Genomic DNA, 57,671 nt, shown 5'->3' with positions numbered 1-57,671 from the left:
GCAGTGGCGCGCCCCCGACCGCGATGCGCCCCGGATGCTGCACGCCCTGGTCGACGGGCACGCACGGCATGCCTTCGCCGCACACCTGCGCCGCGTCCCGCCCCCGGCCGCAGACAAGCACGGAGTGCTGTGGGCGCTGGCCGACGAGGGCGAGCTGCGTGCAGACCTGCCCACCCAGCGCCGGATCACCGCCGCCTTCGACACCCTCGTGGACTCCGGCCGCCCGGGAGTGAAGCTCAGCTCCGGGGACAGCGAACTGGTGGTACGGCTGTTCGAGCCGCCCCTGGGCACCGCCTGGCCGCTGCAGACCTGCCTGCGGGAGCCCGACGGGACCGTGCATCCGGTCGCCGATCTGCGTGCGGTGGGCGATCTGAGCACCGCAGGCGCCGCCGAAGCCTCCGCCGCGGTGATGCGACTGGCCCCCACCGTGCGCGGCGCCGCCGTGGATGACACCGGCGTGGACTGGCTGCTGACCACCGCCGAGGCCTCGGAGTTCCTCTCCGGTGACACCCCCTCCCTCGAGGAGGCCGGGGTGACGGTGCTGCTGCCCCGCGACTGGACGAAGCAGAAGACGACGCTGCGCCCGCAGGAGGTCGAGGAGGAGCCTGGCGAGCGCAAGGGCTCCGGAGTGGGGCTCGGAGCGATGGTCTCCTTCCGCTGGCGGGTCGCCGTGGGAGAGACCGAGCTGACCGAGATGGAGATGGAGCAGATCCGGGAGGCGCAGTCCGAGCTCGTGCAGCTGCGCGGCCAATGGGTGCGCCTGGATGCGACCACCCTGCGCGCCGCGGAGAAGTTCCTCGACACCTTCGCGGGCCGCACCCGCGAGAAGCGGAAGCAGGTGGTCCCCCCACCGGTCCGCGGTGGCCACGTCGCCGCCCCGCTGCCACCCGCTCCGGTCCCGGCAGAGGTCGTGGGCCGCGCCCCCTGGCTGGAGATGTTCTCCCTGATCCTCTCCCCCGATGCGGCGGACGTCGACTTCGGGGTCTCCGCACTCGTCTCAGGGGGCAGCCACGGCCTGGCACGGCTGATGCCGGGCGGTGGCGGCGCGCCGCACTATCCACAGCCGCGCTCGCTGCGGGCCACGCTGCGGCTCTATCAGCTCGACGGGCTGAACTGGCTGTGGGCCCTGGACCAGCAGGGCCTCGGCGGGATCCTCGCCGACGACATGGGGCTCGGCAAGACGATGCAGGTGCTCGCGCTGCTGTGCCGGGAACGGGAAGGGCTGCCCGGTCAGGTCCCCCCGCAGGCCTCAGGCACCCAGCCTGCAATCCCCCAGCCTGCAGCCCTTCATCCTGGAGTCCTGCACCCAGCGGGCCCCCACATAGCGGGCCCTCAGCCCGTGGGTCCCACCCTGTTGGTGTGCCCGATGTCCGTGGTGGGGGCCTGGCAGCGCGAGGCCGCGACCTTCGCCCCGCAGCTGAAGGTGCACGTCCATCACGGCGGTGACCGACTGCGGGACGAGGCGTTCGTGAAGGGTGCCGCGGACCTCGACCTGGTGGTCACCACCTATTCGCTGCTCGCCCGCGACCTGCGGGTGCTCTCCGCCGTGCCCTGGCATCGCCTGGTGTTCGATGAGGCCCAGCACGTCAAGACCCCCGCCACCCAGGTCACCCGGGCCGCTCGCTCGCTGCAGGCCCCGCACCGGCTGGCCCTGACCGGCACCCCGGTCGAGAACCGGCTGGCGGACCTCCACTCCCTGATGGAGGTCGTGAATCCCGGGCTGCTGGGGAGCGCGAAGAGTTTCCAGGATCGGATAGCGACCCCGATCGAGGAGGAGGGGGACGGTGCCGCGATCAGCCGCCTCAAGCTCGTCACCTCCCCGTTCATCCAGCGACGGCTGAAGACGGACCGCTCGATCATCAAGGACCTGCCGGAGAAGATCGAGCTGACGCGGGTGGTGAACCTGACCCCGGAGCAGGCCGGGCTGTACGAGGCGATCGTGCAGGACCTGATGGTCCAGATCGACGGCGCCGAGGAGAAGAACCGCCGCACCCTGGTGGTCTCCGCCATCACCCGTCTCAAGCAGGTGTGCAACCACCCCACCCACTACCTGGGCGACGGGTCCCCGCTGGTGCGCGACGGCGAGCATCGCTCGGGCAAGCTCGAGCTGGTGGACGACCTGCTGGGCGCCGCCTTCGAGAAGGGCGAGAAGGTGCTGCTGTTCACCCAGTTCACGACCTTCGGGCACCTGCTGGTGCCGTATTGGGAGGAGAAGTTCGCGGAGCTGGGGGTGTCGTCGGCGCCCTTCCTGCATGGCGGGGTCTCCAAGCGGGATCGGGATCAGATGGTCGCCGAGTTCCAGGAGCACCGCGACCGGCCCGGGCTGATGCTGCTGAGCCTCCGCGCCGGCGGCACCGGCCTGACCCTCACCGCCGCGAACCACGTGGTGCACCTGGATCGCTGGTGGAACCCCGCCGTGGAGAACCAGGCCACCGACCGTGCCTTCCGCATCGGCCAGCGCCGGGACGTGACGGTGAGCAAGCTGGTCAGCGCCGGGACCGTCGAGGAGAAGATCGACACCGTGCTCCAGGACAAGCAGTCGCTCGCGGAGCTGACCGTCGGCCCCGGCGAGGACTGGCTGGCCTCCCTCGACAACGATCGCCTGTTCGACCTGCTCTCCCTCGAGGACGAAGAGGACGGGCTGTGAGCATCGAGCTGATCTCGCGCCGTGGCCCCATCGGCAAGGGCTGGCATGCCGTCGCCCTGCGCCAGGGGGCGGAGGATCTGCTGGGTGCTGCGAGGGTGGGCCGGGGCAAGGCCGACGCCCGCGCCGGAAGGGTGCAGTGGCTGGATGTCGCCGTGGGGGTCGCTCGCGGCGACGTCCTGGACGCCGACGGCGAGCTGTACCAGGCACGCCTCGAGCTGCCCGCCTTCCGGGAGGGTGACCGACAGGCGTTCCTGCAGGTCGCAAGGACTCGTCCCGAGCTCCCGGCCCGGATGGCCGGCGGGAGCTACCCGCAGGAGGTCGAGGCAGAGCTGGCGCGGTCCGAGGTGTCGTTGCTCCCGCGGAGTGCCGCCGAGCTCTCCCATGACTGCTCGTGCCTGGACTGGCCCGGGCCCTGCCGGCACGTGGCCGCGCTGCTGTACGTGCTGGTCGAGGCGGTCGACGAGCACCCGGTGCTGCTGCTGACCCTGCGCGGGCTCACCCTCGAGGACCTGGTGCCCACGGCGAGCGGCGGGGAACCGACGGGCGCTGCAGGGACGCCGGGCCCGTCCGAGGGGACGAACGCCGCCGGCCAGACGGGTTCGCCCGCAGGTGCGGAGCCCTCGGATGGCGCACCCGATGCCGTCAGCGCGGATGCCGTCGGTGCAGCGGCAGCGCCTTCCCCTCGAGCCCCCTTCGATCCCTCGCGCACCGATCCCGCGCCTCTGGCCGAGGTGCTCGGCGAGGAGGTCGCCGCAGTGATCCACAGCTTCTACACGGGCGCCGGAAGTAGCTGCACGGGCGCCGAAGAGACCCCTCCCCAGCCTTTAGAGTGAGAGCCATGCTTGAGACCAGCCACAGCGCCCCTGCTCTGCCCGATTCCGTGACCACCGCCGTCGCCGCGCTGTTCGACGATGCCGTCATCCAGCACCGCACTGCGGGAGTGACCTGGGCGATCATCGGCGGCCACGGCCACCAGCAGGCGGTGCTCGCCCACGGCGCCGCCGGAGCGCGGGAGCTCACCGGCGGCGTGCAGGCCGCCGGCTCCGGGCCGATGGAACGAGGGACCGTCTCCCGCATCGCCTCGATGACGAAGTCCTTCACCGCCGCGACCATCCTCGCCCTGCGGGACGAGGGCCGGCTGCGCCTGGAGGATCCCGTCTCCGCCTATGTCCCCGAAGCCGCCGGAGCCTTCGACCTCGCTGCCGACGACCGCGAACCCACCCTGCGCGAGCTGCTCACCATGAGCGCTGGGCTGGTGACCGACAATCCCTGGGGTGACCGCCAGGAGGCGATGACCCGGGAGGAGTTCGCGGCCATGCTGCGGGGCGGGCTCGGACACGTGCACCGTCCCAGCACCGGCTTCGAGTACTCCAACACCGGGTACGCGCTGCTCGGCAGGGTGATCGACGAGATCACCGGCAGCGACTACACCCACGAGATCCGGCGCCGCTTCCTCGAGCCGCTCCGCCTGGGCGCCACCGGCTGGTCGGAAGCCGAGATCGACACCGCGCAGCTGGCCACCGGGCACCGCCTGGCCGATCGCACCGACGCCAGCCGCTTCGAGCCCGTGCCGCTGGACTCCCCCGGCGTGTACGGAGCGATGGCCGGGCTGTTCTCCACTGTGGATGACGTGGCCGCCTGGGTGCGCTTCCTCGCCGCGGCTGACGCCCCCGACGCCGCGCAGCGCTCGACCGGCCCGCTGGCCACCGCCTCCCGGCGCGAGATGCAGCAGCTGTACCGCCACCAGGCGCTCCCGGCACATCCCGCCGTCCGCGGCACCTCCGCTGTCACGCCCGCCGTCACCGGCACTGCCGCCGCACCCGGCACCGCCGCCACCCCCACGAGTACCGGCGCCGCCGGCCCTGCCGCCTCTGCCGCCCTCTCGCCCGGCTTCGACCGGGTGCGCGGTTACGGATTCGGCCTGGTGGTCGAGGACTTCCCGGACCTCGGGCAGGTCATATCCCATTCGGGCGGCTACCCCGGGTACGGCTCCTTCATGGTCTGGCACCGTGACTCCGGGGTGGGGGTGGTGGCGCTGGCGAACTCGAAGTACGCCCCGGCGACTCCCCTGTCGATGCAGACGCTGCGCCTCCTCCAGCAGGAGGTCCCCAGGCTGCTGGCCCGGCGCCCGGTGCAGGCCGCCGCCCGCACCCTCGAGGCGGCCGACGCGGCGCTGCGGTGGCTGTGCACGGACGATGACACCGTGGCCGAGGCCTGGTTCGCGGACAACATGGACCTCGACGTTCCCCGCGAGGAACGCCGACGCCGCTTCAGCGCCGCGCTCACAGCCTCCGGGGTCGAGATGGGGAGGCTCGAGCAGCTCCGCGTCCAGGACGCCCAGGTGCTCAGCCGTGCCCAGCTGCGCTGGACGGTGCCCGGCCGGGGCGACGGCGCACCCTCGCTGCGGATCGACCTGCTGATGGATCCTCGGCGCGGGGCGCTGCTGCAGTCGCTGGACACCATCGCCGTCGCCGCCCGCTGAGAGCGGTCGCGAGCTGAAGGTCGCCGCCCGCTGAAGACCGTCGCGGCCTGAGCCTCAGCCTGCACTGCGGCCTACGTGGCGATCTACGTGGCACCCACGGGCCGCCATCCCCTCTCAGCTGTCGCACAAGGACCGGCCAAGCGACAGTTCAGAGGGGATCGCGCGCGAGGAACACGAGAGGAAGACGAGAGGCACTCCAGAGGAGGCGTCAGCACCAGCGAGCCTTCGCGCGCGGGGTACTCGAGAGGCACTCCGGCGCACTCGCGAGGTGGCGTCAGCACCAGCGAGCGCGTCTCAGGAGAAGGAGTAGCCCTCGCCGTCGGCGGCGAGGGTGCAGGAGAGGTAGTCACCGTCGGCGGTGAGCGCGATGATGCCCTCGTCCTCGGCGACGCACTCCTGCCCCGGCTCGACCTCGGCGAAGGAGGCATCGATGCTGCTGACGGGACCAGCCGTCCCCCCGAATGCGGAGGCGGGGCTGTCGTTGAAGACCATGAGCAGCACAGCCGCGACGATCACGCCTAGCACCAGCGCGGCCCCCGCCCCGAGCGCCACCGCGATCAAGGTGCCACGGTTGCGCGCCCCGTTCTGGCCGGTGAACCCGGTGGAGGTCTGAGTGGCGGTGAAGCCCTGGGGATTGAATCTGCCCGCCTGCTGCGGCGGGGTGCCCGGCGGGGTCTGCTGCGCCCACTGCGGGCCGGTCTGCGGGGAGGGGGAGCCTGAGCTGAAGCCCTGCTGCACCTGCCCGGCACGGATCGCCTCGAGCGAGGACGGAGCGACCTGAGGTGCTGGGCGTTCGGGACGCGCGGCGCCGGGGGCGTTCTCCGGCATCGGGTCCAGGGTGTCGATGAACTCGAGCGGCGCGCCGTCGGCATGCGCCAGCGGATAGCCCTGCGGGACGCGCGGCAGATCGCGGCGCACAGACTCGGCGTCCTGGTAGCGATCCTCGGGCTGCGCAGCGACCAGGCGACGGATCACGGCCGAGAGCTTCGGGGTGACGCCCCGCAGGTGCTGGGTCAGCTCATCGGGGCGGAAGGCGCCGTCATGCAGTTTGATCGACCCATTGAGCGCGACCAGTGCGACGACCCCGGCGGCGTAGAGGTCATGGGAGGGTGCCGGCTCCGCCATCGAGAACAGCTCCGGCGCCATGTAGCCGGGGGTGCCGTTGACCATGCCCACATGGGTGAAGCGCACGTCGGTCTCGTGGACCGCGATGCCGAAGTCGGCGAGCCGGGAGGCGGGGTGAGCACGTCCGCGCGCCTCGAACATGATGTTCGCGGGCTTCACGTCGCGGTGGATCCAGCCCTCGGCGTGCACATGCGCAAGGCCGTCCAGCAGCTGGTCGAGGATCACCACCACGGCGGGTTCGCCGAGCTTGCCCTTCTTCTTCACGACGGACTCGAGCGTTCCCCCGGAGATCAGCGGCATCGCGATCACCACGTGCTCGTCCTCCGCGCCCCAGCCGTAGGGGGTGAGCAGGTGCGGGTGATCGAAGCTGACGCCCTTCTCGCGCACGAAGCGCATCAGGTCCGCGGAGTCGCGCTGTCGCAGGACCTTCGCAGCGCAGAGCTCCTGGGCCTTCGAGTCCCAGGCACGCCAGACGGACCCGGATCCGCCCTTCGCGATCAGGTCGATGAGCGCGAAGCGCCCGACAATAACGTCAGCCATAATATTTCCAGCATAACGTCAGAAAGCGGGGCGGCGTTATGCTGGCAGTGATCTCAGCGGTCCGGGGCACCCGCCCGTGACCCGTGCATCGCATCCGAGGGGGCATTCGTGAGCATCGTCGCCGGGAGCGTCATCGCCTTCGGCGGCGACCCCTTCTGGGACCCTGTCCCCTTCTCGTGGCCGCTGCTGCTGATCCTGATCGCCCTCTGCCTGCTGCTCACTCTCGGTGTCGTCGTCTGGCTGGTGGTCCAGCCGGAGGAGCCCGAGACCAGCACCAAGCCGCTGGTCGACAAGGCGGTCCGGCACGATCGCGAGACCGCGGCGACCATCCGGCGGCGGCTCGATGCGGACAGCGGCCGGGCCGACCCCGCGGACCCCGAGCTGAGATGACGGCCCGGGAGGCCCAGGAGGCCCCGGTCATGCGGCGACGCTCTCTGGCCGCGCTGCTCACCGTCCCCGGCGCCCTCCTGCTGACCACCGGCTGCGGCGGCCCTCGGCCGGTCCCCACCTCCACCGATATCGCCCGCGACCCGCTCGCCTCGCTCGACCCCGCCGTATGGAACGCGCGCTCCGCCCAGGAGCTGCGTGGCCTGAGCATCCAGGGCGCGGCCGAGGAGCTGGACGGCTGGGCCGATCTCAGCGCCGACGACAGCGTCCTCGACTCGGCTCGCGACCTCCTCACCACTTTCGTGAGCGCCGCCTATCTCGCGCCCGAGGACCTGCGCGGCCTGGACGACGAGGCCGCGCACGACCACATCGCGAAGAACTCCCCCGAGTTCTGGCGGGACGGGCTGCGCACGGCCTGGGACGACGGGAACCGTCTCTTCTATGCGATCGCGCTCGCCGAGCCGTTCCGCACCGTCGGCCGCCCCGCGCTCGCCGCCGGCTGGCACCGCACCGAGCATGAGGAGGGCCCAGCCCTCGCCCTCGGAGCCACCATCGCCTGGACCGCCATCGACACCGCGACCCGGGCCGTCGGGCTGTTCGCCTACCGCCTCGGGATCGTCGCCCAGATCGCCGAGGACGGCAGCGTCGCCGATGCCGCGATCCGCCTGACCATCCACGGCCTCGATGGCTGCGGGATCGCCGAGCAGGAGGGACTGCTGGTCCCGGCGCTCGCCGACGACGAGTTGCACCGCGCGGTGCAGAAGGCCACCAAGGAGGAGGTCCTCGCCTCTCCCCACATCCCGCTCGACGACCTCCTGGACCAGGATTCCCCGCTGTTCGCCGGGGACGATCTCACCTACGTCACCTGCGACTGAGCCTTCGCACACGCTGTTCATCTTGCGGTGGCCCGGTGCTCACCGGGCCCTCGTGTCGTGGCCAGAGGACCCTCCTATGGTTCCTGGACTGCTGTCGAGGACCTGAGGAGGTGTCCCATGAGCCGCTCTCGCACCCTGCTGCTCGCCGTCGACGGGCTCGATGAGAACGACCTCGAGATGCTCCGCGACGCCGCCGCGCCCGTTGACGGCGACAGCCGGTTCCCAGTGCTGTCACGGACCGTGCTCACCGGGATGACGGAGCTGCGGATCCGCCCGGGGGGACCCTCCGAGCCCGCACCGGCGCTCGCGAGCCTGATCACGGGGGCATCCGTCGCCCACACCGGGGTCGCCACCGCGGAGCCCTTCGCCCTGGACCGTCCCGAGAGCCGCTCCGCCTGGTATGCGAGCTCGATGGCGGCGCCCACCCTGTTCACGCAGGCGCATGCGGCAGGGCTGGTGACGGCGGCGCTGCAGTGGCCCGCGACCGCTGGCGCCGAGATCGATCTCTGCCTTCCCCTGGTCGAGGACCTGCACCGCTATCGCACTCGCTGGGAGATGGCGGTGGCCACCAGCTCGTCGCGGATGGTTGCGGAGCATCTCGCCCTCCGCCGCGAGGCCGGGGTCCAGCTCTCCCAGGTCCCTCCCGACGATCTTGTCGCCGAGATCGCCGCCGAGGCGCTCGAGCGCGGACACATCGATCTGCTCGCCGCACGACTGACCGGGCTCGCGATCACGCGCCGCACCCTCGGTCCCGGGACGGCACAGGCGCAGCGTGCCCTGCTGGACACCGCCGACGTCCTCGAGCAGATCCTCACCGCCTTCGCGCCCGTTGCCGAGGATCGGGTGCTCCTGGTGCCGGGGCGGCCGCTGATCCCCACCACCCTCCTGGCCCATCCCAACACGACGCTGGCGGCGCATGGCCTGCTCCGCGCCGAGGGGAACCGCCTGGAGGACGTCGATGCGCTGGTCTGGCCGGACGGCCCCCGCGGGGTGGTGCATGTACGGCGCGAGGCGGGTGCCGCGGCCCGCACTGACGCCCTCCGCGCGCTCAGCACTCTCAGCGAGGTCAGCGCGCATGGCCGGCTGTCGCTGCGGCAGGTGGACGACGGCGTGGGAGCCAGCGATCAGACCGATGTGATCGCGGTGCTCGAAGGAGACCGCGGGACAGTCTTCGGGCTCTCCGCCACGCATCGCTCGCTGGTGGAGGGGGACGACCCCTACTACGCAGGCCCATGCACGGTCAGCGACCCGTCGGCCGTCGCCGTCGTGCTCGCCTGCGGGCCGGGACTGCCGGCGAGCACCGTCGAGGGGTCATGGGCCGACCTCGGTGTGACGCTCGCGCACGCGATCGGGCTCAGCCTGCCCGGCGCGACCGCGGCCGGCATGAGCGCTCCGGCTGCAGCGACCGCCTGACCGCGGCTCCTGCCGAGGACAACCAGCGGGACGTGGTCTCCGCCGGACGACGACCAGTGCTCAGCGGGCGCGACGCGCTCCCCTGCCCAGGACGGCCCGGAGGCGGGCCAGGAGCCCGGGCGGCGGTGGGGCCAGCCGGTCCCGCAGCTCGTCGAGGGCGGGGGCGTGGTGCACAATGTGGTGGCGGCCGTCGTGCAGCGCCGGGTGCGGGGGCGGGCCGACGACCCCTGCGGGTGAGACCTCCAGCGAGCGCACGATGCGGACGCGGCGCGTGCGGTCGGCGTCCATCACCACCTCGAGGGAGTCCGGAGCAGCACCGAGCTCCGCGAGGATCTCGGCGCGCAGGCGTGCGAGGGCCGCATCGAGCGCTGCGGATGCTGCGGGATCGGCTCGCACGGCCTCGCCGATCGGCACCACCACCAAGTTGCCGTCCACGTCGATGATCCCGTCGATCACCTCGTGGCTCCCGACGGCGCGTCCCTGGTCTCGCAGCGTGAGCTGCTGCAGCACCAGCCGCAGGGTTCCTGCCGTGGAGTGCACGATCAGGGCGTCACGGATCTCTGCCAGCACGGAGCGGCTGCCGGTCCAGGTCATGCTCTCGCTGTGATGACTGCTGTCGCTGCTGCTGCCACTGCTGCTGCCATCACTGCTGCAGCTGTCATCGCTGCCGTCACTGCGGCTGACCCGCTGATCGCCTCGCGCCATGAGGCACAGGGTAACCGCAGGCGGTGAACTCAGTGAGCGGCGCCGCCGTCCATCCCCAGCGCGCCGCGCACCGCGGCGATCTGGAACCGGCGGGCACGCTGCGAGGCAGGTCCCTCCCCGCGGATCGCGACGGCGTGGGAGGCCTCCGGGATCTCGAGGTACTCGTGCTCGGCGCCAGCCGCGGTGAGCGCACTGTCCAGCCTCCGGGCATCGGCGATCAGCTCGTCGTGAGAGCCCGTGACGAGGTGCACCGGGGGCAGGGCGGACAGCCCTCCCAGCAGCGGGCTGAGGCGCGGCTCTGTGCGCGGGACCCCGCCCGCATACAGGCGGGCTGCGGTGCTCAGCTCCTCCAGCCCGTGCTCCTCCCGGCTGAGATCGACCCAGGGGGATTCGAGCAGAAGCGCGGCCGGTGCCTCGTGGGTGCTCTCGGCGAGCACCTGGGCGACTGCGAGGGCGAGTCCGGCGCCCGCGCCGTCCCCCGAGAGGACCCAGCGGCCGGGGCGCAGGATCGCTGCTTCGGCCATGCCGTCGAGGGCGTGGAGGACGTCCTCGATCGCGGCCGGGTAGCGGTGGCGCGGCGCCAGACGGTAGTGGATCATCGCGCCCGCGGCGCCGGAGCGTCGGGCGATCTCCTCGAGCCAGCTCCAGGTCTGCGGGCTCTCACCGCGCAGGTAGCCGCCGCCATGGAGGTGAACGATGGTTGCGGCCCCCGCGAGCTCCTGGTCGAGCCAGGTGACGGGCACCTGTCCGTGCCGACGGCGCTCCACCCGGGACGGGGCGGCGACGGCGCGCGAGGGCGTGGAGGGCCGCTGGGAGGCCAGGATGCGCAGGGTGCGGACGAGGCTCATAGGAGCATCCTGCCACGGAACCGCCTGTCGGCAGGGGTCTCCCGCTCAGGCCGCGATCTCGTCGTCGACCATCCGCGGGAGCGCCGCGCGGAAGCCCGAGACCGCCATCACCAGGCCGGTCGCTGCGAGGAACCACAGCACCGCGTCCGAGGAGCCGGTGGCTCCCAGCAGCGCGCCGGCCACGATCGGACCGAGCGCGGCCAGGATGTATCCATAGGGCTGGGCCATCCCGGAGAGCCGGGCCGTGACCAGCGGGTTCCGGGTGCGAGCGGGCAGCAGCGCGATCGCGGTGGGGAAGACGAAGCCGCCGATCCCCAGGACGCAGGCCCACAGCATCGGGCTCACGCCGGGCGCCAGCAGCAGACCGATGTAGCCGGCCGTGGTGAGCAGACCGAAGCCGCCCACGATCCAGCGCAGTCCGCGCACCTTCGCGATCACGCTCGGCATCACGAGCCCGCCCACCAGGCCCCAGCCTGCGATCACGGCGACGAGCACCCCGGCGCGGGCAGGGGTGACACCGGCGTCGGTGAGGATCTGCGGGAGCATCCCGAACTGGGTGTACGCATTCAAGGACTGCATCGAAAAGGTCACCATCAGCGCGATCGCGGTCGGCGAGCGCAGCAGCGAACCGCTGAGCTCCCCACGGGGCGGGGCCGGCGGGAAGTCGTGACCGGTGCGGGTCAGGACGATCGCCCAGACCACCACCGGGACCACCACGATGATCCCCCAGAACCGCAGCGAGTCCTGCCAGCCGTCGGCCGCACCTCCTGCGAGCGGCACCGCGAGAGCGGCACCGAGCGAGCCGCCGATCGCGAGCATCACGCTGTACAGGGTCATCAGCGCCACCGTGCGTGCCCCGCCGTGGAGCTTCACCCATGCCGGCACCAGCACGTTGCCGAGCGCGGGTCCCAGCAGACCCAGCACCGACAGCGCCACGAACACCGAGAACAGCTCGGAGACGGGCCGCAGCAGCAGCCCGATCGCGACCAGCACGAAGGAGGCGACGATCGCACCGGTCAGCCCCACCCGGCGGGAGATCGGGACCGCCAGCAGCCCCAGCACGCCGAAGGCGAGGCACGGCAGGGCGGTCAGCAGCCCCGAGGCGAAGGCGCCCTGCCCATAAGCGCCCACGACGCTCTCCATCAGGGGGCCGACGCCGGTCGCGCCGGGGCGCAGGTTCAGTGCGATGGTCGCGATGGCCAGCACAGCGAGCACGGTGCCGACGGCTGTGGTGCGCGCGGGGACCCGGGCCGTCGAGGCGGGCACTGCCGGGGCGGCATCGTCCTGAAGAGCGTCGGCCGGGCGGGGGGCGCTGTCGCGAGGCGGGGAAGTCGTCACCGCACCCTTCTACCCCGCCCGCGCAGGAGAAGCCACCCGTTGCCTTCGATCTCACCCACGCGGTCTGCCACCGCTCTCCTCAGCCGCCGCCAGCGGCTCCACCCGCGCTCAGCCGCTGCCAGCGGCTCCGCCCGCACGTTGTCCGATCTCACCCGTCTCACCCGCGGGCGCGCTGCGCCCGCAGCGGCGCAGGAGCCTACTCTGGTGCGCGGCCGTCCCGTCGGCCCCGCCTCCTCTCCCACGTCGAGACTCCCACTCTCGACGGACCTCAAGGATCCTGATGACCACCGCCGCCGCGCCGAGCGCCCCCGCAGCCCGCACCCATCCCGTCGACCAGGTGCCGCCCGCCGGGAAGCTCACCGTGCTGTCGGTCCAGCACGTCCTGGCCTTCTACGCCGGCGCGGTGATCGTGCCGCTGCTGATCGCGTCGGGCCTGAACCTCACGGCCGAGCAGACGATCCACCTGATCAATGCCGACCTGTTCACCTGCGGCATCGCGACGCTGATCCAGTCCGTCGGCTTCTGGAAGGTGGGCGTGCGCCTGCCGATCATCCAGGGCGTGACCACCACCGCGGTGAGCCCGATCATCGCGATCGGCCTGGCCGCGACCGGCGGCGAGGGCGGCGCCGAGGGGCTGCCGATGATCTACGGCTCGATCATCGTCGCGGGCCTGTTCACCTTCCTGGTCGCCCCCTACTTCGCGAAGATCCTGCGCTTCTTCCCGCCGGTGGTGATCGGCACCGTGCTGACCACGATGGGCATCACCCTGCTGGGCGTCTCCGCCGGGGACATCACCAACTACGCCGAGGGCACCCCCGCCGCCCGCGACATCCTCTACGCGCTGGGCACGCTCGCGATCATCGTCCTGGTGCAGCGGTTCTTCCGCGGCTTCCTCGGCACCATCGCGATCCTGCTGGGCCTGGTCATCGGAACCCTGGTCGCCGTGCTGCTGGGCGACACCTCCTTCAACGGCGTCACCGAGGCGTCTGCCTTCGGGGTCACCACCCCCTTCTACTTCGGCATCCCCACCTTCTCGGCGACCGCGATCATCTCGATGATCATCGTCATGCTGATCACGATGGTGGAGACCACAGGCGACGTCTTCGCCGCGGGCGAGATCGTGGGCAAGCGGATCCGCCCCAAGAACATCTCCGAGGCGATCCGCGCCGACGGCCTCTCCACTCTGCTGGGCGGCGTGCTGAACTCCTTCCCCTACACCTGCTTCGCGCAGAACATCGGGCTGGTGCGCCTGACCCGCGTGAAGTCCCGCTGGGTGGTCGCCGGAGCGGGCGTGCTGATGATCATCCTCGGCGTGCTGCCCAAGGCCGGAGCCGTGGTCGCCGCGATCCCCTCCCCGGTGCTCGGCGGCGCCTCGCTCGCCCTGTTCGCCTCAGTGGCCCTGGTGGGCATCCAGACCCTCTCCAAGGTGGACCTCACCGACAACCGCAACTCCGTCATCGTCGGCACCTCGCTGGGCCTGGCGATGCTGGTCAGCTTCAAGCCGGACATCGCGGGGGTGTTCCCCTCCTGGGCGCAGGTGTTCGTCTCCTCCGGCGTGACCGTCGGCGCGATCAGCGCGATCGTGCTGAACCTGCTGTTCTTCCACATCGGCGGCCAGCGCGGCTCGATGGTCACCACCACCGCTGCCGGCGAGCGGATCGGCATCGATGCGGTGAACGACATGGACCGCGAGACCTTCGTGGCGACCTTCGGCTCCCTGTTCAACGGCGCCACCTGGCCTCTCGAGCGCGCCTGGGAGGCCCGGCCCTTCGCCGACGCCCCCACCCTGCGCGCCGCGATCGAGGACGCGGTGCTCACCGCGGAGCGCTCCGAGCAGGATGCGCTGGTGCGCGCCTATCCGGACATGGCCACGCTGGTCACGGCCGACGAGGAGCAGGCCGGAGCGATCAGTCAGGACGTGGGCTCCTTCGCCCTGGAGAACCTCTCCGACGAGGACATCCTCGCGGTGCGCGACCTCTCCGCCCGCTACGCCGAGAAGTTCGACATGCCCTTCGTCGCCTTCCTGGGCCGCACCGACTCCTTCGCGAAGATCATCGAGAACGGCGTGCGGCGCCTGGACCACTCCCCCGCCCACGAGCGCCGGGTCGCGCTGACCGAGGTCGCCGAGATCGCCGGGGACCGCTTCGTGATCATGGTCGCCGACGCGAATCCCATCGGCTCCGCCTGGATCCGCAAGTTCGAGTCCCTGCAGTAGGCGGGCGGCCGGAACCCGGCAGACGGCGCGGCAGCGCGTGCGGGGGCCGCAGGGACGAACGATCCTTCCCGTTCGGCGGGGGTCCGGACTACGGTGGGAGGCGAGCGCCCTCTGCGGAAACGCGGGGCGACCGTCGACTGAAGGAGTCACCATGCCCCGTCCCGTCACCTCCACCGCATCCACCGCCTGGAAGGGCGACCTGCTCTCCGGCTCCGGCACCACCACCCTGGAGACCTCCAAGCTCGGCACCTTCGATCTGAGCTGGAAGGCCCGCGCGGAGGAGTCCGCACAGGGCACCACCTCCCCCGAGGAGCTGCTGGGCGCCGCGCACGCCGCCTGCTACTCCATGCAGTTCTCGAACATGCTCGCCGAGAACGACACCCCGCCGACTGCTGTGGACACGAAGGCCGACGTCACCTTCAACATCGCCGAGGGCGGCATCACCGGCATCGCACTGACCGTCACCGCGCAGATCGACGGGATCGAGGACGCCGACTTCCAGCGCATCGCCGACGAGGCCAAGAGCAGCTGCCCGGTCTCGAAGGCACTCGCCGCCGTGAACATCACCCTGGAGGCGAAGCTCGCCTGAGCCTCGCCACCACCCGACGCTCCGGCGTCGGGCCCCGGCCCCGGCCCCGCACCTTCGCTGGTGCGGGGCCGGATGCTTGCGGACGTGCAGCGAGGCAGGCGCGGGTGCGACTGGCGTGGACGGGGGCGGACCCGCTCAGTGCATCAGTGAGCGAGGGATGATCTCCGCACCACGCACATTGCGCACCAGGCGCTCGTCGATCATCTCGCCGCGGCGCACGATGGTCAGCCCTCCGCGCGGCTCGAGGATCACCAGGTCGGTGTCGATCACGTGGCGCACGCCGCCGCGCCGCAGCAGCGTCAGCAGCTGCGTCTCGCGCAGCCCCAGATGGCGAAGATGCCAGCGGAGCACATGGCCATGGACCATCACCACCGTCGGCCGCGGCCCGCGCCGGGTGAAGATGCGGTCGACACCGAGCCGGAGCCTGCCCAGGAGGAACTCGAGCACCAGCAGGGTGGTCACCGCGATCAGCCCGCCCACCAGCGTCGGTGTGTTGCCGAGGATCGCGCGGGCGACGAGGGAGCCCAGCAGCGCCATCACCGCGAAGCTCAGCATCGACGGGTTCGCGCTGAGCCGTGGCCCGGCGACCTGGAGGATCAGGGTGAAGATCAGGTAGAGCACGATGCTCGCGATGAGCACGCCCAGCGCTCCCGCGGGCGACGCCCCGATCTGGAACCAGAGCTCCTCGAAGAAGGTCATGGGCCCATTCTCCCGCATCTCCCCGCCGCCCCGTCGCGGTGACGGACTACGGTCGGGGCATGCAGCCGATCCCCCGCCACTGGGCCACCATCCGCGAGACCGTCACCGTCCCCGGCGGGGACGAGTGGGCACTCACGATCCATGGCGCCTCCGACACCTCGCCCGAGGACGCCCAGCGCGATGCGCGTGAGCGCCTGCAGCGCGTGGCCGCGGCCGGAGGCCCCGAGCGACGGACAGACAACGGACTGGAGTACTACCCGCTGCGACGCCTTCCGGAGGAGCTGCTCGAGGAGCTCCACGGGCCCGACGACACCCTGATCGCGGCGATCACCCGCAACCGCTACGGCTCGGCGGTGCTGAACACCGATGCGGTGCTGATCAGCGACATCGACTTGGTCGAGCCGTCCTCGACGGACCGTGTGACGGCGGGCGGCGGAGGGCTGCTCTCGCGTCTGTTCGGCGGCCGCCGCGCGGAGGAGCTCACCGAGCAGCAGCAGGATCCGGACGCCTTCGGCCTGCGCTCACCGGGTCGTCGGGGGGAGCATCACGAGCGCACCCTGGCCCTGATCGAGGACTTCCGCGCCCTCCATCCCGAGCTGGGGGTGCGCACGTACCGCACCCGCAACGGCTTCCGTCTGCTGATCACCGGCAGCGGCGCGGCACCGTCGAGCGAGCGTGCGAAGAAGCTGATGGGGCAGGTGCGCAGCGATGAGCTGTACATGATCCTGTGCCGGGTCCACGACACCTATCGGGCGCGCCTGACCCCGAAGCCCTGGCGCGTGGAGGTGGACCGCTTCGAGGAGCTCGGCACCCGCACCGCGACCGATGACATCCACCGCGAGTGGGTGGAGCGCTACCGGACCGCCTCTGCGGAGGTGGCCGTGTGCCGGCTCCTGTCGAGCACCGGCCCCGCACCGGACCCCGTCGAGCAGCAGATCATCGACCTGCACGACCGGGCGGTGCGTCCGGAGTCGGGGCTGCGCCTGGCCTGAGCTCGCCCGGCCGATAACGGGTGGCGAGGTCCCTGCCTCGTGCGACAACCTCTTGCGCAGCTCGTCCGGCTCTTCGACCGCGACGCAGTCCACGGCAGGGTTACCGGTGAACGGCCCGGCGGCCGGGGATGCAGAGTTCTGCGCCCGCGAGGACCGATGCCGGATTCCGGATCGGTCCTCGCGGGCGCAGAACGTGGTCACTGGACCGTCGAGCCGCTGGGCAGCGCCGACATGCAGGGCTCCCCCGCCGGCCGCTCGCACCTGCTCAGTGGTCGATGGCCGCCTTTTCGGAGCCCGCACCGGTCATGGAGCGGACCTCCATCTCGGCCTGCTTGAGCTCGTTGTGCTCCGAGGAGGTCACCGAGCCGAGCCAGCCGAGGAAGAAGCCCAGCGGGACCGAGATGATCGCGGGGTTCGTCAGCGGGAACCAGGCGAAGTCGGCGCCGGGGATCATCGCCGTCTCGGAGCCGGAGACGACCGGGGAGAAGGTGATGAGGAACAGGGCGCTGAACAGGCCGCCGTAGATGCTCCACAGCGAGCCGCGGGTGTTGAACCGCTTCCAGTACAGGGAGTACAGGATCGAGGGCAGGTTCGCGCTGGCGGCGATCGCGAAGGCGAGCGAGACCAGGAAGGCAACGTTCTGCTCGGCGGCGAGGATGCCGCCGACGATCGAGACGGCGCCGATCACCAGCGCGGTGCGCCGGGCCACTGCGATCTCCTTCTTCGGATCGGCCTGGCCGCGCTTGATCACCCCGTTGTAGATGTCGTGCGCGAAACTCGCCGAGGCGGTGATCGTCAGGCCCGCCACCACCGCGAGGATGGTCGCGAAGGCCACCGCGGAGATGATGGCCATCAGCACCGTGCCGCCCACGGCATAGGCGAGCGCGGGAGCGGCGGAGTTCGATCCGCCCGGGAGGTCGCCGATCACGTCGACGCCCACCATGTAGGCGGCACCGAAGCCGAGCACCAGGGTGCACAGGTAGAAGAAGCCGATCAGGGCGATCGCCCAGACCACCGAACGGCGGGCCTCCTTCGCAGTGGGCACCGTGTAGAAGCGCATCAGCACGTGAGGCAGCCCTGCCGCGCCGAACACCAGCGCGATCGCGAGGGAGACGAAGCCCAGCTTCGAGGACCCGGAGGTGCCGTACTGGAGCATCGGCTCGAGGATCGCGGTACCGTCCGGATGCGCCTCCACCGCCTGGCCGAGCACCGCGGAGAGGTTGAAGCCGTTCAGGGCCAGGATCCACACGGTGGTGACGCCGACGGCGGTGATCAGCAGCACCGCTTTGATGATCTGCACCCAGGTGGTGCCCTTCATGCCGCCGATGAGGACGTAGAGGATCATGACGACGCCGACGACGGCGATCACGATCGACTGCCCGACCCGCCCTTCGATGCCGATCAGCAGGGAGACCAGTGCGCCGGCACCGGCCATCTGAGCGAGCAGGTAGAAGAAGGTGACCGCGAGCGTCGAGGTCGCGGCGGCGGTGCGCACGGGACGCTGGCGCATGCGGAAGCTGAGGACGTCCGCCATCGTGTACTTGCCGGTGTTGCGCAGCGGCTCGGCGACCAGCAGCAGCGCCACCAGCCAGGCCACCAGGAAGCCGACGGAGTACAGCAGGCCGTCATAGCCGTAGAGGGCCACGGCCCCGACGATGCCGAGGAACGAGGCGGCCGAGAGATAGTCGCCGGCGATGGCGATGCCGTTCTGGCGACCGGAGAAGGCACGGCCGCCGTGGTAGAAGTCGCTGGCGCTGGTGGTGGTCCGAGACACCCTGATGACGACCACCAGGGTGACGACCACGAAGGCCAGGAAGATCGCGATGTTGAGGACGGGATTGCCGAATTCCATCAGAGATCACCTTCCAGCTCGATGCGGATCTTCGAGGAGATCGGGTCGAGGGACTTGTTCGCGTGGCGGATATAGAGCCAGGTGATCAGGAAGGTCATGAGGAACTGGCTGAAGCCGAGGATGATCCCGAGGTTCAGGTTCCCCAGCACGTGGATCGACATGAAGCCCTCAGCGTAGGTGGACAGCAGCACGTAGGCCAGGTACCAGACCAGGAAGGCGATGGTCATCGGGATCGCGAAGCCGCGGAAGTTGCGACGCAGCTGGCCGAACTCCTCGGACTGCTGGACGGCGAGGAACTGTTCGGGGGTGGGGGACGACGGACTGCCGGGATCCGGCGTCGTCCCGGGGGACGCGTGGGACGGGGTGCTCACGGTGCACAACTCCTTCGTTCTGCGGGGACACCCAGTGGGGAGCAGGGTGTCGCTCGTGCGCAGTGACAGTAGCAGTTGTGATGGCGACCACAAGAAACGTTCGTCCGGAAAGCGTCGGGGCCGTCCTCACCCGCGCGCGACGTCGGAGCGGTGTTTCGAGAGCCCGTTGCTGATGGTGCCGCACGAGGGACCAGAAGTTTCGATGCCGGGGATCCGGCCGACGGGACATGCGGGGCCCGGCATGTCGCGCCGGCGCCGGACGCCCGGTTCCCGGGCCTCAGGCCACCCCTGCCAGGCTCCCGGTCACCCGGTCGGGATCATCGATCCGGCGAGAGGTCGCGCATAGGGTGGGCCTGTGCTCGATGTCCTGGCGATCGCCCAGCAGCGGCTGACCTGTGCTTCCGACCCCGTGGCCTGTGCCGTCGCGACCATCGTCGCGACGCAGGGCTCGGTGCCCCGGCCCGTCGGCACCTCGATGCTGGTCGGCGCCGACGGCTCGCTGCACGGCTCCCTCTCCGGCGGATGCGTCGAGGGCGCGGTCCTCGAGGCCTGCCAGGAGGCGATGGAGACCGGGGACGCCGCGGTGCACCGCTTCGGGTTCAGCGAGGAGGACGCCTTCGCCGTCGGATTGATGTGCGGCGGCTCCCTGGACGTGCTGGTGCAGCCCTTCATGCCCCCGTCGGCCGAGGATTCCGAGGCGGTACGGAGCCTGCTGGGGCTCACCGTCGACGGGCGCCCGCCCGCCGCGTATGTCACGCAGGTGCCACGAGACGCCGCCCCGCCGCTGGCCGCCCTCGTGCCCGGCAGCGGACCGGACGAGGTGCGACAGTCACTCGCTCCGCTGCTCCCCGGCGCACAGCTCGCAGACGCCGTCTCCCAGGTCGCGGGGATGATCCGCGAGGGCCGCACCGGCACGATCCGGCTCGCCCCGCAGAACGAGGGCGCGCCATCGAGCGGGGGCACGCCACCGAGCGTGGGCGCCCCGCCGAGGGGTAGCGCGCCGCCGAGCGCGGGTGCACCGCCGAGCGAGCTCTTCGTCGAATCCCGCACCCGGCCGGCGCATCTGGTGGTGCTCGGAGCCAACGCCTTCGGACAGTCGCTGGTCGAGGCCGCCCGCCCGCTGGGGCTGCGGATCACCCTGTGCGATCCCCGGCCGGCGTTCACCGATCCGGCATCGTTCCCGGGCGCGGAGGTGGTGCGCGCCTGGCCCCACCGGTTCCTGGCCGACGCCGCCCAGTGCGGTGACCTCGATCCCCGCAGCATGATCTGCGTGCTCACGCATGATCCGAAGGTCGACGTGCCGGCTCTCTCGGCCGCGCTGGAGCTCGACGTCGCCTATGTGGGGGCGATGGGGTCCCGGCGCAGCGATCGTGATCGACGGGCCGCCCTGCGGGAGGCCGGGGTCGGGGAGGAGGCGCTGGCCAGGCTGCGCTCCCCGATCGGACTCGACCTCGGCGCAGACACCCCCGCGGAGGTCGCCGTCTCGATCCTCGCGGAGATCCTCGCCGTGCGCGCGGCCCGCGGGACGGTGGAGCCGCTGCGCGATGGGAGCGGGCCGCTGCACGTGAGCCGCGGCCCCCGCGCCTGAGGGGTCAGCCCGAGGCGCCCAGGCGCCTGAGGGATCAGCCCGGGGTGCCCAGGCGCCAGAGCTGCTCGGGGAGGTCGAGGTCCGCGCCGTCCTCGAGGTCCGTGCAGTCCACCAGCTGCACGAGCTCCCGCTGGCCTCGCAGCAGCTCGCGGGCCCCCACCTCGTGATGCGCGGCGTCCGCCGCGGCGGCGGTCCAGCGAGCGTCGAAGAGCACCGGATGGCCCCGGCGGAGCCGCCCGGAGGCGTCACGGTGCGCGGCGGCGGTGATCTCCCCGCGGCGGTGGGCGGCGAGCACCCGGGCCACCTCCTCGGCGCTCACCCCGGGCCGATCCACCGGGGTGACCAGCACGTCTCGGCCGGGGCCGATCGCGGCCAGGCCCCTCTGCAGCGAGGTCCCCATCCCCTGGCGCCAGTGCGGGTTCTCCCGCGCCTGCACGCCGGGGACAGCCGCCACGGCGGCCCGCACCCGTGCCGCCTCCGCCCCGATGACCACCACGACCTCGGCGCAGCCACCACCGAGCAGCGCCCCGGCGAGGTGCTCAACCAGGGTGGCGCCGAGCGTCACCAGCAGCGCCTTGGGGCCACGGCCGAGGCGGGTGCCGGCACCCGCGGCGAGGATCAGGCCGACGGGCGGCTCAGCCTCGCCCCCGGGCCGCGGGCGGTCGGCCCCGGGAACGCTCACCGAGGCAGGGCCGGGCGCGCTCACCGAGGCAGGAAGGCGCTGCCGAACACGGGCAGGTCACGCACCCGCACCCCGGTGGCGTGGTGGGCGGCGTTGGCGATCGCCGCGGCGGCGCCGACGATGCCGATCTCGCCGATGCCGCGGGCACCGAGCGGTCCGGCCTGCGGATCCTCCTCGTCCAGCCAGTGCACCTCGAGGGAGCGGATGTCGGCGTTGACCGGCACGTGGTATTCGGCCAGATCGTGGTTGACGACGTGGCCGGAGCGGGGATCGAGCTCGCCCTTCTCATGCAGCGCCATCCCCACCCCCATGGTCATCCCGCCGAGGAACTGCGAGCGGGCGGTGCGGGGGTTGATGATCCGGCCGGCGGAGAACACCCCGAGCATGCGGTCCAGGCGGATCTCGCCGGTGGTCTCCTGGATGGAGACCTGCGCGAAGTGGGCACCGTAGGAGTGCATCGCGAACCTCTGCTCGGCCGGGTTCTCCCCCGCCTCCCCGGTCGTCTCGGCGCCCTCGGCCGGCGCCTGGCCGTGTTCCCGGCGGAAGGTCTCCGCGGCGGCGATGACCGCCGCGCTCCAGCTGGCCATGCCGGTGGACCCGCCCGCGACGGTCGCGTTCGGCAGCGCGGTGTCGCCGATCTGCAGGGCGATCAGGTCCGGGTCCACCTCGAGGGCGTCGGCCGCGACCTGGGTCAGCGCGGTCCAGGTGCCGGTGCCGAGATCCGCGGCGCCGATGCCCACCTCGAAGGTGCCCGCCGCGTGACGGATCCGGGCGATCGAGCCGGGCTGGCGGGCGGCGGGATAGGTCGCAGAGGCGACACCGCTGCCGATCAGCCACTCGCCCTCCCGGCGCGCGCGGGGCCGCGGGTCACGCTCGCCCCAGCCGAAGCGCTCGGCACCCTCGCGCAGGCAATCGATCAGGCGGCGCTGGTTGAAGGGCAGGCCGGTGTCCGGGTCGAGCTCGGGCTCATTGCGCACGCGCAGCTCGATGGGGTCCACGCCGCAGGCCTCGGCGAGCTCGTCCATCGCGATCTCCAGGCCCACCATGCCGGGCGCCTCCCCGGGGGCGCGCATCCAGGAGGGGACGGCGAGGTCCAGCGGGAGCACCCGCTGGGTGAGGTGCCGGTGCTTGCCGGCATACATCTGGCGGGCGGGCTTGATCGCCTCCTCCGGGAATTCCTTGGTGCGGGAGGAGCTGGAGACGGCGTCGAGGGCGAAGGCGCTGATGGTGCCGTCGGCCCGGGCTCCGATCCGGAAGTGCTGCGAGGTGGCCGGGCGGTATCCGGTGATCGCGAACATGTGCTGGCGGGAGACCGCGTACTTCACCGCGCGTCCGGGCACGGTGCGGGCGGCGAGCGCCGTGAGCATCATGTCCGCGTGCGGCACTCCCTTGGAGCCGAAGCCACCGCCGACATGGGGGCTGATGATCCGCAGCTGCTCGGGGTCGATGCCGAGCATCGGGGCGAGCGCCTCCCGTGCCGGGTGGACGCCCTGCGTCGAGGTCCACAGGGTGAGGTCCTCACCGTCCCAGCGCGCGATGGTGGTGTGAGGCTCCATCGGGTTGTTGTGCTCGAGCGGTGTGGAGTAGCGCTGGTCCACGACGATCTCGGCGGCGGCGAGCGCGGCCTCGACGTCCCCGGTCTCGACGTCATCGGCGCCGTCCTCCGGCTCCCGCACGTCCGGGTGATCGGGACGGAAGCGGGCATCGTGGGGAGCGGCCTCGGTCGTGATCGCGACGAGGTCGGCGGCGTGGCGGGCCGTCTCCGGGGTCTCGGCCAGGACGGCGCCGAGGTACTGGCCGTGGAACCCGATCCGGTCGTCCTGGAGGATCGCCAGCTCCCCGTCCTCGGTATCGGCCAGGCGGGGCGCGTCCTGGTGAGTGAGCACCCGTGCCACCCCGTCGAGGGCGAGCGCAGCGGCGGCGTCGATCGCGGTGACGCGGCCGCGGGCGATCTTCGAGCACAGCGGGTAGAGGTGCAGCGGGTTCTCGACGGGATGCTCGTAGGCATAGGGGGCGCGGCCGCGCACCTTGTCCGGACCGTCGATCCGCACCCGGCCGGTGCCGATCGCGGAGGCACGCAGCAGGTCACTCATCACGGGCCTCCTCAGGCTCCTCGGGCTCCTCGGCGAGACCTGCGAGCTGCGCGAGCACGCTCACCATCACGCCCTGGGCCATGGGCAGCTTGAACTCGTTGCCCTCGACGGGCCGGGCCTGCTCGAGCTCGGCGGCCGCGGCCCTGCGGAACGTCTCGCGGGTGGCGGGCGCCCCGGCCAGGAGCTCCTCGGCGCGGCGGGCACGCCAGGGGGCGTGGGCGACCCCGCCGAGGGCGATTCGTGCGGAGCGGATCCTCGGTGCCGTGGCGCGCTGTCCGGGATCGCCCGGCTCGGCGTCGCTCGGTCCGGGGTCGCCCGGCTCGAGGTCGAGCACCGCCGCGACCGAGACCAGCGCGAAGGCGAAGGACGCGCGATCGCGGATCTTGCGGTAGGTCGATCGCGCCGAGCGCACCGGCGGCGGCAGCTCGACGGCGGTGATCAGGTCGCCGTGCTCGAGCACGGTGTCGCGCTCGGGCTCGGCGCCCGGGAGGCGATGCAGGTCGGTGAGGGGGATCCGCCGTTCCCCGCCGGTGCCGAGCACCACCACGGTGGCCTCGAGCGCGGCCAGCGCTACCGCCATGTCGGAGGGGTGGGTCGCGATGCAGTGCTCGGAGGCGCCGAGGATCGCGTGATAGCGGGTGTAGCCGCCGATCGCGGAGCAGCCGGAGCCCGGTTCGCGCTTGTTGCAGGGGGTGGTGGCGTCCTGGAAGTACACGCAGCGGGTGCGCTGGAGCAGGTTCCCCCCGGTGGTGGCGGCGTTGCGCAGCTGACCGGAGGCGCCCGAGAGCAGGGCGCGGGAGAGCATCGGGTAGTCGCGGCGCACCCGGGGATCGGCGGCGAAATCGCTGTTGCGGACCATGGCGCCCAGGCGCAGGCCGCCGTCGTCGAGCTCCTCGATGTCCGCGAGGTCCAGGCGGCCGACGTCGACCAGCAGCTCGGGCGCAGTGATCCCGAGCTTGAGGTGGTCCACCAGGTTCGTGCCCCCGGCCAGGTAGGTCGCGTCGGGCCGCTCAGCGACTGCGGCGACCGCGGCGGCGGGATCGCTCGCCCGTTCGTAGTCGAAGGGTCTCATCGTGCGTCCTCTCCTGCTGCCAGGTGCGCCGTCCGGTGCGCCGCGGGCTGCGCCGCCTGCTGTGCCGTCCAGTGCGCTGCGGGCTGCGCCGCTGCGGGCTGCGGCGTCTGACCCGCCGCCTGCTGCACGGCAGCGACGATGTTGACGTAGGCGCCGCAGCGGCACAGGTTCCCGCTCATCCGCTCGCGGATCTCGTCCTCGGTGAGCTCGACCGGGCGGCCCGGATCTGCGTCCACCGGGCTCGCGTCCTCGGGATCGGCGCCTACGGGGTCCTCGGTGACCACGCTGGGGCGCCCGTCGGCCGCCTCCCGGAGCACTCCGGCGGCGGAGCAGATCTGGCCGGGGGTGCAGTAGCCGCACTGTAAGGCGTCCTGGTCCAGGAAGGCCTGATGGAGGTCGGAGAGCTCGCCGTCGGGTGCGAGCCCGTCCGAGGTGATGACCTCCGCGCCGTCGACGGAGACGGCCAGCGCCAGGCAGGAGTTGAGGCGCCTGCCATCGATGAGCACGGTGCAGGCGCCGCACTGGCCGTGGTCGCAGCCCTTCTTCGGGGAGGTGTTCTCGAGATGGTCGCGCAGGGCATCGAGCAGGGTGGTGCGGGGGTCCACGATCAGCTCATGCTGCTGACCGTCGATGACGAGGTGCACTGGATGGCCCATCGGGCGCCTCCGGATCGGGTCGGGATTCGAACCTACTGTCCTCGGAGGTGCTCGGCAACCGGTCGCGCGCGCACCGACCGATCGTTCGCCCGCGCTCTGGGTGCGGGTCCTACGATCCCGTCATCCGTTCCGGGAGGAGAGCCATGGCGCGTCTGCATCGGGTGTCCCCGGAGCGCGACCCGGGCCTGTCCCGCTCCCTGACCTCGCGGGGCACCGTGCGCCTGACCCGGCCCGACGGTCGCGTCGCGAGTGGCCGCGATCGGCGCCGCGTCGAGGCGCTGGTCATCCCGCCCGCCTGGAGCGAGGTGTGGATCTGCGCGGACCCCCTGGGGCACATCCAAGTGGTGGGCACCGATGCCGCCGGGCGCCGGCAGTACCTCTATCACCCGCAGTGGCAGTCCCGGCGCGGCCGCAGCAAGTACGAGCGGGCGCTCGACCTCGCCGAGACGCTTCCGAGGGCCCGCGCCCAGGTCACGCGGGCGCTGCGGGGCGAGGACCTCGACCGGGAGCGAGTGCTGGCCACCGCCTTCCGCCTGCTGGACCTCTCGGCCGTGCGGATGGGTTCGACGGCCTCCCTGCGCAGCGGGCGCAGCCGGGGCCTGACCACGCTGCAGCGCCGGCACGCCCGGGTCGACGGCCCGGTGGTGACGCTCGCCTTCCGCGGCAAGAACCGGATCGAGCATCAGCTGGAGCTGGAGGACGAGGACCTCGCCTCCTCGATCAGGCAGCTGATCGTCGGCGACCCGCGCACCCTCCTGCTGAGCTGGCGGGAGGGCCGCCGACGCCGCTCACTCACCCCTGCCCTCGTCAACGAGCACATCGCAGCCGTCACGGGTGGCGCCTTCACCGCGAAGGACTTCCGCACCCTGCACGGCACCGTGATCGCCGCGCAGACCCTCGCCGATATCGGGCCGGTGCGCGGTCGCCGTGCCCGTGCGCAGGCAGAGCGGGCAGCGGTGCAGGCCACGGCGAGCGCGCTCGGGAACACCGTGGCGGTCGCGCGCAGCTCCTACATCGACCCCCGGGTGCTGACCCGGTATCGGCGGGGGGAGCTGCTGGCCGGGTCGCGCAGCCCGGAGGCGGCGCTGCGGGATCTGCTGCGGGGATGACCGTTGGGGATGACCGGTGGACATGACCGGTGGGGCATGACCGCACCCCGGGCACGGCCGCCGCTTGCTACGTTGGCGGGATGGATCTTCACGACCTCTCCCTGACCGGCGGCGATGACGGCTATGTGCACGTGCGCGGCGCGCGACTGCACAATCTGCGGGATGTCGATGTCGACCTTCCGCGCGGTCGGCTCGTGGCGTTCACCGGCGTCTCGGGCTCCGGGAAGTCCTCGCTCGCCTTCGGCACGATCCATGGGGAGTCCCAGCGTCGCTACCTCGAGTCGGTCGCGCCGTTCGCGCGCCGGCTGATCGGCAGCGCCGTGGACCCCCGGGTCGAGGCGGTCACCGGGATGCCGCCCACTGTCGCTCTCGAACAGCGCACCACGGCGGGCGGCACCCGCTCCACCGTCGGCACCACCACGAACCTCTCCAACGCGATCCGGCTGCTGTACTCGCGGGCCGGCGACCATCCGGCCGACGTCCTCGAGCGCGGCGCCGCCCTCCATGCCGCCCAGCACAGCGGCCTCCCCAGCGGCCGCCTGACCTCGGACTTCTTCTCCCCGAACACGCCCGACGGCGCGTGCCCGCGCTGCCACGGCGTGGGCGCCCTGCGCGAGCCCACGGAGTCCTCGATGGTCCCCGACGCCTCCGTCTCGATCGATGACGGGGCGATCGCCGCGTGGCCCGGGGCGTGGCTCGGCAAGAACTTCCGCGACATCCTCGCGACCCTCGGGATCGACATCCACCTCCCCTGGCGGGAACTGCCGGAGGAGACCCGCGACTGGATCCTCCACACCGAGGAGCAGCCGGTGGTGACCGTCGAACCGGTGCGCGAGCCCGGCCAGGCCCATGGCACCTACCAGGGGCAGTGGCGCAGCGTGGAGCGATACCTGCGCGACACGGTGGCGACCTCGAAGGCGGAGTCCTCACGCCGGCGCGCGCTCACCCACTTCGAGGTCTCCACCTGCCCGCTGTGCGAGGGGCATCGGCTGGGGCCGGACGCGCTGCGCGTCACCTATGCCGGTCTGCCGATCTGGCAGCTCACCGCGCTGCCGCTGGATGACCTCCTCGCCGCGCTGACCTCCCGCATCGAGGCGCTGCCCCGCGGCGAGGGCACCCCGGAGCAGGAGGCGGAGAGGATCCTGCTGCCCTCCGTGCTCCCGGTGCTGCGCACGATCGTGGGCCTCGGCCTCGGGCACCTCGCCCTGGATCGCCCGGCGGGCACCCTGTCCACCGGTGAGCTGCAGCGGCTGCGACTCGCCGCCCAGCTGCGCTCGGGCCTGTTCGGCGTGGCCTACGTGCTGGACGAGCCGTCGGCCGGGCTGCATCCCAGCGAGAAGGCGATGCTCCAGCACCTGCTGGACTCCTTCCTCGCCGAGGGGAACTCGGTGCTGCTGGTCGAGCACGACATGGCGCTGGTCGCCGACGCGGACTGGATCGTCGACGTGGGGCCGGGCGCCGGCTCCGACGGCGGCGAGGTTCTCTACTCGGGCGTCACCGAGGGGCTGGGCGAGGCGCAGGACTCGGTGACCGCCCGCTACCTCGACCCGGCACCGCTCGCGCTACGAGGATCCGACGACGTGCGCGAGCCCGGAGGCTGGCTCGAGATCGACGGGCTGAGCACGCGCACCCTGCGCGACGTGGACCTGCGCCTGCCGCTGCGGTCCTTCACCGCGGTCACAGGCGTCTCCGGGGCCGGCAAGTCCACGCTGGTCACGCACTGCCTGGGCACGATCCTCGGCGAGCGCGTGCGCACCACGGTGGCCGACGAGCCCGACCCGTCGGCCGACGGAACCGAGGTCGCCGCGCCCACCGACGCTTCCGGCGTCGCGGATGACCGGGTAGGGCACGGCGAGGTGCGCGGCGCCGAGGGCATCGACCGGCTCGTGCACATCACCCAGCGGCCGATCGGCCGCACGCCGCGCTCGTGCCTGGCCACCTATACGGGGCTGTTCGACCGGGTGCGGCGGCTGTTCGCCGGCACCCCCGAAGCGCGGGCGCGCGGCTGGGGCGTGGGCCGCTTCTCGTACAACGTCGCCGAGGGCCGCTGCCCCGAGTGCAGCGGCACCGGACACATCGAGGTGGAGCTCGTGTTCCTGCCCGGCTCCTATGCGACCTGCCCCCGCTGCCGAGGCACCCGCTACAACCCCGAGACCCTCGAGGTCCGGTGGGAGGGGCTGAACATCGCCGAGGTGCTGGGGCTGTCCGTGACGCACGCCCGCGAGGTGTTCGCCGCCGATCCGAGGATCTCGCGGGCGCTGGATGCGCTGCACGCGATCGGGCTGGGGTATCTCACCCTCGGCCAGCCCGCCACCGAGCTCTCCGGCGGCGAGGCGCAGCGGATCAAGCTGGCCACCGAGCTGCAGCGCACCGTGCGCGGGCACAGCGTGTACCTGCTGGACGAGCCCACCTCGGGCCTGCATCCTGCTGACGTGGATCTGCTGGTGAGCGAGCTGAACCGGTTGGTGGACGCCGGGCAGACGGTCCTCGTGGTCGAGCATGACCAGCGGGTGATCGCCCAGTGCGACCACGTGATCGACATGGGCCCCGGGGCGGGTGCGAAGGGTGGGCGGATCATCGCGCAGGGCGCTCCGGCGCAGGTCGCCGCGGCGGAGGCGAGCCTGACGGGGACGCATCTGCGCGACGCGGCCCGCGGCGGGGCCGGCTGAGCGGTCAGCTGCGCGGCGTGAGCTGTCCTTGCTCTGTAGCTCAGCGCGCCGTCGGAGCCCGTCCCTCAGCTCCGGCGGAACGGTCGGAGTCGGGATGATCACGGGCATGCCTGCAAGCGCCGGCTCGACGTCCGTCGCGTCCCTGTCCGCTCCGCGCGAGGTCGTCCCAGTGCGAGGTGCGAGCGCTCCCATGTAGTTGAGCACGGTGAGCAGGATGGACATGGCGCTGGCAACGACGGCGAAGTAGTTCCCGAGCACGAGGGCGGTGCCCATGCCACCGCTCCAGGTGTTCCGGAACAGCATCAGCTGCATGTCGAACAGGAGCACCACCAGCGCCAGCACCTTCGCCGCGTACGAGACCATCGCCCCCACCTGCCAGCCTCGGCCAACCTCCCGGTCACGGGCCATGCCCTTGACCCAGGGGTCGAACATGGTGGCGACCAGCAGCACGGACAGGATCTGGGCAGCGCCGAAGGCGGACTCCGAGACGCTCGCCCCCGACGTTCCCGCGGGAACGCTTTCGCCGCCGGTGGAGCGGGCGGCGGAGCTGGCACCGAGCTGCACCGATCGGCGGACGGCGCGATCGACGAGAAACGGCCCGGGACAGCGCACATACTCGGTCTGGTGAGCTGGGCGAGTGTAGTGTCCTGGCCACAGCGATATCTCGCGACGTCGTCGACGACGGGAGGGCTCACGGCCGGTTCGAGCTGCCAGAGCAGCTTCTGCGACCCGTGGTCTCGCCCTGATGGGCGACTGTCCCAACTCAGCGACCCAGATCTCGGAGAGGGTCATCCCAGGGAGGCTCCATGAACGCGAAAGTTGTGTGGGAGCCCTGGCCCACCGCCCCGGACGCGCCCGCCGGGTTGCTGCGCCCCGGCGCGGCCGCCCTCGGCATCCGCCACCAGGGGGAGCTGCGCGCCGTGCTGCGCCGCTGGGTCGGGGACAGCTCGAGGTGGTTCACCCGCTGGCCAGACGGCGGCCCGTCGGAAGCCCCGGCACCATCGATGTTCTTCGGCAGGGCAAGCAGCACCGACACCGCCGAGGCCTGGTTCGAGATGACCGGCGTCGACGGTCAGGACCAGGTGCTCGCCCGCGCCGCGATCGCGCCCGGGGAGGAACTGCGATGGCTCGATGAGCCGCCCGACGGCCCGCTCGGCGCTGTGACCGCCGGTCTCGCCGAGCTGACCTCCCGGGCGTTCGGACCGGGCACCGCGCCGCAGCTCCGCGACGGCAAGGTGCTCGCTCTGCCCGGGCCCGAGCTGCCCGGCCTCAGCGAGGACCTGCGCCAACGCTCGTGGCACGTGCGCGACCACCGCGGATCGGCAGGAGACTCGGTGCTCCGAGCCCTCGAGATGCCACCCCTGCGGGATCCGGAGGAGGACACTCTGCGGGCCCGGCGCGCCCACCTCGTCCGCTCGTCGGCCCCGCTGTCCGCACCGGGACTCATAGTGTGGCGCACCGGCGGCGTCCGCCTCTGGCGCGGCGGCGCGCATCCGCTGCTCGACGCCCCGGTCGCGCCGAGCGATCTCACGGAGGCCGAGTCGCTGCTCGCCGAACACGTAGCGGGCGAACCATTCGGCGACGCCTGACCGGGCGCGGCGAGTCGACCGGCTCAGCCGCTGAAGCCGCCGCCGGAGTGGGCCATGTCCTTGAATCGGGAGTAGTGGCCCTCGAAGGCGACCGGGATCGTCTTGGTGGCGCCGTTTCGGTGCTTGGCGATGATGAGGTCCGCCTCGCCGGCGCGGGCGGACTCCTTCTCGTAGTAGTCCTCGCGGTGGATCAGCAGGATGAGGTCGGCGTCCTGCTCGATCGAGCCGGATTCGCGCAGGTCGCTCATCATCGGGGTCTTGTCGGTGCGCTGCTCGCTGCCACGGTTCAGCTGCGAGATCGCGATGACCGGAACCTGGATCTCCTTGGCCAGGAGCTTCAGGGCGCGGGAGAACTCCGAGACCTCCTGCTGGCGGGACTCGACCTTCTTCCCCGAGCTCATCAGCTGCAGGTAGTCGATGACCACGAGCGAGAGGTCATGCTTCTGCTTGAGCCGCCGGCACTTCGCACGGATCTCCATCAGCGACATATTCGCCGAGTCGTCCATGAACAGCGGGGCGTCGGCGATGCGGCTCATCGCGCGGGCCATCGACTGCCAGTCGCGGTCATCCATCGAGCCATCGCGCATGCGGTTCATCGGCACCTGGGCCTCGGCGCTGAGCAGACGCATCGTGATCTCGGTCTTGTCCATCTCCAGGGAGAAGATCACCGAGGTCTTGCCGTTGTGGATCGACGCGGAGCGCAGCACGTCCATGCCGAGGGTCGTCTTGCCCATCGCAGGGCGGCCGGCGAAGATGATCAGCTGACCCGGATGCAGGCCCTGGGTGAGCTCATCCATCTCGGCGAAGCCGGTGGGGGTGCCAGTGACCTGGCCGCCGCGGTTCTGGGTGGCCTCGATCGCGTTGAGGGTCTCATCGATCACCTCGCCCAGCGGCAGGAAGTCCTCGCTCTGACCACGCTCGGTGACCGCATAGACCTGGGCCTGGGCCTCGTTGATGGCCTCCTCGACCTCGCCGCCGTCGGACGCATAGCCCAGCTGGACGATCCGGGTGCCGGCCTCGACCAGTCGGCGCAGGGTGGCGCGCTCGACCACGATCTCGGCGTAGTAGCCGGCGTTCGCCGCAGTGGGAACCATGTCGATGAGATCGGCGAGATAGGCGCCGCCGCCCACCCGGGCCAGCTCGCCGCGCTTGGAGAGCTCATCCGAGACGGTCACCAGGTCAGCAGGCTCACCGCGCCCGTAGAGGTCGATGATCGCCTCGAAGACCATCTCGTGGGCGGGCCGGTAGAAGTCGTTGCCGCGGACGATTTCGACCACATCGGCGATCGCGTCCTTGGACAGCATCATGCCGCCCAGCACGCCGCGCTCGGCGGGGAGGTCCTGGGGCGGGGTGCGCTCCAGGCCGCGGTCGGGTCCAGCTTCGAAGGCCTCGGTAGATGTCACCGAGCCAGTGTAGGAAGTCCGGCTGACCGTCGGGACGTGATCTCTGACGGATGGGGACGGCTGGTCCATGTGGAGGAGCGTTCCGCGGCCACCGGACCACCGGCGGCAGTGAGACTTGCCTCCTCGGCGAGGCATGCCTCGTCACGCAGGGGCCCACGGGAGTTCGCCCGGAACCCTTGACGGCTTGATCTGCACCAGAGGTACAGTGCCTATACGCACCGCACCATTGGTACACAGCCAATGGGAATCAGGAGGGCATCATGACCACCTCATCCGCATCTCCCCCGCCCGAGACGTCATCCCGCACCGACCGTGCGCACTCGACCTTGTTCCCCTACGCCCTCGCCGCGCTTGCGGCCACAGCGGTCGCACACCTGATCATCGGGCTCGCGGGCCACCGCATCACGGTGCTGACCACACTTCCTCTGCTCGTGATCGCGCTGGGCTATGCGACATACCTGGTGATCTACGGCCGGGCGCTGGGCCGTGTCCGCTATGGGCGCCTCGTCGCCCACGCCCTCACCTACGCGATCGTCAATACCGGCTACCTGCTGCACGCCTATGTGCTGATCGCGTCGGCCTCCCCTGCCATCCAGGGCGATGGTCACCTCGCTCTGAACGCCGGCTGGTTCGGCGCCACCTTCGGCATGGCCGGGTTCTGGGGGATCGGCCTGATCGCGCACGGACTGGCGGCGCTGCACGAGCGCGGCTTCGAGGCGCGACGCGCATGACCTCGCATACCGACCTGTCTGCGGAGGATGCCGAATGGGTCGAGGAGCTGGCCCGCTCCTGGATCGAGGTGTACAAGAAGTCCGCGACCACCCTCGCGCTGCTGCGGATCGTCGGCGAGCACGGTCCGATCTCGGCCACGGGGATCGCACCGCACTTCGCGAACGCCACGGGGTGGACACTCACGGATCGCGGTCTCTATCGCACGTTGCGGCGCCTGGCAGAGTCGGGGGTGCTCAGCCTCGAGAAGGTCGACGTGGCCCGCACCGGGGCGAAGCGTCAGGACTTCGCGCTCACTGCGATGGGTCGCGCCCATCTGGAGCGGATCGAGAACGAGCTGATCTGATCGTTCAGCTGGTCTGGACACCGAGCTGGTCCTGACATCGAGCTGGTCTGGACACCGAGCCGGCCCGGACACCGAGCTGGTCTGGACACCGAGCCGGCCCGGACACCGAGCTGGTCTGGACACCGAGCCGGCCCGGACACCGAGCTGGCCTGGGTACCGACGGGTCCGCGGTCACTCCCCCAGCGGCATCCCGAGCGCATAGGCCGTCTGAGCGAGGTGCTGGATGGCATCGTCGACGATACTCACCAGGCGTGCGCCCCGGGTGACGGGCGGATCCCACTGCTCGTCGATGATGTCGTCGAGAGCTGCCACCGAGAGGGTGTCGAGGTAGCTGTCCAGCGCGGCGAGCGTGGCGTGGACGTAGTCGATCAGTCCGGCGCCGTCGTCGACCAGGATCCGACGGGCCTCGGCGGGGGTGTGGCCGTAGCCGACAGCATCTCCGGCCGAGCCGAGGCCGAAGCGCTGGTCGAAGCCGTCCGCGGTCCACACCTGCTCGCCGTCGGCGAGATCGGCGAGCTGCACATCGATCTCGCGCCCGGTGTGCCAGAGCAGCCAGGCCACGGAGTTGGGGTGTCCACCGGGTCGGGCGTTGAGAGTCGCCGGGTTCAGCTGGTGGCGCAGACGCTCGGCGGCGTCGCGGGGGCGGGAGGTCAGGTCACGGAGGAGGTCGAGAGCGTCCATGTCCCGACGGTACTCCGCCGCACTCCATGGCTCACCCCTGTCGGACCGCGCGTACCCCTGCTCTCAGTCACCGGTCCCCGCTGCGAGCCAACCCGCCACCCCGTCAACTCGCCAGCCAGCCAGCCACCCCGTCAACTCGCCAGCCCGCCAGTCAGCCAGTCAGCCAGTCAGCCAGTCAGCCAGTCAGCCCGCCACCACTTCTCTGTCGCTGGTGACGGTTGAACGCTCCCCAGCCGTTCAAAGCTCACCAGAGACAGATTTCTGGTGGCGAGGGGACACCTGGTGGCGAGGGGACTTCTGGTGGCTAGAAGAGTGGAGATGGGGTGGGCCGGCACCGAGGCCGGGGCCGGGGCCAGCACCGGGGCCGGGATCAGTCCTCGTCGATGACGCCGTCGGCCTGCTCGGGATGGCGCTGCAGCCAGCTCTCGATGAAGGGGCAGATCACCAGGACAGGCAACGAGATCGCCCTGGCCTCGGCGAGCGTGGTGCGCACGAGCACGGAGGCCACCCCTTCGCCCCTGTGCGCGGGGTCGGTGACGGTGTGGATCAGCTCGATCCGGTGACGGGTCCGCTCGTAGATCATGATGCCCACGACCTCGCCGCCGCGCACCGCCTCGTAGCGTCCGATGGCTGGGTTGTCGCGGACCGCGATGGTCTCTTCCGGGCCGTGGACATGGTCCTCGACGTCGCTGCTGCTCATCCAGGCTCCTTCCGGGGCTGCCTCCACGGTACGGCAGGGGCGCCGGAGCTGTCAGGGCACGGAGCGGGTCGGTTCCGCTCCGGCAGGAGGGTCCGGCGTGGGAGCATGCTGGGCGTGATCGAGAAAACCGCAGACAGCCCGTCCTCCCCCACCGCCACGGAGCAACCGGAGCCGACGGAGCAGTCGGAACAGGAGGAGCGGGCGGAGCCGACGGAACAGTCGAAGCAGACAGAGCAGTCCGAACAGTCGGAGCGATCGGAGCAGTCGGCCTTCGCCCGGGCCGCCGATGCCCTGCAGAGCCATCGCGCGCATTCGGAGGTCTGGGGAGACGAGCGCGAGGCGGTGAGCATCGCGCTGCAGTGGGCTGCCGCGCACACCACGGTCGCCACCGATCCGAAGACCACCGCCCGCAGCGCCGCCGCCCTGCAGGAGGACGTCGGCGAGACCGTCACCGAGGGCGGCATCGGGGCTGAGCGGGCGATGGAGCTGTTCGACCAGGTGCTGCTGCCCGCGACCCGCTCCGCCGAGGATCCGATGAACCTCGCCTACATCCCGGCCGCACCCACCCGGGCCGCGGTCGCCTTCGACTCCGTGGTCTCCGCCGCGAACGTCTTCGGGGGGATCTGGGAGAACGGTGCGGGCGCGATCTTCGCCGAGAACCAGGTGCTGCGGTGGCTCGCCGATCTGCTGGGCTGGCCCGCCGAATCCGCCGGGGTGTTCGTCGCCGGCGGCACCCACGGGAACCTCTCCGCGCTCGCGACCGCCCGCGACCACGCACTGCGGAGGCGCGGACGCCGGCCGGAGGGAGGCTGGGCCCTGGCCTGCGCCTCGACCGCGCACTCCTCGATCTCCTCGGCCGCGCGGCTGCTGGACATGGACCTGATCTCCGTGCCGGTCGATGATCGCGGGCATCTCACCGGCGACGCGCTCGAGCGCGCGCTCGAGGCCGACCCCCGGATCTGCGCGGTGGTCGCCTCGGCGGGGACCACCAACGCGGGCATCGTGGACGACCTCGCCTCCGTGATCGAGGCCGCCCATCGCCACGGCGCCTGGGTGCACGTGGACGGCGCCTACGGCGGGGCGGCCCTGGCGGCGCCGAGCGCCCGCGAGCGCTTCGCGGGGATCGAGCAGGCCGACTCCTTCATCGTGGACCCCCACAAATGGCTGTTCGCCCCCTACGACTGCTGCGCCCTGCTGTACCGGGACCCGCGCCCGGCCGCGGCGGCGCACTCCCAGCACGCCGCCTATCTCGACTCGATCGACCGCGGCGAGTCCAACCCCTCGGATCTCGCCGCGCACCTCTCTCGCCGCACCCGTGGGCTGCCGCTGTGGTATTCGCTCGCCACCCATGGCACGGCCGCGTACACCGCCGCCGTCGAGCGCTGCCTGGCGGCCTCCCGCACCGTGGCGCGCGCGATCGGGGAGACGGAGCATCTCGAGCTGCTGCTCGAGCCGGAGCTGTCGGTGGTGGTGTTCCGTCGGCCCGGATGGACGCCGGCCGACTATCGCCGCTGGTCGCAGCGGCTAGCGAAAGAGGGGACGCTCCTGTGCGTGCCCACCGCCTTCCAGGGGGAGGTCGCGCTGCGGCTCGCGTTCGTGAATCCGGCGACAGATCCGGCGGCGGTGATCGAGGTGCTGCGCACCACGATGCTGGCGGCCGACGGCAGCTGAGGCACCCGCACGCGGGGCGCCAGCAGCTGAGGCGCCAGCTGCTGAGGCACCGGCTGCTGAGGCGCCGGCGGGCCCCTCACTCCCCCGCCAGCTGCTCCTGCAGCGCGTCGAGCCGGGTGACGTCCTCGTCCCTGCCGAGCTGGGCCCAGCCCTCGCGGGCGCGACGGGCCGCTCGGCGCGCCTGCGCCTGCTCCCCCCGCGCGGCGAGCAGGTGGGCGTGGCGGTCATCGAGGTACGTCGCCCAGTAGCGGGCGCGGGCATCGTGGCCCGGGGGCATCTCGTCGATCGCCTGCATCGCCTCGCGGCGCCGCTGCTCGCAGTCCCGCTCCTCCACGCCCGTCACGCCACGTGCCAGGGCGTCGCCGGTGGCGATGAACAGGCCCACCCGGGCATCGACCCGATGATCCCAGAGCAGCTCCGTGGGCAGCACCGGGCGGCCGCCGTCCGGACGGGTGCGGCGCTCGACCGCGCGTGCCGCCGCGATGACCGGCTCGAGCTTTTCAAGGTCGAGCGCCCGCCGCAGCACCAGGGCGCTGGCCTCGAGCTCGGTGCGGATCAGCTCGCTGCGTGCCGCGGCCGGGGTGCTGAGGTCGTCAGCGAGGCGACGGGCAGCAGTGGCCAGCGTGCGCAGCTCACGCAGCGACGCGGCCTGCTCGCCCTGCCGCTCATGGATGCTGGCGCCCAATCGGGCGGCCTCGAGCAGCCCGTGCTGGTCACGCTGCCCTCGCGCGATGGTGCGCGCCTGCTCGAGAGGCACCCAGGCGGCCTCATAGCGCTCCGCCTGGACCCGCTGTGCGGCCACGGCGAGCAGCGGCTCGACGCGCAGCTCCTCGCGACCGAGGGTGCGCTGGAGGGAGACCAGCCTGCCCGCGGTGAACGAGGCATGCGCGGCGGCGCCGGCGGCCATCAGGGCCCGCAGCAGCGCGGTGATCAGCCCGATCCGCAGCGGCGGGTCCTCGATCTCGTGCAGGGCCTCGAGCGCCTCCAGCGCATGGTGCACCGCCTGCAGCGGATGCTCGATGCCGAGGGTGCGTGCCAGCACCGCATGCGCGCCGATGACGGTGCGGGCAGGGTCAGCGCGCGGCCCGTCGGCCTCGACCTCCGCCAGCTCGCTCAGCTCCAGGAGGTCCAGCGCGGCGGTGGTCGCACCCGGGAGGTCGCCCATGCCCTCGAGCGCCTGGGCGAGGTGCAGCCGCAGTTCCAGCTCCGGGTCGACCAGCAGCCGTTCCCGTACTGCGGGGAGCGCAGACAGCGCCGCTCGCAGCCTGGCCGCATCCCGTCGCGGATCCGGCGCGACGTCCCGCGGTCCGGGCAGCGAGGAGCGCGCGAAGGCGCGCATCACCACCAGCATCTCGGCCGACGCCTGCGGGGCCTGCCCTCGCCGACGACCACGGGAGGTGGGTGCGGTCTCGAGCGCCGCCCGGCTGAGTGCGCTGGGTCCCGACAGCGCGGGCTCCCGCTCGAGCAGGACGGTCAGCATCGCCGCCGCCTGCTCGAAGTAGCCCTGGCGGTGCAGCAGGGAGACCAGATCCGCGGTGTCATCCCTGATCCGGGACGGGTCAGCGCTCATCAGAGCTCCATGCAGCGCCATCCGCAGCAGATGGAAGCGGTCCGCAGGAGCGGCGGGAACCCGGCGGAACTCCCCCACCAGGCGGCGGGCGTCACGGGGGTGCTCGGCATGGAGAAGGTCGCTCGCCCGGTGCGCGGCCTCCCGGACGTCTCCCGGGTGCGGCAGCGGCAGCTCGGCAGGTCGCAGTGCGGCCCGGAACCGGCCGAGATCTGGCAGGCCGCTGCCGACCTCGTCACCACCGGGGCCCGGGAGCGAGGAGGCGCCAGAAGTGATCACAGACCGAAACCTACCAAGCGTCCATGCATCAGCCCACAGCCAGGTCTCCTCCGTACAATGACCGGGGCCCTCGAGGCCGCGACCGACGAGAAGAGGTAGAAGGTGGTTGTCGACCTGACAGGGGGCACGGCGGCCTCGACCCCTCACTCCCAGGTGCAGGATCCCCATGACGCCCGTGCACGCCCTGCCCGCGAGGGACGCTTCACGGGGCATCTCCACTTCGACGAGACCATCGTCCCGGTGCTGCACACGGACTTCGACGTCGCCGCATATGTGCGCAGGGGCACCGCACGGCTCGAGGTGGACACCGCGCTGCAAGCGACCGAGGAGCCGCTCGGCGAGGACCTGCGCCTTGCCCTCGGGGTGCTGCAGCGCCTGGAGTCCTCGGCGCTCGGGGAGTCGCGGGCGATGCTCGCGACCACCACCGGCAACGAGGCCCGGATCACCGCCTTCCTGGCCACCTGGCTGGTGGACCGCTTCTGGCAGTCCCGTGCCCTGCGCGATCTGCTCACCGGGGACCACGCCACCGACCGTCCCCGGGCCCGGCACCACCCACATCCACTGGCCGCGCTGCGCCGTCTCCATGTGGATCGGGTCCAACCGCTGCTGACTCCGGTGTGGAACGTGACGGCCGGCGAGGCCCTGCCCGCCGGCCATATGGCGCGCATGGCGATCCAGGAGGCGTCCCTGCAGGCGGCCCTGGTGGCGGTCTCGCGCCGGACCTCCGGGGAGGCGCGACGCGTCCTCGATATGGTCGCCGAGCGGCATCAGGCCGCTGTCGACTTCTTCGTCGCCGAGGCGATCGCCCGCCTCACCCGCTCTCGCGGTGAGGCCATCACGGCCCGGGCGCTGCTCTCGTTCGGCTCGCCGCTCGACGGCGGCGGGCTCATCGATCCTGACCTGCGCCCCGCCCTCGCCGTGCTCGGCGCGGACCCTCGCGATCGCGCTGCCCTGCGGCGCGCCCGGTTCGAGATCACCAGGCTCCTGCCCGGCCCCGATCTCCCGGACCCCTACCTCAGCTCTCTGCCCAGCACCGGAGTGTGACATGGCCTTCGACCTCGATCAGTTCGCCCAGACCTCGATCCCCGTGAAGTACGAGGACCTCGACTTCGACACCTTCGACACCCAGCCGCTGGATGCGCAGACCCTGCGCTCGCTGCGCTATATGTGCGACGTCGAGTACCACACCTCCTGCTTCCTGCGCGATCTGCTGGTCACGCCCTCCCACCGCGAGGAGGACGCCGGCGGCTTCATGACGATGTGGAACCGTGAGGAGTTCTGGCACGGGGAGGCGCTCTCGATGGTGCTCGCGCGGCACGGGATCATCGTCGACTACGACGAGATCAAGGCCAAGCGCGAGAAGCTGGGCTGGATGGGGGCGCTCGGGCCGCTCAAGCAGTCCGTGCTCACCAACCTCGCCGGGACCGACTTCGTCGCCGTGCACATGGTGTGGGGCGCGGCCAACGAGCTCTCGGCCGTGGCCGCCTACCGTCGGCTCTCCGCACTGACCGACCATCCGGCCCTGTCCCCTCTGCTGAAGCGCATCGCCCAGCAGGAGACCCGCCACGTCGCCTTCTACACCACCCAGGGCAGGGAGCGGCTCGAGGCCTCGCAGGCGGCGCAGAAAATCGTGCGCCTGGTGATGAGCCGGGTCTGGAAGCCGGTGGGCAGCGGCATGATGGACGAATCCGAGGTGGTGCACGTGATGAACCATCTCTTCGGCGGCAAGTCCTCGGAGCTGGACAAGCTCGACAAGCGGATCCAGAAGCTGCCGGGTCTGGACGGGCTGACCATCTTCCGCAGCGCCTTCGCCCGCCTCGGCATCCCCGCCTGAAGCGGCCCGGAGGGCCTGGAGCGGCGGGCGCGGTCAGCCGAGCTGGAAACGGTCAGCCGAGGCGCGGCTGCGCAGCAGAGGAGCGGTCAGCCGGGGCGGAGACGGTCAGCCGGGGTGGGGGCGGTCAGTCGTCGTCGTCATCATCGTCGGAGTCGTCGTCGTCCTCGCACTCCAGCTCGCCGTCGTCCCACTCGCAGACGCCAGAAGGGCGGGAGGGGGCGCTCTTGCTGCTGCCGGAGGAGGAGCTGTTCGACCCCGAGGAAGAGCTGCCGGAGCTGCCGGACCCGCTGGATGAGCTGGAGGACGAGCCCGCGGAGCGCGGCTTCGGAGCGGGCGCGGGCGCAGGGGACGCCACGGGCTCCATCGTGCCCACCCCGGTGTCGGAGTGGATACCGCGCACCGGCTGTTCGGAGGCGGTGGGCGCGGGCAGAGCGACAGATTTTCCTGCAGGCTGCGCCCCTTCACTCGCAGGCTGCGCCGCGCTCTCCGACGCCGGGGCCTCCGCACCGCCCGCGACCGAAGTCTCTCCGACCGAGATCCCGGCCCGCGCCTGCGGGGCGTCATCCATCGAGGGCAGCACGGCGAGACCGATCACCGCGAGCGCGACCACCACGATGATCCCGAGGGTCCGCAGAATCTTCATGTCAAGCATGTTCGCCGCCGCCGATGAGGTGCTCGTGAAGGCGAGATGAGAGTCCTCTCATGAACGTAGTGGCCTGCGGTGACACAGCTCAGGCCTCAGGATCGACGATCTTGTAGCCAGCGCCGCGCACCGTCACCAGGCGGGCCGCGCCGAGCTTGCCGCGCAGGTAGCCCACATAGACGTCGACCACGTTCGAGGCGCCGTCGTAGTCGTAGCCCCACACCTTGGACAGCAGCAGGTCCCGGGTGAGGACCTGGTTCGGGTTCTCGAGGAACACACGGGCCATCGTGAACTCGCGGGAGGACAGCTCCACCGAGCGCGGCTGGCCGCCGGTCGTGCTGCTCGCGATCCGGGTGCGCAGGTCCAGCGACAGGTCCCCCAGCTGGAGGACGTCCGCGCTGACGGCGCCCGAACCAGCGGTGGCCTCGCGGGCGCGGAGCTTGACCCGGGCCAGCAGCTCCTCGAAGCGGAACGGCTTGGCGATGTAGTCGTTCGCCCCGCCCTCGAGGCCCTGCACCGTGTCATCCACCCCGGTGCGCGCCGTGACCATCAGGATCGGGATCTGCACGTCCATCGCGCGCAGCGCCTTGAGGACCTGGAAGCCGTCCATCCGCGGCAGGCCCACATCCAGGATCAGCAGATCGAAGTCGCCGCTGGAGCCGAGGTCGAGGGCGGAGATGCCGTCCTCCACCACGGTCGAGGCGAAGCCGTTGGCCTTGAGCCCGCGTTCCATGAACCGGGCGATGCGCGCTTCGTCCTCGGCGATGAGGATCCTCATCCCCTGTCCCTCCTCGATGCTGTGGTGTCGTCGGCGGCGGATGTCCGCACCCGCCTGTCAGTATCCCCGGTGGTGCCATCCTGGGTCCGTTCGTCCGCCGATGGCCCGTCCGCGAACTGCGGGAACACGATGGTGAACGTCGACCCCTGGCCCGGCTTCGAGAGCAGGCGCACCACCCCGCCGTGACCCTCGGCGATCGCGAGCACGATCGGCAGGCCGAGCCCCGAACCCGATCCCCGGCTGCCGTCGACCCGCGTGAATCGTTCGAAGATGCGTCGCTGGTCCTCGGAGCTGATGCCGATACCCTCGTCCTGCACGGTCACGTGGATCTCGGGGCCCTCCGGTCCCAGCACGCGGTCCACTCCGAACCGGATCCGGCTGCCCTCGTCGCTGTAGCGCACGGCGTTCGCGGCCAGCTGCACCACCGCCTGCGCGAGGCGCTGCTCGTCGGCGTCGGCCACCACGTCGACAGTGTGCTCGAGGATCCATTCGCGTTCCGCGATGTGCTCGATCCGGGCGAAGGCGGAACGGGCGAAGCCGGCCAGGTCCAGGGACTTCAGCCGCACGTAGTCGGGGCGCGCCGAGGCGGCGAGCTCGGAGAGGTCACCCACGACCCGCCCCATCCGGTCCAGCTCCTCGAGCGCGATATCGCGGGACTCGCGCACATCGTCGGCATCCTCGACGTCGGTGGTCTCCAGGGTGCCGCGCACGATGGTCAGCGGGGTGCGCAGCTCATGGCCGACGTCGCTCATGAAGCGGCGCTGCTCGGCGAAACCTGCCTGGATGCGGCCCAGCATGCGGTTGAAGTTCTGCGCGAGCGCCCCGATCTCATCCTGCTCCTCGGGGACCGGCACCCGATACTCCAGATCGTCGACCGTGATCTGCTCGGTGGCCGCACGGAGGTCCTCCAGCGGCCGCAGCAGGCGCCCCGTGACCACATAGCCCACCCACCCCGCGACCAGCAGCGTGATCACCGCGAGCCCGGCGAAGGTGAGGACGCTCTGCCACAGGTCGCGGCGCTGGGCACCGATGTCGTTGGCGACCACGAAGATCCCCTCGGAGTCATCTCCCTCGACGCTCACGGAGACGATCAGGACCTGCAGGTCCCGGCCGTGAGCCTCCATCGGGACGATCACCGCGGAACCCGGCTGATACGCGGCCAGCAGCTGCTCCAGCACCTGCGGGGACTCCGCGGACCCGCTCGGCAGCAGCGCGAAATCCTGCTCCCGGGGCTGATAGAGAGGCTTCCCATCCAGGAAGGTGATCACGGATTCATAGTTCGACGGCGCCGCGGAATCGGTCGCATGGAGCAGCACGCTGTCCACCGTGGTGTGGACGCGGCTGCCGTCCTCGTTCACGCTCTCGGCGATCAGGGTGAGCTCGCTGTGCTCCTGCCAGAGCTCCGCATTGACACGCGTCTCGAGCGCACGGAACTGCGCCGCATAGGTGAGCACCCCGGTGACGGCGAGGCCCACGGTCATGAACGCCATCATCGCCGTGAGCACACGGATGCGCACCGTGCGCCCTCGCGTGAAGGCGCCGACGGGGCGGGCGCGGGGGCGTTCCTTGGCCATGAGGGGAATGGTAGGCGAGGGGGCTGAGGCGGGGAGGGCCGCGCGTTCCGTCAGCCCCGCCCGAGCCGCCGCTTCACGATCCCGACCAGTCCGCCGCGCTCCTTGAGGGACCGGCGGCGGCCATGGGCGCCCGTCTCGAGGCTCGTGACCACGGTCCCACCGGGACGGTCAGCGCCACCGCGACGATCAGCGCCGCCAGGGTGGTCAGCGCCACCCAGATGGTCAGGACCACCGGGACGATCGTCGCGGCGAGCAGGGTCTGCTCCTGCCGGTCCGGCCTCGCCCCACGCAGTTCGCGCCTGCGACCGCTGCTCGGCCTCGCGGCGCTCCCGCTTCTCGTTCTCGGCCTGCGCACGGCTCTCGCGCAGCTGTCCCAGCCGCTCCTCGTCGCGCACCCGCCTGCGCTCCCCCGGGCCCTCGGCGATGCGGTAGAGCACCGGCACGATCACCAGGGTCAGCAGGGTCGAGGAGATCAGGCCGCCGATGACCACCACGGCCAGCGGCTGGGCGATGAAGCCGCCGTTGCCGGTGATGCCCAGCGCCATCGGGATCAGCGCGAAGATGGTCGCGGCGGCGGTCATCAGGATCGGGCGCAGACGCTTGGCCGAGCCCTGATGGAGGGCCTCGTCGAGCGTCATCCCGTCCCGTCGATACTGGTTGACCAGGTCGATCAGCACGATCGCGTTGGTGACCACGATGCCCACCAGCATCAGCAGGCCGATCATCGAGGGCAGGCCCAGGGGGACCCCGGTGATCACCAGCAGACCCAGGGAGCCGATCGCCGCGAACGGGATCGAGACCAGCAGGATCAGCGGCTGGATCAGGGACTTGAAGATCCACACCAGCAGCACGTACACCAGCAGGATCGCGGCGAGCATCGCGATGCCGAGCTGGCCGAAGGTCTCGTCGATGTCCGCCGCGGTGCCGCCGAGAGTCGCCTCGACGCCCTCGGGCAGCTCCGCGTCCTCGATCGCGGCGTTCGCGGTCGCGGTCGCCTGGGAGACATCCTCCGTCGCGGGGGTGAGCGAGACGGTGACGGTCTCCAGGGAGTCCTGGGTGGCGATCGAGGGGCGGGAGAGCTCCTCCTCGACGCTCGCCACGTCCGTCAGCGGGATGGTGCCCATCAGCTGCAGGTCCTGCAGCTGGGTGAAGGTGTCGACGCTCTCGCCGCCGGCGACGTAGATGTCCAGCTCGTTGTCGTCCAGGGTGATGGATCCGATCGCGCCGGGGAACATCTGCTGGGCGACCATTCCGATCACGGCCTCCTCGGTGAGCCCCATGCGTGCAGCGGCCTCCCGATCGACGGTGACCACGGCAGTGGGCTGGTCGGCCTGGAGATCGCTGCCCACCTCGGCCACGCCGCTGGGCAGCGGGTCGAGCTCGGCGAGGAGCGCATCATTCGCACTCTGCCGAGCCTCGGCGGTGGGTCCGGTGATGAGGATGTCCACCGAGCTCGAGCCGGTGGGCGAGGCGATGTCCGCGGCCTCGATGGTGCCAGGCTCGGGCAGGGCTTCGAGGGTCGTGACCATCTCGTCCAGCAGGGCTTCCTGGTCGGCATCGGGGTCGGTGGTGATCGAGAAGCTGACCTCGTTCTCCCCACCGCCGCCGAAGCCGAGCCCGCCGCCACCGATGGTGGTCTGCACCGTCTCGACGCCGTCGATCTCCAGCAGCGCCTCCTCGCTCTCGGTCGCCTTCTCGGAGGACTGCTCGAGGCTGCTGCCGGCAGGGAGGGTCTGGGTGAGCGAGGCGATGTTCTGCCCGGTGTCGCCGAGGAAGCTGATGTTCACCAGCGGGATCAGGAACACGGTGCCCACCAGCACCAGGATCGCGGCGCCGACGGTGACCAGGCGGCGCGGGAGCGTATCCAGCACCACGTGCAGCAGCGGCGCGTACATCCGGTGCAGCCAGGAGCTCTCCTCCTTGGCCGCGGCCCGCTCGCGGCTCGCGGTGACCTGCGCGGGATCGTCGGGATCGACGTCCTCATGCCCCTTCGGGGGCTTGAGGAACCAGTAGGCCAGCACCGGCACGATCGTCAGCGCCACCAGCAGCGAGGACAGCATCGCGATGCCGACGGTCAGGGCGAAGGGACGGAACAGCTCTCCGGCCATCCCGGCGACCACCGCGATCGGCAGGAACACCACCACGGTGGCGAGGGTCGAGGCGGTGATGGCGCCGGCGACCTCCCCCACCGCATCGAGGATCGCTCGGTGTTTGGTCTTGCCGTAGGCGAGGTGGCGGGTGATGTTCTCGATCACCACGATCGAGTCGTCGACCACGCGGCCGATCGAGATCGTCAGAGCCGCCAGCGTCAGCATGTTCAGCGTGTAGCCGGTGACGTACATGCCGATGAAGGCGATCAGCAGCGAGGTCGGGATCGAGATCGCGGTGACCACCGTGGGCCGCACCCGGCGCAGGAACAGCAGGATCACGCCGACGGCGAAGAGCAGGCCCAGCAGGCCCTCCTCGGCGAGCGCGAGGATCGACTCCTCGATGAAGGGGGCCTGGTCGAAGACCACGTCGGCCTCGGCGTTCCCGCCGACGCCCGCGAGCGAGTCCGCAAGCACCCCTTCGACGCCCTCGGAGACGTCCACGACGTTGCCGTCGACGGTCGCGGTGACCATCAGCACCAGGGACTCACGCCCGTTGGTGCGGGAGATCGAGGTGGCCTCCTGGGTGGTGCGCTCGACGCTGGCGACCTCGGCGAGGGTGACCGGCTCGGCCGGCTGCTGCGGCTGCGCGTCCGGCTGCTGCGGCTGACCGTCGGCACCCGGCTGGCCCTCCTGGCCCTGCTGCGCGCCGCCCTGGCCCGGTTCGCCCTGCTGACCGGCACCGCTGCCCTCGGCGGGCATCAGCACGATCTGCTCGAGGCTCTCGATACTCTCGACGCCCTGGCCCAGCACCACGTCCAGGGTGCGATCGCCATCGACCACGGAACCGCCGGGCAGGGACAGCCCGTGGGCGTCCAGCGCGGTGGTGATGTCGTTCTCCGTGAGGCCGTTCTCGGCCAGCGCGCCCTCATCGGGCGTGATCTGCACGATCTCCTCGGGAGCGCCGATCACGGCGACCGAGGAGACCCCGTCCACGCGCTCGAGCTCCGGGGTGACCGTCGACCCGAGCCGGGTGGCGAGTTCGGTCGGTTCCAGATCCGAGGAGACGGAGAGCACCACGGCGGGCAGATCACTCGTGCCGCCGGAGATGACCTGCGGATCGGCGTCCGCGGGCAGCTGGCCCTCGATGCGGGTCAGCGCCGCATCGATCTGGTTCGAGGCGCGGGCGATGTCGCTGCCGTAGGTGAGCTCGACGGTGACCATCGACATGCCCGCCTGGGTGTTCGAGGAGGTGCCCTCGACGTTCTCGAGCCCGCTCAGGGACTGCTCGACGGGATTGGTGATCCGGTCCCGCACCTGCTCAGAGGTGGAGCCGGGTGCGGTCGTGATCACCTGCACCTGCGGCAGGGAGACCGAAGGGATGAGCTCCTGGCGCATCGTGGTCATGACGAACACGCCGATGATCGACACCGCGATGCACACCAGCGCGATGAAGGATCGGTTGTTCAGGCTCAGCGTGGCCAGGCGGTTCATCCTGCTCCTCAGGGATCGTCTCCGACGGGAGGTGCGGCCCGTCGTCGCCTGCGCGACCCTGGCATCGAAGTCCTCCGCGCGCACTCTCTCACGCGAGCCTGGACGGACGGATCCGACGAACGTCGCGTCCCACGTCGCACAATGGTGAGGTGCCCATCCCACTGCCCCACGGCCCAGACCCCGAGGCCTGCCCGCCCGATGAGCCCAGCTGACGAGCCGCGCGAGGACCGTGCGCGGCGCACGGTCGACCGCGACATCCTGCGCCTGGCGATCCCCAGCCTCGGCGCGCTGGTCGCCGAGCCGATGTTCATCCTCGTGGACTCGAGCTTCATCGCCCGGGTCTCGACCACCTCCCTGGCCGGACTCGGCCTCGCCTCGACCGTGCTCACCACCATCGTGGGCCTGGCGATCTTCCTGGCCTACTCAACCACCGCCGCCGTGGCCCGCTCCTTCGGCGCCGGCCGGAACCGGGAGGCGATCAGCCGCGGGATCGACGCCTGCTGGCTCGCCCTGGTCGTCGGCGCGCTCTCGACCGCCGGGCTGCTGATCGCCGGTGAGCCGCTGCTGGCCGCCTTCGGCCCCTCCGAGGAGGTGCTCGCCGAAGCCGTGATCTACCTGCACATCAGCGCCTGGGGGCTGCCTGCGATGCTCGCCGTGCAGGCCGCGACCGGGCTGGTGCGCGGGCTGCAGGATGCGAAGCTGCCGCTGGTCGTGGCCGTGGGCGGCGCGCTCGCGAACATCCCGCTGAACGCGATCCTGATCTTCGGTCTCGACCTCGGCATCGCCGGCTCCGCGCTCGGCACGATCATCTGCCAGTGGGGCATGGCGCTGGTGTTGCTCGGCGTGATCGTCCGCCGCGCCCGGGCCGAGGCCATTCCGCTGCTGCCGCAGCTGACGAACCTGGTCGCGGTGGGCCGGGATGCGGTGCCGATGTTCGTGCGCACCCTCGGACTGCGCGTCGTGGTGATCACCGCGACGGTGGTCGCAACCCGGCTGGGGGACGTGCAGCTCGCCGCGCATCAGCTCGCGATGACCGTGTTCGCGGTGCTCTCCCTCGCCCTGGACTCCCTGGCGATCGCCGGCCAGGCGCTGACCGGCAGGTACCTGGGCGCCTCGGACCCACGCACCGTGCACGCCGTGACCCGGCGCCTGATGACCTGGGGCGTGCTCGGCGGCGCGGTCGTCTCCCTGCTGCTGCTGGCCGCGAGCTATGTGGTCCCGCAGCTGTTCACGCCCGACCCCGCGGTGCAGGAGAGCCTGCGCGCCGCCCTGTGGGTGCTGGTATTCACCCAGCCGATCGCCGGGTACGTGTTCGTGCTCGACGGGGTGCTGATGGGCGCGGGCGATGCCCCCTACCTCGCGAAGGTCGGCTCCCTGATCGCGCTCGCGATCCTGCCCGGGGCGGCGCTGGTGGCCTGGTGGGCGCCCGAGGGGCCGCTGGGCCTCGCGATGCTGTGGCTGGCCTGCAACTTCCTGTTCATGATTCTGCGCGCGGTGAGCCTGGGACTGCGCGTGCGCACCGACGCCTGGATGCGCCTGGGCGGCTGAGGCCCGGCGGGTGCGGGGCCAGGCCCGGCGGGTGCGGGGCCGGGCCCGGCCGCCCGGAACCTCAGCCCTGGACCGCCGCGCGGGAGTCGACGAAGGCCTGCACCACGGCGTCGATGTCGGCCTCGGTGTGGGCGGCGGAGAGCTGCACCCGGATCCGTGCCTCCCCCTGCGGGACCACCGGGTAGGAGAACGCGGTGACGAACACGCCGTGCTCGAGCATCGCATCGGCCATCCGCCCGGCCAGCGCAGCGTCCCCGAACATCACCGGCACGATCGCGTGCTCGCCAGGGAGCAGGTCGAAGCCCTCCTCGCTCATCCGGCGGCGGAACAGCTCCGCATTGCGGAACAGGGGCGCGCGCAGCTCGGCGCTGCCCTCCACCAGCTCGAGCGCGGCGAGGGTCGCGGCCACGATCGCGGGGGCCAGCGAATTGGAGAACAGGTAGGGGCGGCCCTGCTGACGCAGCATCGCCACGATCTCGCGCCGGCCTGAGACGTACCCGCCGCTGGCCCCGCCGAGGGCCTTGCCGAAGGTGCCGGTGTAGATGTCGATGCGGTCCGAGACGCCGAAGTGCTCAGGGGTGCCGGCACCGGTGTCGCCCATGAATCCCACCGCATGGGAGTCATCGACCATCACCAGCGCGTCGTACTCCTCAGCCAGGTCGCAGATCCCGGGCAGCGGGGCGAGGAAGCCGTCCATCGAGAAGACGCCGTCGGTGACGATGATCGTGCGCCGCGCACCACGGCCCTCGCGCAGCGCGGCCGCCGCCTCGAGCTGGACCCTCAGATCCTCGAGGTCGGCGTTGCGGTAGCGGAAGCGGGCCGCCTTGGACAGGCGGATGCCGTCGATCAGCGAAGCATGGTTCAGCGCGTCGGAGATGATCGCGTCCTCCGCACCGAACAGCGGGGCGAACACCGCGCCGTTGGCATCGAAGCAGGAGGCGAACAGGATCGTGTCCTCGGTGCCGAGGAACGCGGAGACCGCCTGCTCGAGCTGCAGGTGCAGGTCCTGGGTGCCGCAGATGAACCGCACCGAGGCCATCCCGAAGCCCCGCTCATCCAGGGCCCGCTTCGCGGCGGCGATGATCTCCGGGTGATCGGCCAGCCCCAAGTAGTTGTTGGCGCAGAAGTTCAGCACCTCCGCGCCATCGCGGCCGACGGCTCCGGCGGTGATCCGGCCCGACTGCGGGGACGAGATCACCCGCTCGTGCTTGAACGTGCCTGCCTGCTCGATCGCGGAGAGCTCGGCGGTCAGCTGGTCCTTGAGTCCGGTGTACATGCGGGGTCCTTCCGGGGGTGGGGTCGGTGGTGGGGATGGCGGGGGTGGGGCGGTGGGGATGGCGGAGGTGGTGCCGGTGGCGGCGGTGGCAGTGGTGGCGGTGGCGGTGAGCTTCTGCGACGGCTCTACCGCGGTGTCGAGGGAAGTACCGCTCAGCTGGAACCTTTCGAGACGCGGGGAGGAGGCAGGGGCAGTGGTGACGGGAAAAGTACCGCTGAGGTGGAACGTTTCGCGACGCGGGCGTGGGCGGAGTAGCGGGGTGTGGCCCGCGGGATGACGTGGGCAGGGCAGCGGGATGAGGACGACAGGGCAGCGGGATGAGGACGGCGGGGCGAGGCCGGCGGCCGGAGGTCAGGCGTCCAGGGCGCTCCAATCCAGCACGACCTTGCCGGCGGTGCCGGCCTTCGCGATCTCGAAGCCGCGCTGCCAGTCCGCGGCCGGGATCACGTCAGTGATGGTGCGCAGGATCGCGGCGCGCAGCACCTCAGAAGTGCTGAGCATCGCGGACATCGCGTTCCAGGTCTCGAACATCTCCCGGCCATAGATGCCCTGCAGGGTGAGCATGCGGGTGACCACCATGGTCCAGTCGATCTCGAACTGCTGCGCGGGCAGGCCCAGCAGCGCGATCGTGCCGCCGTGATTCATGTTCTCGATCATCTCCTGCAGGGCCCTGGCCTGCCCGGAGATCTCCAGGCCCACATCGAAGCCCTCGCGCATGCCCAGGCGGCGCTGCGCATCGCGCACCTTCATGCTTGCGACATCCAGCACCACGTCGGCGCCGCAGCCCTCCGCCATCGCGAGGCGCTCCGGGGAGACGTCGGTGATGGTGATGTAGCGGGCCCCGGCGTGGCGGGCCACGGCCGCGGCCATCTGCCCGATCGGCCCAGCACCGGTGATCAGCACGTCCTCTCCCACCAGGGGGAACTTCAGCGCGGTGTGCACGGCATTGCCGAGCGGGTCGAAGACGGCGCCGAGCTCGGGGGTGATCAGCTCCTCGCCTCCGTCATGCTCGTGCACCCACACGTTCTGGTGCGGGAGGGTCACGTACTCGGCGAACGCCCCGTCGCGCTGGACGCCGATCGAGCGGGTACGGATGCACATCTGGCGACGGCCGGCGCGACAGTTGCGGCACATCCCGCACACCACGTGGCCCTCGCCCGAGATGCGGTCGCCCACCCTCACGTCGGAGACCTCCTGCCCGACCTCGACCACCTCGCCGTAGAACTCGTGGCCCGGAGTGAAGGGCACCGTGTCGCACATGGTCTGCGCGGAGGTGTCCCAGTCCAGGATGTGCAGGTCGGTGCCGCAGATCCCGGCGCGCAGTACGCGCACCTTCACATCCCAGGCCCCACAGTCGGGCTCGGGGACGGTCGTCCACTCCAGGCCCGCTCCGGGCGCCGTCTTGCGCAGTGCGCGCATCTGCTCTTCTCCTCGAGACTGTGCGATCGCGCCGACCGGGGCGGCGCCGGGCCCAAGGTATCGGAGATCGGGGCACGGAGAGTCCGCTTCGGTCCCGACGAGGAAGATCCCGGCCCCGACGCCTCTGCGGGGTCGGGACCGGGATCTTCGCGGCATGGCCGCTCAGCGCGGCACTGCGGTCAGCTCACCAGCACTCCACGGTGAGGGTGCCGTCCTCCGCGAGGGTCACGGTGCCGATGAGTTGGATGTACGTCGCGACCGTCTCGTCGGTGGGCTCGTCGTCCTCGCTCCAGCCCTCGCGCTGGTAGGAGAACGTGGCCTTTCCCTGTTCCCCGTCACTCAGGGTCCAGCCCTCTCCCCTGTAGTCCTTCTCGAGCTTCACCGTCGGGTAGGAGTCGACGGTCCAGGAGCCGGAGCCCTCGACCACCGGGCCGGTTGCCCATGTCTCGAAGGGGCACCCGTCTCCCGGAAGGCGGTCCTGGGACGTGGCGCACTCGTCGATCACGGCGTCGACCTGGGACTGGACCTCGGTCAGCCCAGAATCGTTCAGGGTGTAGAACGGGGCGGCGCGCAGCTCGTACCACTCGTCCGGGTCTGCTGAGACGAAGACCGTGCTCTCCTCGGCGTCGACGAACTCCGAGGATGCCGGCAGGCCCACGGTGTACTGGCCCGGCAGCACGGCGGCGACGGCGAAGCCGTCCTCGACGGCAAGGCTGTCCACCGCCACCTCCTGGCCGTTGACCAGGATCGAGGTGGTGCCGGAGGGGATCTCCATGCTGAGGAAGGCGTACTCGGTCTGGCCCATCTGCCAGTCGGGGAACACCAGGGCCGCGCGACCGGCCCGCTCGACGTGGAAGACGCGCGTGGTGGTCACGCTGTCCTGCGTGACGCGTGCGGTGACCAGGTATCCCTCATCCCCGTCGCTCTCGGAGCCGGTGATCTCGAACCCGCTGATCCGCTCCCCGGCCGCGCCGGCGATCGCGTCGGTCAGCAGGGCCTGCTCCGCGGAGGGCGCGTTCGGCGCGGAGATCTCCACGGCGGTGGAGGCGTCCCCCTCCTGCAGAGCGCTCAGGTACTGCTCGACCTGCTTCTCCGGGGAGTACAGGGTGCTCGAGACAACGTTGAAGGTGATCGTCAGCCCTGTGACCAGGACCAGCGCGGCGCCGACGGCGATGCCCCCGCCGATCAGAAGCTTGCGCGCCGTGGGCGACAGAGGCGCGGGTGCCGCCGCCTGCTGGTCGGTGCCCGCAGCAGCCGCGGCGGCACCGTGCATCGGCACGGGCGCGGCCATGGCCCCCGCGGTCGCCGAAGGGGCATCCGCGGTCGCCGCCGTGGCACCGGCGGGCGCTCCAGCGGCGCCGACGGCCGCCGGAGCCAGCGGACGCCGGAACCAGGACAGGGCCCTGCCCGGCAGGTAGGGCGCGACCAGCGGTGCCACGAAACGGGAGAGCAGCTCCACGAGCACACCGGCGACGCCCGCGAGCAGCGGCGTCCACGCGGCGAGCCCGAGGGACGCACCGAAGCGCTCGTTCTGCAGGAAGCCGCCGGAGACGGCGACCTGCATCGAGACCACGCCGAGGATCATCAGCGCCAGCGCCCCGATGAAGTAGGCGATCGGGAGCGCCGCCCACGAGACCGCGAGCGCGATCACGTTGCCGGGCACCACCTGGCGCTGGTGCTGCCACAGCAGCGAGGCGATGCACAGGCCCACGGGGATGAGCACCAGCGCGCCCAGCCACGCGTACCAGGGCATCGAGAAGACAGAGATGTACTCGCTGCCGGAGAGACCGCCCGCCAGGAAGTCGAGCATGCCCGCGCCGCGGGAGGTCGCGCTGAGCGCAGACAGCATGTCCAGGCCCGTGAGGTACGAGAGCACGTAGCCGCCCAGCAGCGGCAGCAGCAGGATCACGTAGATCACCGGCGGCATCTCGCCGTTCACCAGCGCCTGGATGGTGGTGACCACGGCGATCGCGAGGAAGGCGACCACGGTGACGAGCAGGGCATGGATGGTGGCGAGCTTGAACCCGGCCGCGAGGTCGGTGAGCAGGGGCCACCAAGCGGGGCGGGACCGCAGGCTGACCCTGCCGAGACCGTGCGCGATCGCGATCAGGAAGAACGCGCCGAAGAAGGAGTCGAAGCCCGCGGCATGCAGGCGCAGCGTGATGCCGTCACCAAGCGGGAGGGGCTGCGCGAAGATCAGCGCCGCGAGCACCGTGACCAGGGCGACCGCGAAGCCGGCAACGACGGCGGACACCCAGATGCCCAGCTGCCCTCCACCCTGACGACGCTGCACGAAGCGCCCGCCGTAGAAGCTCAGCAGCACCATCACCAACGTGATCACGGCCGGCAGGAGCCGGACCGAGAGGCTCGCGCTGGCTCCCTCGATGGTGGCCGAGAAGCCCAGACCGCCGAGCATGGCGAGAGCGACCAGTTGGAAGGGGAAGCGCAGTGCCATGGCGACGCCGCTGAGCGCCTCCTCGGGCCCGAGATCCATGCTCTCGAGCGAGGCCTCCACCGGGTTGCCGATGCCGGTGAGCATCGCGGCGACCGCGACCAGCACGATGGTCACGATCGACATGACGATGCCGCCGGCGTAGGTCGCTCCGCCCACCGCGAGCGACGGCAGCGGATTGATCAAGCCTGCGGCGCCGAGCTTCTTGCTCAGATCGGCCGCGGTCAGGCCCGTCGTGGCCGGAGCCGCTGCGGGCTGCGGCGCGGAGTCCGGCGAACCGAACTGCGGGGCCTGTGGAGCGGAGTCCGGCGAACCGAACTGCGGGGCCTGCGGCGGATGCTCTCCTGAGTGCTGCGAATCCTGCGAGTGCGGATCCGTCGGCGGGGTCTGCCCGTCGCCCGGGACCGTCATGGGGTTCCCCTTCGTGTCGTCGAATTGATGCGGAGCGTCATGGGCCCGATCCTCGACAGCGCGACAGGGCGCACCTCAGCGCGCTGTCGTCATTCAGTTGCCACCCAGGAATCCCCCACGACACCCCCAAGGATACCGTCATCCCCGTCCCGACCGGGCCGGCGTGAGGCGGAGAAAACCCTGCTCAGCGTCGCCAGAGATCCTGGGCACGGCCGCCGGCACGGAACCCGAAGCTCTCGACCATCGCGACCGCCTCGGGGAAGCCGTGGGCGAGAGCGTAGGTGGTGTGCGCGTCACTGCCGAAGCTGATCGCGCGTCCGCCCTCCTCGGCCCACCACTGAGGCATCCACGGCCAGAGCCGGCGGGTGTTCATCTCGAGCGCCCGTCCGCTGGCCGCGATCGCCCGCATCGCGGCGCGGAACTCCTCCTCGAAGGCCCGGGGGTCGACGGGCCCGATCTCCTCCGCGGGCCAGTACCGCAGGGCGTAGTCGAGGTGCGTGACGACCTCGAAGGGCTCGTCCCCCACGACCAGGGCGGGGATCTCGGCGAGGTAGCGGCGCAGCACCTCCTCCGCGGGCAGGCGGCGGAACAGGGTGTTGGGCTCGGCGCGCCTGCCCTCGAACTCGAGGGTGTGCAGGGAGCCGAGGATCCGATCGAAGCGCGTCAGGTCCAGCTGCTTGCGGGCGGCGCCCATGCGCAGATGGGGCTGGCCCATCTCGAGCCCGGTGCCGATGTGCAGCTGCGGGAACATGGCACGGCAGCGCTCGATGGACTCGAAGTAGCCGTCCGCGTCGAAGCGGGGCACTGCGACCACCCCGTCGGCCCCCACCAGGTGCTTCTCGTGGTCGCCGAAGTCCTCGTCATCGGTGAACCAGGCGTCCTCGAGATCGAGATGTTCGGTGAAGAACAAGGCGGGCAGCCGGATCCGCACCGCGCGGGCGCAGGTGGCCTCCATCGTGCCGCGGGCGGCGGAATCCGGCCCTCCGGTGTCCCAGGAGAACTCGCTGTGCACGTGGCTGTCGGCGGGGAGGCTGCTCATGGGGTCAGGGTGGCATGTCGCCGAGCAGGGCCGCAGGGTGGTTCACTGCGGCCAAGTGTCCTCGCTGGTGCGATGAGAACCGATCCGCATGTCCGATTTCCGTGTTTTTCCCGCTTTATCCGGCAGGCTTCTCTGTGATCGGCATGCACCAGCCCCGCACGTGCCCGGTCGAGCCCACCACCATCACCTGGGAGCGCAGGCGCCCCCGGGCCCGGGTGCGTGCGAGATTGACGTCGCACCGGGTCGCGAGCCGCACCAGCAGGAGCAGCGGCGCCCCCACCAGGAAGAGTGTGACGAAGAAGGGTTGGGAGCGCGGGATGTCGGCGAGGAAGAGCGCGACACCGACGATGCCGACCGCCCCCAGGCCCCCGCCAGCACACTGGGATAGATCTCGGGCCCGCGGCAATCAAGCGGGGATTGACCGCACCGGAGACCAGGATCGCGAGCATCCAGGCATCGACGATCACAACGGTGAGCCGCAGCGCGGACTCCGACAGCTGTGGTGCCGGGTTCAGGAAGGCCAGGTTCTGCCTGATCACCAGCGCGATGGACCCGACCGTCCTCGCTGTGCGCGGCAGCAGTGCCACGCGTGCCTCCCGATGCTGAGCTCAGGACCGGTTCGGGCGTGCGGCCGGGAGGCTCGTCCCGTCGTCGCGACGAAACGCGCGGCACCCGTATTGCCCGGCTTGCCCCTATAGCCTGAGTCGGGACAGCGCCGTGCGGGCACGCAGAAAGAGAGGCCTGGTGTGCACGAGCTTCCTCGGACCCAGGCCTCCCCCGCGTGAACAGCATGAACAGGGGGTGCTCGACACCGCTGCGCCCCGCCCGCCGCCCACGCGCCCGCCTCGTCAGCGCGCGCCGCGCAGCGTACGGTGCGCGACGATCGCCGCGACCACCATGAGCACGGCACCGATACCGCCGGTGACCACCACGCCCGAGTCGAAGGCGCGGTGAGCGGAGTCCAGCATCGGCCCGGCGACTTGCTCGGGCAGGCGCTCGGCGACGGCGGTCGCGCCGCCGAGGGTCTCGGAGGCCGCCGCACGCTCCGCGTCGCTCAGCTCCACGGGCAGCTCGACCCGGGTGCGATAGGCGAGGTTCAGCAGGCTGCCGAGCACGGCGGTGCCGAGCACGGCGCCCGTCTCGTACGCCGTCTCGGAGATGGCCGATGCGGCACCGGCGCGGTGGGCGGGTACGGCGGAGAGGATGAGGTCGTTGCTGATCGTCTCGGCTGCGCCCACTCCGGCGCCGAGCAGCGCGAAGGCGATCACCAGCATCAGATCCGAGCCCCACCTCCCGGTGAGCGCGACGATCACGAACGCCACGGCATTCAGCAGCAGCGCGCACGTCACCACGGTCGCAGGGCTGACGTGCCGCACCAGGCGCACCACGGCCAGCCCGGCGAGGATGGTCACCACCAGCCCGGGCACCAGCAGCAGCGCCGCATTCATGGGCGAGTGGCCACTGACCAGCTGGAGGTGCTGGGAGACGAAGTAGAGGAAGCCCACCAGGGAGAAGACGCTGAGCAGGTTCGCGGTCACCGCGCCGCTGAACACCGGGCGGGCGAACAGGGAGACGTCGAGCATCGGCTCGGGGCGCGCGAACTGGCGGCGCACGAAGGCGACACCCGCCACGACGGCGACCGCTGCGCAGAGGATCACTGTCAGGTCGAGCCCGCGCACGGCGGCGGTCTTGATCGCAAAGACGAAGGGGGTCATCGCCAGCAGCACGAGCAGCACGCTGAGCGGATCCACCGGCCCGGGCGCCGGATCACGCGACTCGGGGATGAGCACCGGGCCCAGCAGGAGCAGTGGCAGCATCACGGGCACCGCCATGAGGAACACCGATCCCCAGGCGAAATTCTCCAGCAGCAGCCCGCCGACGACGGGGCCGAGCGCAGCCCCGGCCGAGAACCCGGCGGCCCAGATCGCGATGGCGGTGCGCCGCTGGGTCGGATCCTTGAAGAGGTTGCGGATCAGGGAGAGGGTCGAGGGCATGAGCATCGCGCCGAACACGCCCATCAGGGCACGGGCGGCGATCAGCGTGGGCGCGTCCGGCGAGAAGGCGGCGAGCGCCGAGACCAGGGTGAACCCCGTGCCGCCCACCAGCAGCAGGCGTCGGCGGCCGAGGCGGTCGCTGAGCGAGCCCATCGGCACCAGCAGCCCCGCGAGCACGAGCGGGTAGATGTCCACGATCCACAGCAGCTGCTGGCCGGTGGGGGCGAGGTCCTCGGAGATCACGGGCAGGGCGAAGGCGAGCACGGTGTTGTCCACCGAGACCAGCAGCACGGGAAGCATGAGCACCGCGAGGGCGAGCCAGGGGCTGCGGGCAGGGCGCGCGAGGGCCTCGGTCCGGGTATCGGGCTGCACGGGGGCCTCCGGGGCATCGTAGGAGCGCTCTGCCGAGGTGCGGAGCGGCATCACACTAAACCGTCCAGACGGTACAGTTCAACGGTCCGCGGCTTCTCCCGCAGTAAGGTCGGTCTCATGTCAGCTCGCGATGCGCTCCTCGACGCCTACCAGGCGACCCTGCTCGAGCAGGGTCAGCGCGCCACCACCCTCAGCGTCGTGGCCGCCCGGGCCGGGGTGTCCAAAGGTGGGCTGCTCTACCACTTCGCCTCGAAGGAGGCGCTGGCCGAGGGGCTGATCGCGCGGCTGGACGCGCTGCTCGAGGAGGACCTCACGGCGATGGCCGCCGCGCAGGAGGGGCCCTCGCGCTATTACGTGCGCACCTCGGCATGGACCGGCGGCGACTTCGACCTCGCCTTCGTGGCGGTCGCCCAGCTCGCCCAGGAGTCGCACGCCGGCGCGCAGGAGGGGATGCGCCGCGCGCGGGAGCGCTGGCTCGAGCTGATCCGGGCCGAGGTGGGCGAAGAGGCCACCGCCCGCGCGATCCTGCTGCTGGGCGATGGCCTCTACTTCGATGCCGCGCTCGGGGGCGCTGCGGAGCCGTCGGGCGGGCTGTCCACCTCGCCCGAGGAGCTGATGCCGATCGTGGACCGGCTGCTCGCCGCCGCGGCGGAGGCGCAGGCCCGCTGAACGGACCGCGCCGCGCCTCTCAGCGGCGTCCCGCGGCTCAGCGGGCGTTGAGGAACTGCTGGAGCGCCTTGACGGTGGAGTAGCTGGTGCGGAAGTCCCACACCCCGTTGTTGCCATGGCCCATCGCGGCGCGGAGCTTGCGGGTGGTCTCGGCGCCGATCTTCCCGTC

45 protein-coding genes (1 of these 45 running past the window's edge) are annotated in these 57,671 nt (G+C 71.4%); 20 read left to right on the top strand and 25 right to left on the bottom strand.

From position 1 onward, the window contains the following. The 3 genes in view from ACTH43_RS05750 to ACTH43_RS05740 are tightly spaced (at most 5 nt apart) and all read left to right on the top strand, a layout consistent with a single transcriptional unit that may run on beyond the window. Positions 1-2,647: the 3' portion of a DEAD/DEAH box helicase gene (locus ACTH43_RS05750; protein WP_441443968.1), read on the top strand. It extends 476 nt beyond the left edge of the window; the window shows 2,647 of its 3,123 coding nt (coding positions 477-3,123); the start codon falls outside the window, past its left edge; it ends in the stop codon at positions 2,645-2,647. Then, on the top strand, positions 2,644-3,480 hold the full coding sequence (locus tag ACTH43_RS05745) for an SWIM zinc finger family protein (protein ID WP_441443967.1): 837 nt from the start codon (positions 2,644-2,646) through the stop codon (positions 3,478-3,480). Before ACTH43_RS05750 ends, ACTH43_RS05745 begins: the two co-directional genes overlap by 4 nt. Before the next feature lie 5 nt (positions 3,481-3,485). Beyond that, positions 3,486-5,129, top strand: coding sequence for a serine hydrolase domain-containing protein (locus ACTH43_RS05740; protein ID WP_441443966.1), 1,644 nt, complete (start codon positions 3,486-3,488; stop codon positions 5,127-5,129). Positions 5,130-5,423: 294 nt separating this feature from the next. Here ACTH43_RS05740 and ACTH43_RS05735 read toward each other — a convergent pair whose 3' ends face one another. Next, positions 5,424-6,794, bottom strand: coding sequence for a serine/threonine protein kinase (locus ACTH43_RS05735; RefSeq protein WP_441443965.1), 1,371 nt, complete (start codon positions 6,792-6,794; stop codon positions 5,424-5,426). A gap of 108 nt (positions 6,795-6,902) precedes the next feature. Here ACTH43_RS05735 and ACTH43_RS05730 point away from each other — a divergent pair, with 108 nt between their 5' ends. The 3 genes from ACTH43_RS05730 to ACTH43_RS05720 all read left to right on the top strand — a co-directional run bounded on the left by ACTH43_RS05730 (position 6,903) and on the right by ACTH43_RS05720 (position 9,469). Further along, positions 6,903-7,184: a hypothetical protein gene (locus ACTH43_RS05730; RefSeq protein ID WP_441443964.1), complete on the top strand. Its 282-nt coding sequence runs from the start codon at positions 6,903-6,905 to the stop codon at positions 7,182-7,184. Between the two features lie 29 nt (positions 7,185-7,213). After that, positions 7,214-8,056: a hypothetical protein gene (locus ACTH43_RS05725; RefSeq protein WP_441443963.1), complete on the top strand. Its 843-nt coding sequence runs from the start codon at positions 7,214-7,216 to the stop codon at positions 8,054-8,056. Between the two features lie 117 nt (positions 8,057-8,173). Then, positions 8,174-9,469, top strand: a complete 1,296-nt coding sequence (locus ACTH43_RS05720; protein ID WP_441443962.1) for an alkaline phosphatase family protein — start codon at positions 8,174-8,176, stop codon at positions 9,467-9,469. Between the two features lie 60 nt (positions 9,470-9,529). Here ACTH43_RS05720 and ACTH43_RS05715 read toward each other — a convergent pair whose 3' ends face one another. The 3 genes from ACTH43_RS05715 to ACTH43_RS05705 all read right to left on the bottom strand — a co-directional run bounded on the left by ACTH43_RS05715 (position 9,530) and on the right by ACTH43_RS05705 (position 12,360). After that, positions 9,530-10,063 carry a hypothetical protein gene (locus ACTH43_RS05715; RefSeq protein ID WP_441443961.1) on the bottom strand — a complete coding sequence of 178 codons (534 nt, stop codon included), beginning with the start codon at positions 10,061-10,063 and terminating at the stop codon, positions 9,530-9,532. 140 nt (positions 10,064-10,203) lie between these two features. Further along, a complete protein-coding gene (locus tag ACTH43_RS05710) occupies positions 10,204-11,022 on the bottom strand; it encodes an alpha/beta hydrolase (RefSeq protein ID WP_441443960.1) in 819 nt (272 codons plus the stop codon). 45 nt (positions 11,023-11,067) lie between these two features. Next, positions 11,068-12,360 (bottom strand): MFS transporter, encoded by a 1,293-nt coding sequence (locus ACTH43_RS05705; RefSeq protein WP_441443959.1) that lies wholly within the window; start codon positions 12,358-12,360, stop codon positions 11,068-11,070. A 280-nt stretch (positions 12,361-12,640) separates the two neighbouring features. Here ACTH43_RS05705 and ACTH43_RS05700 point away from each other — a divergent pair, with 280 nt between their 5' ends. Both ACTH43_RS05700 and ACTH43_RS05695 read left to right on the top strand, forming a co-directional pair. After that, the gene (locus ACTH43_RS05700; RefSeq protein WP_441443958.1) at positions 12,641-14,575 is read left to right on the top strand and encodes a solute carrier family 23 protein; all 1,935 of its coding nucleotides are present in this window, start codon (positions 12,641-12,643) and stop codon (positions 14,573-14,575) included. A gap of 151 nt (positions 14,576-14,726) precedes the next feature. Continuing rightward, on the top strand, positions 14,727-15,164 hold the full coding sequence (locus ACTH43_RS05695; RefSeq protein ID WP_441443957.1) for an OsmC family peroxiredoxin: 438 nt from the start codon (positions 14,727-14,729) through the stop codon (positions 15,162-15,164). A 135-nt stretch (positions 15,165-15,299) separates the two neighbouring features. On the opposite strand, the gene ACTH43_RS05690 is transcribed toward ACTH43_RS05695, so the two are convergent. Further along, positions 15,300-15,863: a DUF421 domain-containing protein gene (locus ACTH43_RS05690; RefSeq protein ID WP_441443956.1), complete on the bottom strand. Its 564-nt coding sequence runs from the start codon at positions 15,861-15,863 to the stop codon at positions 15,300-15,302. Positions 15,864-15,922: 59 nt separating this feature from the next. Here ACTH43_RS05690 and ACTH43_RS05685 point away from each other — a divergent pair, with 59 nt between their 5' ends. After that, a complete protein-coding gene (locus tag ACTH43_RS05685; RefSeq protein WP_441443955.1) occupies positions 15,923-16,855 on the top strand; it encodes a hypothetical protein in 933 nt (310 codons plus the stop codon). 265 nt (positions 16,856-17,120) lie between these two features. Here ACTH43_RS05685 and ACTH43_RS05680 read toward each other — a convergent pair whose 3' ends face one another. Then, positions 17,121-18,707, bottom strand: a complete 1,587-nt coding sequence (locus ACTH43_RS05680; protein WP_441443954.1) for a solute symporter family protein — start codon at positions 18,705-18,707, stop codon at positions 17,121-17,123. Then, entirely contained in the window at positions 18,707-19,078 is a 372-nt protein-coding gene (locus ACTH43_RS05675) for a DUF485 domain-containing protein (RefSeq protein ID WP_441443953.1), read from the bottom strand. Before ACTH43_RS05675 ends, ACTH43_RS05680 begins: the two co-directional genes overlap by 1 nt. A 355-nt stretch (positions 19,079-19,433) precedes the next feature. On the opposite strand from ACTH43_RS05675, the gene ACTH43_RS05670 reads away from it, so the two are divergent. Continuing rightward, positions 19,434-20,666, top strand: coding sequence for an XdhC family protein (locus ACTH43_RS05670; RefSeq protein WP_441443952.1), 1,233 nt, complete (start codon positions 19,434-19,436; stop codon positions 20,664-20,666). A 34-nt stretch (positions 20,667-20,700) separates the two neighbouring features. On the opposite strand, the gene ACTH43_RS05665 is transcribed toward ACTH43_RS05670, so the two are convergent. Genes ACTH43_RS05665 through ACTH43_RS05650 form a run of 4 tightly spaced genes read right to left on the bottom strand, consistent with a single transcriptional unit; the run spans position 20,701 to position 25,169 of the window. After that, on the bottom strand, positions 20,701-21,348 hold the full coding sequence (locus ACTH43_RS05665; RefSeq protein WP_441443951.1) for a nucleotidyltransferase family protein: 648 nt from the start codon (positions 21,346-21,348) through the stop codon (positions 20,701-20,703). 20 nt (positions 21,349-21,368) lie between these two features. Beyond that, the gene (locus tag ACTH43_RS05660; protein WP_441443950.1) at positions 21,369-23,441 is read right to left on the bottom strand and encodes a xanthine dehydrogenase family protein molybdopterin-binding subunit; all 2,073 of its coding nucleotides are present in this window, start codon (positions 23,439-23,441) and stop codon (positions 21,369-21,371) included. Then, positions 23,434-24,513, bottom strand: a complete 1,080-nt coding sequence (locus ACTH43_RS05655; protein WP_441443949.1) for an FAD binding domain-containing protein — start codon at positions 24,511-24,513, stop codon at positions 23,434-23,436. Before ACTH43_RS05655 ends, ACTH43_RS05660 begins: the two co-directional genes overlap by 8 nt. Continuing rightward, on the bottom strand, positions 24,510-25,169 hold the full coding sequence (locus tag ACTH43_RS05650) for a (2Fe-2S)-binding protein (RefSeq protein WP_441443948.1): 660 nt from the start codon (positions 25,167-25,169) through the stop codon (positions 24,510-24,512). Before ACTH43_RS05650 ends, ACTH43_RS05655 begins: the two co-directional genes overlap by 4 nt. 143 nt (positions 25,170-25,312) lie before the next feature. Here ACTH43_RS05650 and ACTH43_RS05645 point away from each other — a divergent pair, with 143 nt between their 5' ends. The 3 genes from ACTH43_RS05645 to ACTH43_RS05635 all read left to right on the top strand — a co-directional run bounded on the left by ACTH43_RS05645 (position 25,313) and on the right by ACTH43_RS05635 (position 30,536). Beyond that, positions 25,313-26,278, top strand: a complete 966-nt coding sequence (locus ACTH43_RS05645; RefSeq protein ID WP_441443947.1) for a DNA topoisomerase IB — start codon at positions 25,313-25,315, stop codon at positions 26,276-26,278. An 80-nt stretch (positions 26,279-26,358) separates the two neighbouring features. Continuing rightward, positions 26,359-28,947 carry an excinuclease ABC subunit A gene (locus ACTH43_RS05640; protein ID WP_441443946.1) on the top strand — a complete coding sequence of 863 codons (2,589 nt, stop codon included), beginning with the start codon at positions 26,359-26,361 and terminating at the stop codon, positions 28,945-28,947. Between the two features lie 806 nt (positions 28,948-29,753). Continuing rightward, complete coding sequence (locus tag ACTH43_RS05635; protein WP_441443945.1) at positions 29,754-30,536, top strand: hypothetical protein; 783 nt, start codon at positions 29,754-29,756, stop codon at positions 30,534-30,536. 23 nt (positions 30,537-30,559) lie between these two features. Here the strand turns inward: ACTH43_RS05635 and dnaB are convergent, their stop codons facing one another. Next, positions 30,560-31,939, bottom strand: a complete 1,380-nt coding sequence (gene dnaB / locus ACTH43_RS05630; RefSeq protein WP_345081390.1) for a replicative DNA helicase — start codon at positions 31,937-31,939, stop codon at positions 30,560-30,562. A gap of 260 nt (positions 31,940-32,199) precedes the next feature. Here dnaB and ACTH43_RS05625 point away from each other — a divergent pair, with 260 nt between their 5' ends. Together ACTH43_RS05625 and ACTH43_RS05620 are read left to right on the top strand one after the other, a co-directional pair. Further along, positions 32,200-32,670, top strand: a complete 471-nt coding sequence (locus ACTH43_RS05625; RefSeq protein ID WP_441443944.1) for a hypothetical protein — start codon at positions 32,200-32,202, stop codon at positions 32,668-32,670. Continuing rightward, positions 32,667-33,014, top strand: a complete 348-nt coding sequence (locus tag ACTH43_RS05620) for a PadR family transcriptional regulator (protein WP_441443943.1) — start codon at positions 32,667-32,669, stop codon at positions 33,012-33,014. Before ACTH43_RS05625 ends, ACTH43_RS05620 begins: the two co-directional genes overlap by 4 nt. A 171-nt stretch (positions 33,015-33,185) precedes the next feature. Here ACTH43_RS05620 and ACTH43_RS05615 read toward each other — a convergent pair whose 3' ends face one another. Together ACTH43_RS05615 and ACTH43_RS05610 are read right to left on the bottom strand one after the other, a co-directional pair. Continuing rightward, positions 33,186-33,695: a mycothiol transferase gene (locus tag ACTH43_RS05615; RefSeq protein WP_441443942.1), complete on the bottom strand. Its 510-nt coding sequence runs from the start codon at positions 33,693-33,695 to the stop codon at positions 33,186-33,188. Between the two features lie 370 nt (positions 33,696-34,065). Further along, the gene (locus ACTH43_RS05610; protein WP_441443941.1) at positions 34,066-34,395 is read right to left on the bottom strand and encodes a GNAT family N-acetyltransferase; all 330 of its coding nucleotides are present in this window, start codon (positions 34,393-34,395) and stop codon (positions 34,066-34,068) included. A 114-nt stretch (positions 34,396-34,509) separates the two neighbouring features. On the opposite strand from ACTH43_RS05610, the gene ACTH43_RS05605 reads away from it, so the two are divergent. Then, positions 34,510-36,066 (top strand): pyridoxal phosphate-dependent decarboxylase family protein, encoded by a 1,557-nt coding sequence (locus tag ACTH43_RS05605; protein ID WP_441443940.1) that lies wholly within the window; start codon positions 34,510-34,512, stop codon positions 36,064-36,066. Positions 36,067-36,142: 76 nt separating this feature from the next. Here ACTH43_RS05605 and ACTH43_RS05600 read toward each other — a convergent pair whose 3' ends face one another. Next, positions 36,143-37,912 (bottom strand): hypothetical protein, encoded by a 1,770-nt coding sequence (locus ACTH43_RS05600; RefSeq protein WP_441443939.1) that lies wholly within the window; start codon positions 37,910-37,912, stop codon positions 36,143-36,145. A gap of 102 nt (positions 37,913-38,014) precedes the next feature. Between ACTH43_RS05600 and ACTH43_RS05595 the strand changes: the two genes are divergently transcribed. Both ACTH43_RS05595 and ACTH43_RS05590 read left to right on the top strand, forming a co-directional pair. Beyond that, positions 38,015-38,956 (top strand): hypothetical protein, encoded by a 942-nt coding sequence (locus tag ACTH43_RS05595; protein ID WP_441443938.1) that lies wholly within the window; start codon positions 38,015-38,017, stop codon positions 38,954-38,956. Position 38,957: 1 nt separating this feature from the next. Then, positions 38,958-39,746, top strand: a complete 789-nt coding sequence (locus tag ACTH43_RS05590) for a ferritin-like domain-containing protein (protein WP_441443937.1) — start codon at positions 38,958-38,960, stop codon at positions 39,744-39,746. Between the two features lie 124 nt (positions 39,747-39,870). On the opposite strand, the gene ACTH43_RS05585 is transcribed toward ACTH43_RS05590, so the two are convergent. The 4 genes from ACTH43_RS05585 to ACTH43_RS05570 form a co-directional block, all read right to left on the bottom strand. After that, the gene (locus tag ACTH43_RS05585; protein ID WP_441443936.1) at positions 39,871-40,389 is read right to left on the bottom strand and encodes a hypothetical protein; all 519 of its coding nucleotides are present in this window, start codon (positions 40,387-40,389) and stop codon (positions 39,871-39,873) included. Between the two features lie 88 nt (positions 40,390-40,477). Beyond that, positions 40,478-41,167 carry a response regulator transcription factor gene (locus tag ACTH43_RS05580; RefSeq protein ID WP_441443935.1) on the bottom strand — a complete coding sequence of 230 codons (690 nt, stop codon included), beginning with the start codon at positions 41,165-41,167 and terminating at the stop codon, positions 40,478-40,480. Beyond that, positions 41,164-42,741, bottom strand: coding sequence for a sensor histidine kinase (locus tag ACTH43_RS05575; RefSeq protein WP_441443934.1), 1,578 nt, complete (start codon positions 42,739-42,741; stop codon positions 41,164-41,166). The genes ACTH43_RS05580 and ACTH43_RS05575 overlap by 4 nt, the downstream gene beginning before the upstream one ends. A gap of 50 nt (positions 42,742-42,791) precedes the next feature. Further along, positions 42,792-46,322, bottom strand: coding sequence for an efflux RND transporter permease subunit (locus ACTH43_RS05570; protein WP_441443933.1), 3,531 nt, complete (start codon positions 46,320-46,322; stop codon positions 42,792-42,794). Positions 46,323-46,520: 198 nt separating this feature from the next. Here ACTH43_RS05570 and ACTH43_RS05565 point away from each other — a divergent pair, with 198 nt between their 5' ends. Then, positions 46,521-47,870 carry an MATE family efflux transporter gene (locus ACTH43_RS05565; protein WP_441443932.1) on the top strand — a complete coding sequence of 450 codons (1,350 nt, stop codon included), beginning with the start codon at positions 46,521-46,523 and terminating at the stop codon, positions 47,868-47,870. Positions 47,871-47,931: 61 nt separating this feature from the next. Here the strand turns inward: ACTH43_RS05565 and ACTH43_RS05560 are convergent, their stop codons facing one another. The 6 genes from ACTH43_RS05560 to ACTH43_RS05535 all read right to left on the bottom strand — a co-directional run bounded on the left by ACTH43_RS05560 (position 47,932) and on the right by ACTH43_RS05535 (position 56,884). After that, on the bottom strand, positions 47,932-49,146 hold the full coding sequence (locus tag ACTH43_RS05560; RefSeq protein WP_441443931.1) for a glycine C-acetyltransferase: 1,215 nt from the start codon (positions 49,144-49,146) through the stop codon (positions 47,932-47,934). Positions 49,147-49,497: 351 nt separating this feature from the next. Next, positions 49,498-50,565 (bottom strand): L-threonine 3-dehydrogenase, encoded by a 1,068-nt coding sequence (tdh, locus tag ACTH43_RS05555; RefSeq protein WP_441443930.1) that lies wholly within the window; start codon positions 50,563-50,565, stop codon positions 49,498-49,500. Positions 50,566-50,749: 184 nt separating this feature from the next. Next, the gene (locus ACTH43_RS05550; protein WP_441443929.1) at positions 50,750-53,428 is read right to left on the bottom strand and encodes a hypothetical protein; all 2,679 of its coding nucleotides are present in this window, start codon (positions 53,426-53,428) and stop codon (positions 50,750-50,752) included. Between the two features lie 184 nt (positions 53,429-53,612). After that, the gene (locus ACTH43_RS05545) at positions 53,613-54,467 is read right to left on the bottom strand and encodes a PHP domain-containing protein (RefSeq protein WP_441443928.1); all 855 of its coding nucleotides are present in this window, start codon (positions 54,465-54,467) and stop codon (positions 53,613-53,615) included. Between the two features lie 115 nt (positions 54,468-54,582). Beyond that, complete coding sequence (locus ACTH43_RS05540) at positions 54,583-54,873, bottom strand: hypothetical protein (protein ID WP_441443927.1); 291 nt, start codon at positions 54,871-54,873, stop codon at positions 54,583-54,585. A gap of 442 nt (positions 54,874-55,315) precedes the next feature. After that, entirely contained in the window at positions 55,316-56,884 is a 1,569-nt protein-coding gene (locus tag ACTH43_RS05535; RefSeq protein WP_441443926.1) for an MFS transporter, read from the bottom strand. Positions 56,885-56,950: 66 nt separating this feature from the next. Between ACTH43_RS05535 and ACTH43_RS05530 the strand changes: the two genes are divergently transcribed. Next, on the top strand, positions 56,951-57,502 hold the full coding sequence (locus tag ACTH43_RS05530) for a TetR/AcrR family transcriptional regulator (protein WP_441443925.1): 552 nt from the start codon (positions 56,951-56,953) through the stop codon (positions 57,500-57,502). Positions 57,503-57,671: the final 169 nt, after the last annotated feature.

The sequence above is a fragment of the Brachybacterium sp. genome (assembly GCF_052095815.1).
In the GTDB taxonomy this organism is placed as follows: Bacteria; Actinomycetota; Actinomycetes; order Actinomycetales; family Dermabacteraceae; genus Brachybacterium.
The sequence above is the reverse complement of the archived record's forward strand: the minus strand, read 5'-3'. Positions and strand labels throughout refer to the sequence as shown.

Bases quoted from the DNA above. Each gene is read 5' to 3' on its own strand.
- ACTH43_RS05740 (WP_441443966.1), top strand. From the start codon at position 3,486: ATGCTTGAGACCAGCCACAGCGCCCCTGCTCTGCCCGATTCCGTGACC.
- ACTH43_RS05735 (WP_441443965.1), bottom strand. From the start codon at position 6,794: ATGGCTGACGTTATTGTCGGGCGCTTCGCGCTCATCGACCTGATCGCG.
- ACTH43_RS05725 (WP_441443963.1), top strand. From the start codon at position 7,214: ATGCGGCGACGCTCTCTGGCCGCGCTGCTCACCGTCCCCGGCGCCCTC.
- ACTH43_RS05720 (WP_441443962.1), top strand. From the start codon at position 8,174: ATGAGCCGCTCTCGCACCCTGCTGCTCGCCGTCGACGGGCTCGATGAG.
- ACTH43_RS05715 (WP_441443961.1), bottom strand. From the start codon at position 10,063: ATGACCTGGACCGGCAGCCGCTCCGTGCTGGCAGAGATCCGTGACGCC.
- ACTH43_RS05710 (WP_441443960.1), bottom strand. From the start codon at position 11,022: ATGAGCCTCGTCCGCACCCTGCGCATCCTGGCCTCCCAGCGGCCCTCC.
- ACTH43_RS05700 (WP_441443958.1), top strand. From the start codon at position 12,641: ATGACCACCGCCGCCGCGCCGAGCGCCCCCGCAGCCCGCACCCATCCC.
- ACTH43_RS05695 (WP_441443957.1), top strand. From the start codon at position 14,727: ATGCCCCGTCCCGTCACCTCCACCGCATCCACCGCCTGGAAGGGCGAC.
- ACTH43_RS05690 (WP_441443956.1), bottom strand. From the start codon at position 15,863: ATGACCTTCTTCGAGGAGCTCTGGTTCCAGATCGGGGCGTCGCCCGCG.
- ACTH43_RS05685 (WP_441443955.1), top strand. From the start codon at position 15,923: ATGCAGCCGATCCCCCGCCACTGGGCCACCATCCGCGAGACCGTCACC.
- ACTH43_RS05680 (WP_441443954.1), bottom strand. From the start codon at position 18,707: ATGGAATTCGGCAATCCCGTCCTCAACATCGCGATCTTCCTGGCCTTC.
- ACTH43_RS05660 (WP_441443950.1), bottom strand. From the start codon at position 23,441: ATGAGTGACCTGCTGCGTGCCTCCGCGATCGGCACCGGCCGGGTGCGG.
- ACTH43_RS05655 (WP_441443949.1), bottom strand. From the start codon at position 24,513: ATGAGACCCTTCGACTACGAACGGGCGAGCGATCCCGCCGCCGCGGTC.
- ACTH43_RS05650 (WP_441443948.1), bottom strand. From the start codon at position 25,169: ATGGGCCATCCAGTGCACCTCGTCATCGACGGTCAGCAGCATGAGCTG.
- ACTH43_RS05645 (WP_441443947.1), top strand. From the start codon at position 25,313: ATGGCGCGTCTGCATCGGGTGTCCCCGGAGCGCGACCCGGGCCTGTCC.
- ACTH43_RS05640 (WP_441443946.1), top strand. From the start codon at position 26,359: ATGGATCTTCACGACCTCTCCCTGACCGGCGGCGATGACGGCTATGTG.
- ACTH43_RS05635 (WP_441443945.1), top strand. From the start codon at position 29,754: ATGAACGCGAAAGTTGTGTGGGAGCCCTGGCCCACCGCCCCGGACGCG.
- ACTH43_RS05625 (WP_441443944.1), top strand. From the start codon at position 32,200: ATGACCACCTCATCCGCATCTCCCCCGCCCGAGACGTCATCCCGCACC.
- ACTH43_RS05620 (WP_441443943.1), top strand. From the start codon at position 32,667: ATGACCTCGCATACCGACCTGTCTGCGGAGGATGCCGAATGGGTCGAG.
- ACTH43_RS05615 (WP_441443942.1), bottom strand. From the start codon at position 33,695: ATGGACGCTCTCGACCTCCTCCGTGACCTGACCTCCCGCCCCCGCGAC.
- ACTH43_RS05610 (WP_441443941.1), bottom strand. From the start codon at position 34,395: ATGAGCAGCAGCGACGTCGAGGACCATGTCCACGGCCCGGAAGAGACC.
- ACTH43_RS05590 (WP_441443937.1), top strand. From the start codon at position 38,958: ATGGCCTTCGACCTCGATCAGTTCGCCCAGACCTCGATCCCCGTGAAG.
- ACTH43_RS05585 (WP_441443936.1), bottom strand. From the start codon at position 40,389: ATGAAGATTCTGCGGACCCTCGGGATCATCGTGGTGGTCGCGCTCGCG.
- ACTH43_RS05580 (WP_441443935.1), bottom strand. From the start codon at position 41,167: ATGAGGATCCTCATCGCCGAGGACGAAGCGCGCATCGCCCGGTTCATG.
- ACTH43_RS05575 (WP_441443934.1), bottom strand. From the start codon at position 42,741: ATGGCCAAGGAACGCCCCCGCGCCCGCCCCGTCGGCGCCTTCACGCGA.
- ACTH43_RS05570 (WP_441443933.1), bottom strand. From the start codon at position 46,322: ATGAACCGCCTGGCCACGCTGAGCCTGAACAACCGATCCTTCATCGCG.
- ACTH43_RS05565 (WP_441443932.1), top strand. From the start codon at position 46,521: ATGAGCCCAGCTGACGAGCCGCGCGAGGACCGTGCGCGGCGCACGGTC.
- ACTH43_RS05560 (WP_441443931.1), bottom strand. From the start codon at position 49,146: ATGTACACCGGACTCAAGGACCAGCTGACCGCCGAGCTCTCCGCGATC.
- tdh (WP_441443930.1), bottom strand. From the start codon at position 50,565: ATGCGCGCACTGCGCAAGACGGCGCCCGGAGCGGGCCTGGAGTGGACG.
- ACTH43_RS05550 (WP_441443929.1), bottom strand. From the start codon at position 53,428: ATGACGGTCCCGGGCGACGGGCAGACCCCGCCGACGGATCCGCACTCG.
- ACTH43_RS05545 (WP_441443928.1), bottom strand. From the start codon at position 54,467: ATGAGCAGCCTCCCCGCCGACAGCCACGTGCACAGCGAGTTCTCCTGG.
- ACTH43_RS05535 (WP_441443926.1), bottom strand. From the start codon at position 56,884: ATGCCGCTCCGCACCTCGGCAGAGCGCTCCTACGATGCCCCGGAGGCC.
- ACTH43_RS05530 (WP_441443925.1), top strand. From the start codon at position 56,951: ATGTCAGCTCGCGATGCGCTCCTCGACGCCTACCAGGCGACCCTGCTC.